General features: G+C 69.7%; 54 protein-coding genes and 3 tRNA genes (2 of these 57 running past the window's edge). 26 read left to right on the top strand and 31 right to left on the bottom strand.

Annotated features, from left to right (window positions below; genetic code table 11):
* Together SM116_RS00290 and SM116_RS00295 are read right to left on the bottom strand one after the other, a co-directional pair.
* Window positions 1-1060, bottom strand: the 5' portion of a protein-coding gene (locus SM116_RS00290; protein WP_320942476.1) for a glycosyltransferase WbsX family protein. Its footprint begins 14 nt before the window's first position; only the first 1060 of its 1074 coding nucleotides appear in the window; it begins with the start codon at window positions 1058-1060; the stop codon falls past the left edge of the window.
* A gap of 1 nt (window position 1061) precedes the next feature.
* Complete coding sequence (locus SM116_RS00295) at window positions 1062-2813, bottom strand: tyrosine-protein kinase domain-containing protein (RefSeq protein WP_320942477.1); 1752 nt, start codon at window positions 2811-2813, stop codon at window positions 1062-1064.
* Between the two features lie 45 nt (window positions 2814-2858).
* Between SM116_RS00295 and SM116_RS00300 the strand changes: the two genes are divergently transcribed.
* A complete protein-coding gene (locus SM116_RS00300) occupies window positions 2859-4001 on the top strand; it encodes a hypothetical protein (RefSeq protein ID WP_320942478.1) in 1143 nt (380 codons plus the stop codon).
* On the opposite strand, the gene SM116_RS00305 is transcribed toward SM116_RS00300, so the two are convergent.
* The 5 genes from SM116_RS00305 to SM116_RS00325 form a co-directional block, all read right to left on the bottom strand.
* A complete protein-coding gene (locus SM116_RS00305; RefSeq protein ID WP_320942479.1) occupies window positions 3991-5331 on the bottom strand; it encodes an O-antigen ligase family protein in 1341 nt (446 codons plus the stop codon). The genes SM116_RS00300 and SM116_RS00305 overlap by 11 nt on opposite strands.
* Window positions 5332-5363: 32 nt before the next feature.
* On the bottom strand, window positions 5364-5639 hold the full coding sequence (locus tag SM116_RS00310) for a PqqD family protein (RefSeq protein WP_320942480.1): 276 nt from the start codon (window positions 5637-5639) through the stop codon (window positions 5364-5366).
* Window positions 5636-6505, bottom strand: a complete 870-nt coding sequence (locus SM116_RS00315) for a nucleotidyltransferase family protein (protein ID WP_320942481.1) — start codon at window positions 6503-6505, stop codon at window positions 5636-5638. Before SM116_RS00315 ends, SM116_RS00310 begins: the two co-directional genes overlap by 4 nt.
* A 22-nt stretch (window positions 6506-6527) precedes the next feature.
* A complete protein-coding gene (gene cls / locus SM116_RS00320; protein WP_425563237.1) occupies window positions 6528-7985 on the bottom strand; it encodes a cardiolipin synthase in 1458 nt (485 codons plus the stop codon).
* 88 nt (window positions 7986-8073) lie between these two features.
* Window positions 8074-8250 carry a hypothetical protein gene (locus SM116_RS00325; protein WP_320942483.1) on the bottom strand — a complete coding sequence of 59 codons (177 nt, stop codon included), beginning with the start codon at window positions 8248-8250 and terminating at the stop codon, window positions 8074-8076.
* A 121-nt stretch (window positions 8251-8371) separates the two neighbouring features.
* Between SM116_RS00325 and SM116_RS00330 the strand changes: the two genes are divergently transcribed.
* On the top strand, window positions 8372-9535 hold the full coding sequence (locus SM116_RS00330; protein ID WP_320942484.1) for a DUF4192 family protein: 1164 nt from the start codon (window positions 8372-8374) through the stop codon (window positions 9533-9535).
* A 19-nt stretch (window positions 9536-9554) separates the two neighbouring features.
* Here SM116_RS00330 and SM116_RS00335 read toward each other — a convergent pair whose 3' ends face one another.
* The 16 genes from SM116_RS00335 to SM116_RS00410 form a co-directional block, all read right to left on the bottom strand.
* Window positions 9555-10667, bottom strand: coding sequence for an acyltransferase family protein (locus tag SM116_RS00335; protein WP_320942485.1), 1113 nt, complete (start codon window positions 10665-10667; stop codon window positions 9555-9557).
* 77 nt (window positions 10668-10744) lie between these two features.
* Entirely contained in the window at window positions 10745-12274 is a 1530-nt protein-coding gene (gene lysS / locus SM116_RS00340; RefSeq protein ID WP_320942486.1) for a lysine--tRNA ligase, read from the bottom strand.
* 91 nt (window positions 12275-12365) lie between these two features.
* Window positions 12366-13211, bottom strand: coding sequence for a 4-phosphopantoate--beta-alanine ligase (locus SM116_RS00345; protein WP_320942487.1), 846 nt, complete (start codon window positions 13209-13211; stop codon window positions 12366-12368).
* A gap of 27 nt (window positions 13212-13238) precedes the next feature.
* Window positions 13239-13958 (bottom strand): DUF2520 domain-containing protein, encoded by a 720-nt coding sequence (locus SM116_RS00350; RefSeq protein ID WP_320942488.1) that lies wholly within the window; start codon window positions 13956-13958, stop codon window positions 13239-13241.
* The gene (locus SM116_RS00355; protein ID WP_320942489.1) at window positions 13955-15544 is read right to left on the bottom strand and encodes a PH domain-containing protein; all 1590 of its coding nucleotides are present in this window, start codon (window positions 15542-15544) and stop codon (window positions 13955-13957) included. Before SM116_RS00355 ends, SM116_RS00350 begins: the two co-directional genes overlap by 4 nt.
* Entirely contained in the window at window positions 15544-16182 is a 639-nt protein-coding gene (locus SM116_RS00360; RefSeq protein WP_320942490.1) for a PH domain-containing protein, read from the bottom strand. The genes SM116_RS00355 and SM116_RS00360 overlap by 1 nt, the downstream gene beginning before the upstream one ends.
* Entirely contained in the window at window positions 16133-16627 is a 495-nt protein-coding gene (locus tag SM116_RS00365; protein ID WP_320942491.1) for a DUF3180 domain-containing protein, read from the bottom strand. The genes SM116_RS00360 and SM116_RS00365 overlap by 50 nt, the downstream gene beginning before the upstream one ends.
* Window positions 16624-17235: a 2-amino-4-hydroxy-6-hydroxymethyldihydropteridine diphosphokinase gene (gene folK, locus SM116_RS00370; protein ID WP_425563217.1), complete on the bottom strand. Its 612-nt coding sequence runs from the start codon at window positions 17233-17235 to the stop codon at window positions 16624-16626. Before folK ends, SM116_RS00365 begins: the two co-directional genes overlap by 4 nt.
* Complete coding sequence (folB, locus tag SM116_RS00375) at window positions 17232-17660, bottom strand: dihydroneopterin aldolase (protein WP_320942492.1); 429 nt, start codon at window positions 17658-17660, stop codon at window positions 17232-17234. The genes folK and folB overlap by 4 nt, the downstream gene beginning before the upstream one ends.
* On the bottom strand, window positions 17657-18457 hold the full coding sequence (folP, locus tag SM116_RS00380) for a dihydropteroate synthase (RefSeq protein WP_320944212.1): 801 nt from the start codon (window positions 18455-18457) through the stop codon (window positions 17657-17659). Before folP ends, folB begins: the two co-directional genes overlap by 4 nt.
* A gap of 50 nt (window positions 18458-18507) precedes the next feature.
* Window positions 18508-19101, bottom strand: a complete 594-nt coding sequence (gene folE, locus SM116_RS00385) for a GTP cyclohydrolase I (RefSeq protein WP_320942493.1) — start codon at window positions 19099-19101, stop codon at window positions 18508-18510.
* A 5-nt stretch (window positions 19102-19106) separates the two neighbouring features.
* On the bottom strand, window positions 19107-21110 hold the full coding sequence (gene ftsH, locus SM116_RS00390; RefSeq protein WP_320942494.1) for an ATP-dependent zinc metalloprotease FtsH: 2004 nt from the start codon (window positions 21108-21110) through the stop codon (window positions 19107-19109).
* Window positions 21111-21247: 137 nt separating this feature from the next.
* Entirely contained in the window at window positions 21248-21799 is a 552-nt protein-coding gene (hpt, locus tag SM116_RS00395; RefSeq protein ID WP_320942495.1) for a hypoxanthine phosphoribosyltransferase, read from the bottom strand.
* Between the two features lie 25 nt (window positions 21800-21824).
* Complete coding sequence (locus SM116_RS00400) at window positions 21825-22727, bottom strand: VOC family protein (RefSeq protein WP_320942496.1); 903 nt, start codon at window positions 22725-22727, stop codon at window positions 21825-21827.
* 74 nt (window positions 22728-22801) lie between these two features.
* Window positions 22802-23785: a tRNA lysidine(34) synthetase TilS gene (gene tilS / locus SM116_RS00405; protein ID WP_320942497.1), complete on the bottom strand. Its 984-nt coding sequence runs from the start codon at window positions 23783-23785 to the stop codon at window positions 22802-22804.
* Between the two features lie 32 nt (window positions 23786-23817).
* A complete protein-coding gene (locus tag SM116_RS00410) occupies window positions 23818-24567 on the bottom strand; it encodes a class I SAM-dependent methyltransferase (RefSeq protein ID WP_425563239.1) in 750 nt (249 codons plus the stop codon).
* A gap of 101 nt (window positions 24568-24668) precedes the next feature.
* Between SM116_RS00410 and SM116_RS00415 the strand changes: the two genes are divergently transcribed.
* Window positions 24669-25157 carry an inorganic diphosphatase gene (locus SM116_RS00415; protein WP_320942499.1) on the top strand — a complete coding sequence of 163 codons (489 nt, stop codon included), beginning with the start codon at window positions 24669-24671 and terminating at the stop codon, window positions 25155-25157.
* Window positions 25158-25218: 61 nt separating this feature from the next.
* Here the strand turns inward: SM116_RS00415 and SM116_RS00420 are convergent, their stop codons facing one another.
* Window positions 25219-26577: a M23 family metallopeptidase gene (locus SM116_RS00420; protein WP_320942500.1), complete on the bottom strand. Its 1359-nt coding sequence runs from the start codon at window positions 26575-26577 to the stop codon at window positions 25219-25221.
* 228 nt (window positions 26578-26805) lie between these two features.
* Here SM116_RS00420 and SM116_RS00425 point away from each other — a divergent pair.
* The 3 genes from SM116_RS00425 (at window position 26806) to SM116_RS00435 (ending at window position 27121) form a co-directional block, all read left to right on the top strand.
* Window positions 26806-26878 (top strand) — tRNA-Glu (locus SM116_RS00425).
* Between the two features lie 27 nt (window positions 26879-26905).
* Window positions 26906-26979: transfer RNA gene (locus SM116_RS00430), tRNA-Asp, on the top strand.
* A 69-nt stretch (window positions 26980-27048) separates the two neighbouring features.
* Window positions 27049-27121: transfer RNA gene (locus SM116_RS00435), tRNA-Phe, on the top strand.
* Window positions 27122-27278: 157 nt separating this feature from the next.
* On the opposite strand, the gene SM116_RS00440 is transcribed toward SM116_RS00435, so the two are convergent.
* Window positions 27279-28289, bottom strand: coding sequence for a LacI family DNA-binding transcriptional regulator (locus SM116_RS00440; RefSeq protein ID WP_320942501.1), 1011 nt, complete (start codon window positions 28287-28289; stop codon window positions 27279-27281).
* A gap of 187 nt (window positions 28290-28476) precedes the next feature.
* Here SM116_RS00440 and SM116_RS00445 point away from each other — a divergent pair, with 187 nt between their 5' ends.
* The 5 genes from SM116_RS00445 to arfA all read left to right on the top strand — a co-directional run bounded on the left by SM116_RS00445 (window position 28477) and on the right by arfA (window position 34493).
* Window positions 28477-29742, top strand: a complete 1266-nt coding sequence (locus tag SM116_RS00445) for an ABC transporter substrate-binding protein (protein ID WP_320942502.1) — start codon at window positions 28477-28479, stop codon at window positions 29740-29742.
* Window positions 29743-29792: 50 nt separating this feature from the next.
* Entirely contained in the window at window positions 29793-30743 is a 951-nt protein-coding gene (locus tag SM116_RS00450) for a carbohydrate ABC transporter permease (RefSeq protein ID WP_320942503.1), read from the top strand.
* Window positions 30740-31588: a carbohydrate ABC transporter permease gene (locus SM116_RS00455; RefSeq protein WP_320942504.1), complete on the top strand. Its 849-nt coding sequence runs from the start codon at window positions 30740-30742 to the stop codon at window positions 31586-31588. The genes SM116_RS00450 and SM116_RS00455 overlap by 4 nt, the downstream gene beginning before the upstream one ends.
* Window positions 31585-32880 carry a family 1 glycosylhydrolase gene (locus tag SM116_RS00460; protein ID WP_320942505.1) on the top strand — a complete coding sequence of 432 codons (1296 nt, stop codon included), beginning with the start codon at window positions 31585-31587 and terminating at the stop codon, window positions 32878-32880. Before SM116_RS00455 ends, SM116_RS00460 begins: the two co-directional genes overlap by 4 nt.
* Window positions 32881-32975: 95 nt before the next feature.
* Entirely contained in the window at window positions 32976-34493 is a 1518-nt protein-coding gene (arfA, locus tag SM116_RS00465; protein WP_320942506.1) for an arabinosylfuranosidase ArfA, read from the top strand.
* 180 nt (window positions 34494-34673) lie between these two features.
* On the opposite strand, the gene SM116_RS00470 is transcribed toward arfA, so the two are convergent.
* A complete protein-coding gene (locus SM116_RS00470) occupies window positions 34674-36233 on the bottom strand; it encodes a molybdopterin-dependent oxidoreductase (RefSeq protein WP_320942507.1) in 1560 nt (519 codons plus the stop codon).
* A gap of 124 nt (window positions 36234-36357) precedes the next feature.
* Between SM116_RS00470 and SM116_RS00475 the strand changes: the two genes are divergently transcribed.
* The 10 genes from SM116_RS00475 (at window position 36358) to SM116_RS00520 (ending at window position 47025) form a co-directional block, all read left to right on the top strand.
* Entirely contained in the window at window positions 36358-37017 is a 660-nt protein-coding gene (locus SM116_RS00475) for a fasciclin domain-containing protein (protein ID WP_320942508.1), read from the top strand.
* Window positions 37018-37202: 185 nt separating this feature from the next.
* On the top strand, window positions 37203-38378 hold the full coding sequence (locus SM116_RS00480) for a mandelate racemase/muconate lactonizing enzyme family protein (protein ID WP_320942509.1): 1176 nt from the start codon (window positions 37203-37205) through the stop codon (window positions 38376-38378).
* Between the two features lies 1 nt (window position 38379).
* A complete protein-coding gene (locus SM116_RS00485) occupies window positions 38380-39339 on the top strand; it encodes an MBL fold metallo-hydrolase (protein ID WP_320942510.1) in 960 nt (319 codons plus the stop codon).
* Window positions 39336-40388 (top strand): Gfo/Idh/MocA family protein, encoded by a 1053-nt coding sequence (locus SM116_RS00490; protein WP_320942511.1) that lies wholly within the window; start codon window positions 39336-39338, stop codon window positions 40386-40388. Before SM116_RS00485 ends, SM116_RS00490 begins: the two co-directional genes overlap by 4 nt.
* On the top strand, window positions 40381-41622 hold the full coding sequence (locus SM116_RS00495; protein WP_320942512.1) for a CaiB/BaiF CoA transferase family protein: 1242 nt from the start codon (window positions 40381-40383) through the stop codon (window positions 41620-41622). The genes SM116_RS00490 and SM116_RS00495 overlap by 8 nt, the downstream gene beginning before the upstream one ends.
* Window positions 41619-42752 (top strand): extracellular solute-binding protein, encoded by a 1134-nt coding sequence (locus tag SM116_RS00500; RefSeq protein WP_320942513.1) that lies wholly within the window; start codon window positions 41619-41621, stop codon window positions 42750-42752. The genes SM116_RS00495 and SM116_RS00500 overlap by 4 nt, the downstream gene beginning before the upstream one ends.
* On the top strand, window positions 42749-43549 hold the full coding sequence (locus tag SM116_RS00505) for an enoyl-CoA hydratase/isomerase family protein (RefSeq protein ID WP_320942514.1): 801 nt from the start codon (window positions 42749-42751) through the stop codon (window positions 43547-43549). Before SM116_RS00500 ends, SM116_RS00505 begins: the two co-directional genes overlap by 4 nt.
* 4 nt (window positions 43550-43553) lie before the next feature.
* Window positions 43554-44753, top strand: coding sequence for a fumarylacetoacetate hydrolase family protein (locus SM116_RS00510; RefSeq protein WP_320942515.1), 1200 nt, complete (start codon window positions 43554-43556; stop codon window positions 44751-44753).
* Complete coding sequence (locus tag SM116_RS00515; RefSeq protein ID WP_320944213.1) at window positions 44753-46261, top strand: aldehyde dehydrogenase (NADP(+)); 1509 nt, start codon at window positions 44753-44755, stop codon at window positions 46259-46261. Before SM116_RS00510 ends, SM116_RS00515 begins: the two co-directional genes overlap by 1 nt.
* Window positions 46258-47025: a FadR/GntR family transcriptional regulator gene (locus tag SM116_RS00520; protein ID WP_320942516.1), complete on the top strand. Its 768-nt coding sequence runs from the start codon at window positions 46258-46260 to the stop codon at window positions 47023-47025. The genes SM116_RS00515 and SM116_RS00520 overlap by 4 nt, the downstream gene beginning before the upstream one ends.
* Window positions 47026-47079: 54 nt before the next feature.
* Here the strand turns inward: SM116_RS00520 and SM116_RS00525 are convergent, their stop codons facing one another.
* The 3 genes from SM116_RS00525 to SM116_RS00535 are packed head-to-tail and all read right to left on the bottom strand — an operon-like array spanning window position 47080 to window position 50345.
* Window positions 47080-48003 carry a carbohydrate ABC transporter permease gene (locus SM116_RS00525; RefSeq protein ID WP_320942517.1) on the bottom strand — a complete coding sequence of 308 codons (924 nt, stop codon included), beginning with the start codon at window positions 48001-48003 and terminating at the stop codon, window positions 47080-47082.
* 4 nt (window positions 48004-48007) lie between these two features.
* Window positions 48008-48934 carry a carbohydrate ABC transporter permease gene (locus SM116_RS00530; RefSeq protein WP_320942518.1) on the bottom strand — a complete coding sequence of 309 codons (927 nt, stop codon included), beginning with the start codon at window positions 48932-48934 and terminating at the stop codon, window positions 48008-48010.
* 43 nt (window positions 48935-48977) lie between these two features.
* Window positions 48978-50345, bottom strand: a complete 1368-nt coding sequence (locus tag SM116_RS00535) for an ABC transporter substrate-binding protein (protein WP_320942519.1) — start codon at window positions 50343-50345, stop codon at window positions 48978-48980.
* 151 nt (window positions 50346-50496) lie between these two features.
* Between SM116_RS00535 and SM116_RS00540 the strand changes: the two genes are divergently transcribed.
* Window positions 50497-51729, top strand: a complete 1233-nt coding sequence (locus SM116_RS00540; protein WP_320942520.1) for an FAD-dependent oxidoreductase — start codon at window positions 50497-50499, stop codon at window positions 51727-51729.
* Window positions 51730-51907: 178 nt separating this feature from the next.
* Here the strand turns inward: SM116_RS00540 and SM116_RS00545 are convergent, their stop codons facing one another.
* Window positions 51908-53173, bottom strand: coding sequence for a threonine/serine exporter family protein (locus SM116_RS00545; protein WP_320942521.1), 1266 nt, complete (start codon window positions 53171-53173; stop codon window positions 51908-51910).
* Between the two features lie 38 nt (window positions 53174-53211).
* The gene (locus SM116_RS00550; protein WP_320942522.1) at window positions 53212-54354 is read right to left on the bottom strand and encodes a glycosyltransferase family 2 protein; all 1143 of its coding nucleotides are present in this window, start codon (window positions 54352-54354) and stop codon (window positions 53212-53214) included.
* Window positions 54355-54554: 200 nt separating this feature from the next.
* On the opposite strand from SM116_RS00550, the gene SM116_RS00555 reads away from it, so the two are divergent.
* The 4 genes in view from SM116_RS00555 to SM116_RS00570 are tightly spaced (at most 51 nt apart) and all read left to right on the top strand, a layout consistent with a single transcriptional unit that may run on beyond the window.
* Complete coding sequence (locus tag SM116_RS00555) at window positions 54555-54812, top strand: glutaredoxin family protein (RefSeq protein WP_320942523.1); 258 nt, start codon at window positions 54555-54557, stop codon at window positions 54810-54812.
* A 51-nt stretch (window positions 54813-54863) separates the two neighbouring features.
* Window positions 54864-55724 (top strand): tryptophan 2,3-dioxygenase, encoded by an 861-nt coding sequence (gene kynA / locus SM116_RS00560; protein ID WP_320942524.1) that lies wholly within the window; start codon window positions 54864-54866, stop codon window positions 55722-55724.
* Window positions 55721-56689 (top strand): hypothetical protein, encoded by a 969-nt coding sequence (locus tag SM116_RS00565; RefSeq protein WP_320942525.1) that lies wholly within the window; start codon window positions 55721-55723, stop codon window positions 56687-56689. Before kynA ends, SM116_RS00565 begins: the two co-directional genes overlap by 4 nt.
* A gap of 25 nt (window positions 56690-56714) precedes the next feature.
* Window positions 56715-57258: the 5' end (the start) of a kynureninase gene (locus SM116_RS00570; RefSeq protein ID WP_320942526.1), read on the top strand. 713 nt of this gene lie beyond the right edge of the window; only the first 544 of its 1257 coding nucleotides appear in the window; it begins with the start codon at window positions 56715-56717; its stop codon lies beyond the right edge, outside the window.

The following is a 57258-nucleotide window of genomic DNA, read 5'->3' on the forward strand; positions in this document are numbered from 1 at the left end:
CCGCTCTCAGGGCGCTCAACCAGCCGTGTCCGTGCCGGAGGTCGGGCTCCAGATGATTGCCCTCGGCCCACTCGTTCCACGACTTCACCCAGAGCAGACGCTCCTGCGCCGGACGGTCGGCGAGCAGTGCGACGGCAGCCTCGACGTTCCGCTGGAAGAGCGCGGGTGTGGCGCCGGTCACGGCGAGACCGCGCTTTCCCGAACGCGGTGTGTTGTCCCAGTTCGGATACACGCACGGCTGCACCCGGGCATCGCGCGGGAACGTGTCGACGATCGAGTCCGAGTACGGCCACACCTCGGGTCCGCCGCGCAGCTTGCGGCGAAGACGCATCCGCAAAGTCGTCGACGGATTCACATCGACGGGAAGCCGCATGTAGACGGATGCGTCGAACCCGTCGGCCGCCGCGGTGCTGTAGCGCGAGCCTCGGCCGAGCAGGTCGCTCGCCTCGGCGACCAGGTACAGGCCCTCCAGGCCGGCCGCACGGGCCATCGCCTGCCACCGGTCGACGAAGGCTGCGGGATCCGGAAGCTCCTCCGGCCGGAAGACGTAGAACACGGGCCTTCCGTCGACGCGCAGGTACCGCGCATCCCGGAATGCGGCCAGGATCGCGTCGAAATGCCGCTGGTCGTCCTCGGGACCCGGATAGCGCTGGTGTTTGAGCACCTTGTCGCCTGCGGCGTGCCAGACGCCCGTCCACGACTGGTTCGCCCAGGCGAGGCAGAACGACACCTCCGGCGAGCCGCTCTCGAGCACCTCGCGGAAAGGACGATCCAGGATGCGGTCGCCTTCGCCGAACCAGTAGTGCCAGTACGCGAAGGCCTCGATGCCATATTCTCTGGCCAGGTCGCTCTGCGCCTGACGCGTCTCCGGCACCCGCAGGTCGTAGAAGCCGAGGTCCGCGGGGAGCGTCGGCTGGACATGCCCGCGGAACAGCGGCCGCGCCTTGGCGGCATTGGTCCATTCGGTGAACCCGGGCCCCCACCACGCGTCGTTCTCCGGAATCGGGAAGAACTGCGGCAGGTAGAACGAGACGGCGCGGGCCTTCAGCTCGCCGGTCACCTCAGCCTCGTCGGGCCCGATGACGGCGGGGCGTAGGGTCGCCAGATGTCGGCGCAGCCGCTGAGGCGTCAGGGTTCAGCAGTGCGTCGAACGCGCGCAGGGAGTCGTCGAACGCGCTCATGGCCTCATCGTCGTAGTCGGATGCGTCTTCCGCATCATCCGCAGCGTCACCGCTCCCGGTCGCCGGCACCGTGACCGGAGCGTCGGCGTCGACAGGTGGTCCATCGACGGGAGGCTGCGCTTCTTCTTCCGCTTCCGCGGCGGGGACCGGAGTCTTCTGCGCAGGCTGCGTGGGAGCGATGCGTTGCCCGAGCCTGATGAGAGGTTCCGCTGCGTCGGCCGAGGGCGACTCGGGCGCCGGGGTCGGGGGCGTCGACGATCCGTACTGACGGCGGTACTCGTACGAGTACGGGGAGGCATCCACACCCTTCAACGGCACCTTGTTGAGGACGATGCCCAGGGCGCGCCCGCGTGCCTTCCGAAGCGTGTCGAGCGCCTTCTCGACGAGATCGTAGGTCGTCTTGCCGACACTGACGACGAGCAGCGCGCCATCGGCCTGGTGCGTCAGCACTGCGCCATCCGTGACCGGGATCAGAGGCGGCGCGTCGATGATCACCGTCGAGTGCTGTGCGAGGTCGCGCAGCAGTGCCTTCATCCGTGCCGAACCGAGCACCTCGCTCGGATTCGGCGGCGCGCCGCCCGCGGCGAGCACGTGGAGGTTCGGCGATTGAGGCGAGCGCTGCATGACGTCCGCAACCTCCGCGCGGCCGGCGAGTACGTCGCTGAGCCCTGCGCTGGCGACGACGCCCATGGTCTGCGCGACCTTGGAGCGACGCAGATCCCCATCCACGAGGGTCACCTGCGCCCCGTTCGCGGCGAGCGTCAGCGCGAGATTGCAGGCGATCGTCGATTTGCCGTCGCCGGGGAGCGGGCTCGTCACGACGATCGTGCGTGGAGGGTTGTCGACATCCATGAACTGCAGGTTCGTGCGAAGAGTCCGAACGGCTTCCGCGACGGCGAATCCGGGGCCGTCCCGGCTCGCCTCTGGATCGAAGAGGCGCATTTCGCTGTCCACCTGCCTGAGCAGCGGAATCGTCCCGACGACGGCGACGTCCGTCTTCTTCTCGACTTCGTCCGCCGCGCGCACGCGTCGATCCGACGCCGTCCGCATCAGCGCGAACGCGACGCCGAAGCCCAGTCCGATCACTCCACCCACCAGCAGGGCGGTGCGCACGTCCGGGAACAGAGGGGTGGTGGGCAGCGAGGCGGAGTCGCCGGGCTGGATGTTGACCGGCGCGGATCCTGCCGTGCCATTGCCGTAGAACTTGTCGATCGTGGCCGCCATCCCGCGGATCCATGATTCCGCGAGTGCACGCGCACCCGTCGGACTGGAGCCCTGAGCGACGATCTTCAGGATGGCGGTGCCCTGCGGATTGGACACCGCGACGCGGTTGACGAGCTGGTCGGGAGTCGTGTCGAGCTTCAGATCCCGGATGACGTACTGTGCGACGTCGCGCCAGGTGGCCATGTCGAGATACGACGCGACCTTCGACTGGGCCAGAGTGTCGCCGGCGCCGGTGAGCGTCTGCTGGTCTGCGGTCAGGTTGGCCTTGATGAGTCCGTTGGCGTCCGCCTCGTAGACGGGAGTCTGCAGCTTCGCCCAGCCGAATGCGACACCGACGCCGACCAGCACCATCATCAGGATCGCCAACCAATGGCGACGCAGGCCGCGCGCGTAGTCACGCAGCTCCATCCAAACCCCCCAGCCCCTGGCATCGTACCCGTTAGGCTTCCCGGTATGCCTGCCGCGCTCACGATACGTGTGCTCGACTCGATCATACGCATCGAATTCGAAGAGACGCTGAGCATCGAGGACATCGCCTATCTGACCGATCCGTGGGCATCTCTTCGCGTGGATGCGACGCACTGCGCGGACGCGACGGTGCTGGTCGCTCTCGGCGCACCGCCGTCTGCGCGTGCCGGGGGCGCGACGAAGGTCGTCGCGGGTCGCACCGTCGAGGAGGTGGCCGAATCCCTCTCTGCGGCGGTCACGCTCCTGGGAATCGCCCATCTGCATGGTCGCGCCATCCTCCTCCATGCCGCCGCGATCGCTCTTCCGGATGGACGCGTGATCGGGTTCATCGGCCCGAGCGGCCGCGGCAAGACGACGGCGTCGCGAGCGCTGGCCCAGACGTTCGGATACATCACCGACGAAACGCTGGCGATCCTCCCCGACCTCTCCGTCATCCCGTACCCGAAGCCCCTCTCGATCCTGACGGGCCAGCCGCCCAAGCAGTCGATCGGCCCGGAGCGCCTCGGCATGCTCCCGGTTCCCTCCGTTCCGCTGAGGTTGGCGGCGCTCGCGCTCCTCGACCGCCGCCCGCATGCGAACGCGAGCGTGGAGACCGTGGAACTCGCGGAGGCGATCCTGCGGATCGCACCCGAGTCGAGCTCGCTCGTCTCGCTGCCCCACCCGCTCGGCGATCTCGTCGACCTGATCCAGGCGACCGGCGGGGTGCGGCGCGTCCACTACAGTGATGCGTCCTCCCTGTCCGAGCTCGTGCCTCAGATCCTCGCTACGCAGCAACCTCCCGTCGACGGCGTCGAGACCGTCGCGCCGGATGACCTCGACCTCGCTCCCTACGCGGCGGCGGACGCATCCGGCAATCCCGACCGCGAAGGCCCGAGCCTCTACCGACGCGGCTCCTGGTCTGAGGCGCTCTGGATCGAGGATCGTGTGGCGGTGCACCGGGGGGTGCACGTGTATCTGCTCGACGGGCTCGGGCCTGCGCTGTGGCGGGCTGCGGATGGCCGAACACTCGCCTCCTTGAGCGCCGCCGTTCGGCGGGAGGTTCCGCCTCCACCCGATGTGGACGTCGATGCCGCGATCGCGAGTCAGGTGGCCGCGATGCTGGATGCAGGGATCCTCATCAAGGAGTGACGGCGCGAGCCGCGGCGTGTCGCCGTTCCAGTGGCCCTCGAGCAGCGGCATGCGCCTGCATGCCGAGGCAGATGCCGGCGATCACGACCGGGATCGACACCTGGCCCGCGACCCAGAACAGGTCGAACTGGGCCTGGACGAGTCGGCTCAGCACCACGGCGAACGCGAGCGTTCCGTAGAGCGGGTCGACCTTCCACAGCACCACCATCATGCCCACGCACATCACGAGGAACGCGACGAGGCCGAGGATGCCCGTCGACACCAGGACCTCGATCTCGCCTTGCGGTGGCTGGTAATCGGCCCACCCGCCCTGGTACCAGAATCGCAGCCCGTGCCCGAAGATCGGCGCCAGCTTCCAGTACGCATACATCGCGCGCATCCACTCGAGACGCTGGTGGGCCGAGTTGAAGACGTTGTCGGAGCTGATCTGGTCGAGGACCATCAGCAGGATGAGCCAGGCGCCCGGAATGAGCAGCAGGAGCACGAACCGCGAGTGCTTGACACCCCCCGACCCCTTGCGCAGGGCGACGACGAGGATCGCGACGATCAGACCGACGAGCGCTTGTCGTGATTGGGTGAGAACGATTCCGACGCACAGCAACCAGAAGCTCGCCCGAGCCCAGGTGATCGACCACGACATCCACCCCGGGTTGGCGTAGGCGATCACGGCGGCGAACGCCATCACGGTTCCGGCGAAGTTCTTCTGCATGCCGAACGGCCACAGGGGATAGACAGGGCCGAAATCGCCGTGGGCGTATTGGACGACGCCGGTGACGATCGTGCCCAGGGAGATCACGGATGCAGCCCCGACCATGAGCAGCAGCGCGAGTCTGGCGTAGCCGGCGCGACCCAGCGACCATCCGACGATCAGCGCTCCGGAGATCAGCAGCCATGCATGGAACCACTCGACGGTGTTCGCGAGATACGGGTTGACGATGACCGTGAGCAGAGTCGCGAACTGATACACGAGGTTGAGCCAGAGAATCTGGCGAACCGGGCGGCTGAAGGGTCGTTGCCCGAGCAGGATGGCGGTGCCGAAGGCCGCGGCGAGCGCGACATCCGACACCGACAGGTCGGTCCCGCCCATGCCGGCGCGCGACGAGACGAACAGAGCGGGCATTGCCATCAGGGCGATCGCGAGCGGGATGCGGGGAGTCAGAGCGGCTGCGATGACCAGGCCGGCGAGAGCGGCAGCCGTCACGAGGCCCTGCTGGCTGTGCTGCCCGAGCAGGACGTAGACGGCGATCGCCGCGCCGGCCGCCATGAGCACCCAGCGCCAGGCGCCGGCCCACCAGGCGAGAAGGCGCTCGCGCAGGACGCTCATCTGCATCGTCGCGCTCCCCTCAGCCGATGCGTGACTCTCTAGTATCGCTCCTGGGCCTGGGATGTCAGGAGGCCCTGATCGATCAGAGATGCGAGGAATCGGTCGACGTCCTCCGCGATCTGCGCGGTGGGCACGCCGACTGCGGCGGCGACACGATCCGCAGGCGGCCCCTCTGCCCCGTCGACCGACGTCGTCCAGATGATGGCGGCCGTCCCGCTGAGGCGGAGGATCGGGCCGTCCGGCAGCCGCGCCAGGTAGATGTCATCACCTGCTCGCACGACGCCGACGCGATCAGGAACGCGATAGCTGATCACGACCGGCTCGTCGACCTGGATGCCAGTTCCCGCAGCGCGCGCGCCGGTCGCGCGAAGAAGGCACGCATGATCTCGCGCCGCGTCGGACGTCGTCCCAGCTCATGCTGCAGGCGTTCGACGTTGACGAGCGGCGCGCGTGCGGCGATCATCACCGCCGACGACACACTGTCCGCCGCACGGATGCGCCCCCACCACTCCGCGCCTCGGGATCCGCCACGGGTGATGGCGCGCCACAACGCGTAGTCCGGGGCGCCGCGGTAGGAGTCCAGGTCTCCCGTCGCCGCCGCGAAAGCGACTCGTGCGCGCAGCAGGTCGATGCGCGCTTCGACCGCCGAACGGTCGAGGCCCGGCGCATCGACCCATGTTCGCAGCGGGTCGGCGGCAGGCGCAGCGCTGCGCGCCGAGTTCAGCACGAGCAGCGCGGCCTGGTCCTCGATCGACGGCGCGCTGCCGACGCCGGCGGCGAGACGTATCGGATGCCGGTCGGCCCACATCAGATCGAAGGCCGCGGAAGGCTCCAGCCGTATGCCGGGAAACAGGCGGTGCAGATCGAAGTATCCCCAGATCTCGTGGAGGTACGTCTGGGCGTGCCCGAACGGGGACCCGAAGGCGAAGCTGCTGTACACCGTCCACCCGTGCGCGCGAAGAGCCGCATCGAGACGCGAGACGTGCGAGGGTCGTACGATCGCATCGACGTCTGTGCCCGGCGCCGTGACGGGGCGTAGGCGCGGATCGACGGCGTCTCCCTTGATGTGGAGGATGTCTGCACGCGCCTCCTCTGCGATCAGCTGGATCGCCGGACGTGCGAGCGTGACCCGGACGCCGAGCGGCACCGTGACCACCGCCCCGTCTGTCGGATCGCTCACCGGGCAAGCCTAACGTCGGGCCTCACTGCAGCGCCGACGTCAGGCGGGCGAGGTTGTCGAGCACGGTCGATCGCAGGGGCTGCTGCGTCCATTCGTCCAGCGTCAGTTCGCGGCTGACGCGCCGGTACTTGTCCTCGACGCCGCGCAGCTCCTCGACGAACTCGGTGCCGCGCACGAGCATCGAGATCTCCATGTTCAGACCGAACGAGCGCATGTCCATGTTGCTGGAGCCGAAGATCGCGATCTCGTCGTCGATCGACATGGACTTCGAGTGCAGGATGTACGGCTTCTTGTACATCCAGATCTTCACGCCCGCGCGCAGCAGGACCTCGTAGTAGGAGCGCTGCGCGTGGTAGACGATCGCCTGGTCGCCCTCCTCCGACACGAAGAGCTCGACCTGCAGGCCGCGGTGGCATGCCGTCGTGATCGCGAGCAGCAGTGCCTCGTCCGGGACGAAGTACGGGCTGACGACGATGACCTTGCGCTGCGCGGAGTGCATGAGGCCGAGGAACAGTCGGAGGTTGTTCTCGAAATCGAACCCCGGGCCGGACGGCACGATCTGGCAGTCGAGGTCGCCGGGTCCCGTCGAGACCGAGAACAGGTCGCGCTCGGTCTCGATGACCTCGTCGGTCTCGCTGTACCAGTCACTCAGGAAGACCGCATCGATGGATGCCACGACCGGGCCCTCCATGCGCGCCATGAGGTCGACCCAGTGCAGGCCGCGCTTGATGTTCTTCCGCAGGTTGTACGTGGAGTCGGTCACGTTCTGCGAGCCCATGAAGGCGACGAGTCCGTCGACGACCAGCAGCTTGCGGTGGTTGCGCAGGTCGGGCCGCTGATAACGGCCCTTGAAGGGCTGCACGGGCAGCATCAGATGCCACTCGGCGCCCATCGCCGTCAACCGCTTGAGTGTGCGCTTGTAGTACGGCTTGCCGCGGTTCGCCCAGTGGTCGAGCAGCACCCGCACCCGCACGCCGCGTGCCGCCGCGCGCTCGAGGGCGCTGAAGAACCCTTCGGTCGATTCATCGGCCTGCAGGATGTAGAACTCGCAGTGCACGAAGGACTGCGCCCGATCGATCTCCGCGGCCATCGCATCGAGGCTCTCCTGGTACTCGGAGATGAGGTGCGCGGAGTTGTCGCCCGTGATCGGCATGGCGCCGAGGTTGCGGTTCAGCGTCACGAGCGAGGTGAACCACTCCGGCGCGTTCGGGCGCAGCGTGCCGAAGGCGAGCTGCTCGCTCGTCTCGCGGATGTAGTCGTTGATCGCGCGCTGCTTGCGGCGGCGCTTGCGGGGCAGGCGCGGATTGCCGATCAGCAGGAACAACAGGACGCCGATCAGCGGGATGAAGTAGATCGCCAGCAGCCACGCGGTGGCCGATCCGGGGCGACGATTGCGCGGGACGACGATGATCGCCGCGATGCGGACCACCATGTCGAAGATGAAGACGAGCACGAGCCACCACGTCGCCGAGAACGTGATCGTCAGCACCCGCGCCTCCCCTGGACAGTTCCTCCAGCGTAGTGGGGGCGCCCCGCGCGGGCGTGGTCAGGGAGTCTGCATCCGCAGATCAGCGCTCGGATGCCGCGGGCATGCCCCGCTTGGCGCGCTCCTCGGCCTCGATCTTGGCGTAGACCTTGCGCTCGGTGCGGTCTGCGCGGACGGCCGAGCGGATCACGAAGAAGAACAGGGCGCTCACGATGAGGGTCGGCGCGATCGACCACACGATGGCTTCCCAGTAGTTCATGCGATCCATGGTACGCCCGGCTCATCCGGCGTTTCCTCCACGTCGGGCCTTCACACGATCGACACCCACGGCAGGTCGCACCGCTCGTTCCGGCGCATCCATCGCCGTCAGGCTCGAGCCCATGACCACGATCGTCCGCGCACACAGCCCCGCGCACTTCCTCACCCTCGTCCCCGACATGCTCGGCTTCACTCCGCGCGAGAGCCTCGTGCTCGTCCCCTTCGAACGGGGACGCAGCCTCGGCGCGATGCGGTTCGACCTGCCGCACGGCGCGCATGCCGGCGACGCCGGGCGCAGCGAGGTGGACCGCATCGCCGCCACGTGCATCGGCATGGTGTGCAAGGTGTCGCGGGCGGACGCCTTCACGATCGTCGTCTGCACCGACGAGAGCTACGCCGCCGGCGCACCGCAGGCCGCGCTCGCCGCCGCCCTGCTGTCGCGGGCCGATGCGTGCGGGCTCCGGGTCGTCGACGCGCTGTGCGTCGCGTCCGATGCCTGGGGGTCGTACCTCGACGCCGATTGCCCGGAGCGCGGGCGGCCGCTCTCGGACCTGGGCAGGGACCCGGACGCCGCGCCGAATCCCGATCAATCCGCCGGCGCGCAGCTGCCGGCATCCGACCTCGCCGAACGCGAACGCGTCGCGCGGGCCCTGAAGAGCCTCGCCCAGGCCGTCCGCCTGGTCACCGACCGGCCCGACGACGCCGACGGGCGCATCGATCCCGCCGCTCTCACCGCCGTCTGCGCGCTCAACGACATCCCGCTGCTGTTCGAGACGGCTCTGGACTGGGATGCGGCATCCCTCGACGCGTTCGATGCGGCGACCATGATCTACTGCCTCTCGCGGCCGACGCTCCGGGACGTCGCCCTCATCCAGTGGTGCGACGACCTCGCGGCGGGCGACCGGGCTCTCGACGCCCAGCTCGAGTGGGAGGACGGCGAGGACTACCCGACCGACCTCGCGTGCCGCATGTGGGGCGAGGGGCGACGACCGTCGGGCGAGCGCCTGCGGGCGGCGCTGGATCTCGTGCGCCGGCTCGCCGCCGTCGCTCCGCGACACGACCGACCGGGAGCGCTCGCCGTCTGCGCCTGGCTGTCGTGGGCGCTGGGCAGCTCCACGCACGCAGAGGTGTACAGCCGTCAGGCGCTCGAGATCGAGCAGGAGCACGGACTCGCGGAGATCGTGCTCACCTTCGTGATGAACACGCACCTGCCGGAATGGGCCTTCGATCCGGACGCATCCCGTCGCCCGGCGGCGAGAGACCGTCCGGCGCACCTCGATCTCTGACGCGAGGTGCAGCCTTCTCTCACGACTCGACGGCTTCGGTCGGGCTGACCCGCGGAGTGACATTCGGGAAGCGCCGCCGCCCGGCCCGGTGACTGGGGAGTTCGACATACCTGAACAGCACCATCGCCGCGAGCGTGGTGACTGCGAAGCAGACGAGCCCGCCCAGGATGAGCGGTGCGATCCATCGCCCGGGGATCAGTGCCACGATCGGAGCGAACAAGAGCAGCGCGGGCTGATGGAGGAGATAGAAGCTGTAGGAACGCGCTCCGAAGGCCTCGAGCTGCGTCACCACGTGTCCACTCTGGCCCCGAACACTGATCAACATCACGAGAGATGCTCCGCACGCGCCCCAGAGGACGAGCTGCACGGCGCCGAAGGCATGGAACGTGAGAGCGGCCGCCGCAAGCGCACCGAACAAGGCGGCGGCCAAGGCGCTCGTACGAGCGCGCGGAGGACGCCCGCGCGTCACCCAGACCGCGCATCCCATTCCCATCGTGAATTGGATCAGGCGCGCCGGGAGAGCGTGCGGGTCGCCGACGTAGGCGCTGAGCGCATCCACTCCTCCGAGCAGACCCCAAACCACCGCGAGAGCGAGTGCAATCACCAGCAGCCACCAGATGCCGAGGCGCCGCCAGAGGAGGATGAGCAGCGGAAAGACGATGTAGAGCTGGATCTCGAGCGAGACGCTCCACAGCGAGCCGTTGATGGTGCCCAGCGTGCTGGGTACCCATGTCTGCATGCCGACGACGTGAATCAAGACGTCTGCGAACGTTGCGGGCGCGGCGACGACCAGCGCCCACGTTGCCGGGAGGACTGCGAGCACGCTCGCGATGGCGAGGGCGACCCAGTACGCCGGAAGGATGCGCCACGCCCGGCGTCCGTAGAACTGGCCGGTGTTCAGGCGCCCGTGCGAGAACACGACGGGCATCATCAGACAGAAGCCCGAGATCACGATGAAGACATCGACGCCTTGAGCTCCCCAGGACATGACGCGCGACAGCACGTGCGGGATCGCCAGAAAGGACCAGTACTGCGCGCTGTGGCAGACGAAGACGGCCGCTGCGGCAAGTCCTCGTAACGTGTCGATTCCGGCCAGTCGTGAAACCCTGGTGGCACCGCGATTACCACCCACGTGGTCCCCCGTCATCTCAGCGACACCCGACCCGGCTCGCCCTGATGCCCGGTCGGTTGAAGGCCACCGTATCGCTGCTACTTGACGAGCGGGAAGAGGATCGTCTCGCGGATCCCGAGCCCCGTGATGGCCATCATGAGCCGGTCGATGCCCATGCCCATACCGCCCGAGGGCGGCATGCCGTGCTCGAGGGCGCGCAGGAAGTCCTGGTCGATTCGCATCGCCTCGTCGTCGCCGCGCGCGGCGAGCTTGGCCTGCTCTTCGAAGCGCTCGCGCTGGATGACGGGATCCACGAGCTCCGAGTACCCGGTCGCGAGCTCGAAGCCGCGGACGTACAGGTCCCACTTCTCGACGACGCCGGCGATGGATCGGTGGTCGCGCACGAGCGGGCTCGTGTCGACGGGGAAGTCCATGACGAACGTCGGACGCGTGAGACCGCCCTTGACGAAGTGCTCCCACAGCTCCTCGACCCACTTGCCGTGGGTGGCGTGGGGCGGCGCGTCGACGCCGTTGGCGGCGCCGAGCGCCGCGAGCTCCTCGACCGAGGTCTGGGGCGTGACCTCACGGCCCGCCGCCGCGGACAGCGAGCCGTACATCGAGATGCGGTCCCAATCGCCGCCGAGGTCGTACATCGTGCCGTCGGCCCACGTGACGGTGGTCGAGCCGGTGACGGCGATCGCGGCGTTCTGGATGAGCTCCTGCGTGAGGTCGGCGATCCCGTTGTAGTCGCTGTACGCCTGGTAGGCCTCAAGCATCGCGAACTCGGGGCTGTGGGTCGAGTCGGCCCCCTCGTTGCGGAAGTTCCGGTTGATCTCGAACACGCGGTCGATGCCGCCGACGACGGCGCGCTTGAGGAAGAGTTCCGGAGCGATGCGCATGTACAGCTCGGTGTCGAACGCGTTCGACTGCGTGACGAACGGGCGAGCGGATGCGCCGCCCGGCTGCGTCTGCAGCATCGGCGTCTCCACCTCGACGAAGTCGTGCGCCTCGAACGTGCGGCGCAGGCTCGCGTTGACCTTCGCGCGGGCGCGCACCGTCTGGCGGGCCTGGTCGCGCACGATGAGGTCGAGGAAGCGGCTGCGGACCCGGCTCTCCTCGTTGAGCTCGGTGTACATGTTCGGCAGGGGGAGCAGCGCCTTGGCGGCGATCGCCCAGTCGGACACCATGATCGACAGCTCGCCGCGGCGGCTGGAGATCACCTCGCCGCGCACGAACACGTGGTCGCCGAGGTCGACGAGCTCCTTCCAGGCCTGCAGCGACTCCTCGCCGACGGCGGCGAGCGAGACCATCGCCTGGATGCGCTGGCCATCGCCGGACTGGAGGGAGGCGAAGCACAGCTTGCCGGTGTTCCGGCTGAACACGATGCGGCCGGCGACGGCCGCCGTGACGCCGGTCTGCGCCCCGGCCTCGAGGTCGGCGAACCGCTCGCGCAGCGCGGGGATCGTGTCGGTCACGCCCACGCTGACGGGGTACGCGCCGCCCGCGGCATCCGTCCGCTCGGCGATCAGTCGCTCGCGCTTGGCGAGGCGCACGGCCTTCTGCTCGAAGACATCCTCTTCCGTCGGCTCGGCGGGCACGGCGTCGGCGGACGCTGTCGTATCGGTCATGTCAGCAGGCTCCTCGGGAAAGTCGTCGCCCAGTTTATCGGCGCGCTCCTCCGCAGTTGCTGGGCCTCAGCGCCGCGCGAGCGTCGACGGCTCACCCGAGCAGGACGGGCGTGTTGTCGACGAAGCGGTGACCGCCGATCGTGCCCGCGATCAGCGCGAGCGCCGGGCCCGTGCGGTTCTCGTCGGCGGGAAGGAACGTGTCGGGGTCGACGATGCTGAGGTACTCCAGGCGCACCCGCGGCTCGCCCATGAGCGTCGACTGTGCGGCGGCGATGCAGGCGTCGACGCCACGATCGGCGTTCGCGGCCGCGGCGTCGAGCGCCTCCGTCAGCTTGCGTGCGGCCGCGCGGTCCGCCTCGTCGAGGAGGGCGAGACGCGTCGAGATCGGCACGCCGTCGTCTTCACGCACGGTCGGGATGGCCTCGATCTCGACGTCGAGGAAGAGGTCCCGCACCATCCGGCGCACCAGGAAGACACGCTGGCGGTCGCGCTCCCCGTACACCGCCACGTCCGGCTTGACGATGTTCAGCAGCATCGCCTCGATCGTGAGAAGAGCATCGAAGTAGGTCGCCCGGGCACTCCCCTCGTACCGCAGGCCCAGATCTCCCGCCGAGACCTTTGTCGTATCGGCTCCGCGCGGCAGGAGCTCGGCCGCATCCGGACCGAACACGACATCGACACCGAGCGACTCGAGCAGGCGCTCGTCGTCGTCCGGAGTGCGCGGATAAGCCTCGAGCTCAGCAGCGTTGCGGAACCGGAGCGGGTTCGCGAAGACCGTCACCGCGACGACGTCCGCCAGCTCCTTCGCGCGGTGCACCAGGTCGATGTGCCCGTCGTGCAGCGATCCCAGCGTCGTGATGTGCGCGACGCGCACACCGGGAGCCGCCGAACGGATGGTGTCCAGCCGGGCGCGCAGCGCATCGACGGTCGTGATCATCTTTGGAGCGTAGCGGCCCCGCGGACCTCAGCCGTCCAGCTCGTCGGGCTCGATCCGGTCGACCTCGGAGAGCGGATCCGCGTCGCGGAGGGCGAGATCGACCGTGGCGTGCACGAGGGTCGACAGGTAGGAGCCCGGCTGTGCGACCCCGGCCTGCCGCAGGAGGCCTGCGGCCTGGCGCACGATCGAGCGCGAGAAGGTGGTCGCCGTCGCAATGGCCTCCGCGTACGCGGGCCGGTCGGCATCCGCCACCACGATGGGCTCGCACCCCATCTCCACCGCGAGCGCCTGCGCGATCGGCAGGACCGGACCGGGCGCGGTGACGGCGGCGTAGGCGTCGCGGAGCATCCGCAGATCCATCGAGGTGCCCGTGAACGCGATCGCCGGATGCACCGCCAGCGGGATCGCCCCCCGCCGGGCGGCGGGCCCGAGCACGTCCAAGCCGTGGGCCGGGTCGGTGTGCATCACGAGCTGCCCGAGCTGCCACGCCTCGAGCTCCGCGAGTCCCGACACGAGTCCCGGCAGCTCGTCGTGCGGCACGGCGATGACGACGAGCTCGCTGCGCCGTACGATCTCCAGCGCATCGAGCACAGCCGCACCCGGGAGCACGGCGCCGGCCCGCTCGTCGTGCGAGCCGGTCGTGATACCGGTGATCGCGTGACCCGCGCCGGCGAGGGCGGCCCCGATCACGGGACCCACGCGGCCGGCGCCGATGATGCCGACACCGAGGCGTCCGTCGCGCTTCATACCGCGGCTCCGGCGACATCACCGGTCGTGCCTGCCCAGCGGTGGCTGCGATCGGTGGATGCGGCTGCCACCGCGGCGGCCTCGACATCCGCGAACGCTGCCAGCGCCGCATCCCGGTCGATCCCGGTGAGATGCCCGGAGACCCGGCCGGCCACCGTGTGCACGTGCAGGGATGCGACCCGGAACGCGCGGGCGATCGGCCCCTGCGCGACGCCGATGCTCTGGGTGCGGGCGAGCGGGAAGATCGCGAGCCGGCGGTGGAGCAGCCCGCGGCGCAGGAACAGCGCATCCGGCGTCAAGAGGAACCCGTTGCGACGCCACGACAGGAGGTGCAGCAGCCGCGCGCGGCGCGGCGTCGTCGTGTACGCGTCGTCGTCCGCGCCGAGGATTCCGTGGGCGAAGACCAGCGGCCACTCGTCCTCGGGGAGGCCGGGCAGCAGCAGGCGCAGCACGCGCTCGACATCGGCACGGGTGCCGACGGGCAGGACGCGGGTGGCCTCCTCCTCGGCGCGGCTGTCACTGCCCGCGCGGTGACCCGACAGGCGGTTGATCGTGATGCGCCACCAGCCCGCCGGGCGCCACAGCAGCGGCTGGGTGATCTGCACGGCGTGCACCCGTCCCGGCGGCAGGATCTCGGTGATCGTCGTGAAGAGGCCGAACGTGATGCGCACGCCGTCCGGCGTCGGCGCGATCGAGTAGCGCAGCGCGCGCGTGATGCGGCGCACCCAGTAGGTCCCGAAGCCGATCAGCGCCGGGATGAAGCTGACGAGCAGCCACGGCGTGCCCACGCTCGCGCCCCACACGATGAAGCCGAGCAGGACGAGGAGGATGAGCGTCGAGCGGCTCAGCAGATGGGATGCCACGAGCCGCCCCACCGGGATCGACACGACGGATGCGGGCTCCGCCACCGCGGCCTCCGGGCCCCACACCAGGCCGTCCAGCGCCGCGGAGACCGTCGCCGCCGCGGTGGAGGCGAGCGTGTGCGCCGGCTCACCGGCGGCCGCGGCCTTCGCCTCGGACTTCGCGAGCCGCAGCCCCGAGGCGAGGCGCAGGATGTCGGCGCGCACGGCCTCGGCGTTCGCCGTGGAGAGGTACTCGAGCTTGACGTTGGCGTCGGATCCCGCCCCGACCACCTCCAGCTTCGCCATGCCGCACAGGCGCGCGAACATCGGCCGGGTGAGGTTCACACCCTGTACGCGGTCCAGCGGTGCCCGGCGGTGACTGCGGAAGAGCACGCCGTGGCGCTCCTCGACGTGGTCGCCCGTGATGCGGAACGTGTGGAACCGCCACGACACGTAGAACAGTCCGATGAGCACCATCACGACGACGAGCACCGCGGTCAGGGCGAGGAGCACGAGATTGTGGCGCAGCACGAAGTCCACGGGATCGCCGGGCGCCTCCTCGGTGGGCACGTCGGGCGCCACCACGGGAAGGAAGAGCGCGATGAGTCGATCGCGCAGGTTCGAGATGACCAGACCGGCGACCACGACGAGCACCAGTCCCCCGCGGAAGAGCGGCGTGAGCGGGTGCATGCGGTGCCACTCGCCGTCGCTCAGCGGAGTGTGGGGAACCGGCTGGCGGGTCATCACAGACCGGTCCGGCGGGACTCCGCCACGCGGATGAGCGTGTCGCGCAGCTCCTCCGCCGCCTCCTGCGTCAGGCCGGGAAGCTCCACGCCGGTGGATGCTGCCGCGGTCACGAGCTTGAGCCGGGCGATGCCGAAGCCGCGGTCGAGCGGACCGTGCTCGATATCGACGAGCTGCATCCGTCCGTACGGCACGGCGACCGAGCGCTGCCACAGGATGCCGCGGCGGAAGACCAGGTCATCCTGACGCAGCTGATAGCCGAACGCGCGCACCTGCCGCGGCGCGACCGCGATCATGATCGCGACGACGAGAAGGGCGATGCCGGCGGGGATCCACACCCACGTCCAGCCCGCCAGGGCACCGAGGAGGATCGCGGCGACCGCGATGACGGCGAACAACCCGCCGAGCGTGATGAGCCGCACCCACATGTAGGAACGCGCGAGCTGGTGCCACACGCCGTCGCCGAGCGGGAGACGGGACGCCGAGCGCGGCTCGAGCACGCGGCGGAACGTGTCACGATCGAGCACGGACGCGGCGGCATCCGGACCGGTGTGGACGACCGGCGACGCCGCACCCGGGACCGCCGGCTCAGTGCCAGTGGGCGGGAGGCTCGGTGTCGTGGGCTCCGGGGTGCTCATCGTCGTCGCCGTCCTTCCGGATAGTGCAGAGGTGCTCCGCCACCAGGCCGGCAACGAGCAGGATGCCGCCGCACGCAGCCGTCGCGATGATGACGCCCCACGAGCCTACCGACGGCGTCACCGGACGGCTCGACAGGAAGAGCAGGAGCCCCACCGCGAATCCGCCGACAGCCGCGCCGACGATGCTCGAGGCCTTGGCGAGCATCGCGATCCGCAGTGCGCGGAACGGATTGACCCGGGCCTTCGACAGGCCGCGCGTGGCGCGCCGGATGGGGACCGCGAGCACGATGTCGACCGCTCCGAGCAGGATCAGCAGGATCGGCAGCGTGATCGTCGGCGTGAAGGTCGCCCGGCCGGCGGAGCTCAGGATCTGGTCGGTCAGGAACCCGGCGCCGATCCCGACGACGACGGCGATGATGAGCGGAGCGGCTCCCGTCCGCCTCATGCTCCGGCTCCCCTCGGCTGCTCGCCCGCCGCCGGTTCGCCCGGCGCCGGGGGCTCCGCGGCGCGGCGGGCGAGCAGAGCGTCGACGCGGCCGGATCCGGGGAGCACCGCATCCGGATCCACCGCCACCCACGGCTCGAGCACGAAGTCCCGCTCGGCGGCTCGCGGGTGCGGCAGTGTCAGGTCGGGGTCGTCACTGATGACGTCGCCGTACGCGATGAGGTCGAGGTCGAGTGTGCGCGAGCCCCAGCGGCCCTCCCTGGCGCGGTCGCGCCCGTGTCGCGCCTCGATCGTCTGCAGGTAGGACAGCAGCACCGTGGGCGCGAGGCGCGTCGCGACCAGAGCGACCGCATTGAGGTAGGGCGGGGCCGACTCGTCCGCACCGGTCGGTGTGATGGCGACCGACTCGATCGGGGTGGATGCCACGACCTCGTCGGTGAGCGGCATGCGGCGCAGCTCCTGCACCGCCGCGGCGAGCGTGGCCTCGCGGTCGCCCAGGTTCGCGCCGAGCGCCACGACTGCGGTCACCGGCTCCCGGTTCGACGGCGGAACGTCGCCGTCGAAGCCGTCGGCCAGCCGGCGATCCGGCCAGCGGAAGCCACCACTCACGCGGCGCTCCGTTCGATCGTGACCGAGACGTCGGAGAACGGGACCGTGATGGGCGCCTGCGGCTTGTGCACGGTCACCCGCACACGGTGGACGAGCGGCTCCGACAGCAGCGCGTCGGCGAGCAGCTGCGCGAGCCTCTCGAGGAGGTTGACGGGTTCGCCCTCGACGATCGCCACGATCCGCTCCGCGACCTCGCCGTAGTGCACGGTGTCGGTGACCTGATCGGTCTCGCCGGCGCGGCCGGTGTCGAGGAAGAGCGTCGCATCCACGACGAACTCCTGGCCCTCCCGGCGCTCGTGCTCGTATACGCCGTGGTGTCCGGTCGCCCGCACCCCGGTCAGGGTGATCTCGTCGTCCCCACGCCCACTCCACGTATCGCTGGCGCGATCCGCGGAGCCTCCGGGCGCGTGTGCCCCCGAGCTCATCGTCCCTCCCCCGCCCACAGCTGAGCGATGCGCAGGGCGTCGCGGGTCGCGGCGACATCGTGCACACGGACGGCCCAGGCGCCGGACTGAGCTGCGAGGACGCTCGTGACAGCGGTCGCGAGGTCGCGACGCTCGGTGGTCGGATCGGTTTCGGACACCTCGGCCAGGGCGTCGGTGAGGAATCGCTTGCGGCTCGTGCCCACGAGCAGGCGCGGGCCGAGCCGGGACAGGTCGGGAAGGCGTCGGAGCACGTCCCAATTCTGCCCGCCCCGCTTGCCGAATCCGATGCCGGGATCCACGATCATCCGCTCCTCCGGGATGCCGGCCGCGGCGGCATCCGTCATGCGGCGAGTGAGCTCCGCGACGACCTCGGCGATGATGTCCGCGTACTGCGCGTGCGCGTACATGTCGACCGACGGCCCGCGCCAGTGGCCGAGCGCGATCTCGGCGTCCGTACCGGCGACCGCGGGCAGCATCTCGGGGTCGGCGAGGCCGCCGGAGACATCGTTGACGATGCGGGCGCCGGCGGTGATCGCCGCGAGCGCCGTGGAGGCGTTCATCGTGTCGATGCTCACGACCGCGCCCCACTGTGCGAGGGCTTCGATCACGGGGATGACGCGCTCGCGCTCGACCTCCGGCGAGACGCGCTGCGCGCCGGGGCGCGTCGACTCTCCGCCGACGTCGAGGATGTCCGCGCCGTCGGCCAGGAGCTTGCGGCCGTGGCCGATGGCCGATTCATGATCGAGGTAGCGTCCGCCGTCGCTGAACGAGTCAGGGGTCACGTTGAGGATCCCCATCACCTGGACACCGGGCCGTATGGACCGGACGGCGTGCGGAGCGTGCTCGCTCAACGGCCGGGTCCCGCTCCGATGAGGGCGATGAGCTCGGCGCGGGCCGCGGGCTCCGCCAGGTCCCCGCGCGCGGCGATCGTCACGGTGGATGCATCGGCCTGCTGCTCGCCGCGGGTGGTGACGCATTGGTGCGTGGCGTCGAGCACGACGAGCACGCCCCGGCAGTCGAGCGACCCCATGATCGTGTCCGCGATCTGCTCGCCCAGGCGCTCCTGCACCTGCGGACGGGAGGCCAGGATGCCGACGACCTTCGGCAGTGCGCCGAGCCCGACCACCTGCTCCCCGGGCAGGTATGCGATGTGCGCGTGCCCCGTGAACGGCAGGAGGTGGTGCTCGCACATGCTGCGGAAGCGGATGTCGCGCAGCATCACGGCGCCGGAGGGCACCGTGTCGGGCGCAGGCCCGGACGACACCGAGATGGTGTGCGCGAGCGGGGCTGCGGCATCCTCTCCCACGCCCGCGAAGAACTCGGCGTAGGCGTCGGCGACGCGCTGGGGCGTCTGACGCAGGCCGGGGCGATCGGGGTCCTCCCCGATCGCCCCCAGCAGCTCGTGCACGAGCGCGCGCACGCGCTCACGATCGACGGTCACGCCGGCTACGCCGTCGCGGGGCGCGCCTGTCCGGTCGGGCGGCGGCGCGGCGCCTTCTCGTGCGAGCCGTCCGCCTCGGTCGAAGCCGCCACGCCCGCAGGGAGGGCGCGGCGCGGGATCTCGACGGGGGGCAGTGCCGAGGTCGGGCGCTCGCTGCTCGACAGCCATTGCGGGCGCGGCGGGAGCTTCTTGACGTCCTTGAAGATCTCTGCGATCTCGTTGTGGTCCAGGGTCTCCTTCTCGAGGAGCGCCAGCGCGAGCTTGTCGAGCACGTCGCGGTTGTCGTTCAGAACCTGGTACGCCTCGTTGTGCGCCTGCTCGATGAGGTCGCGCACCTGCGTGTCCACGCGCTCGGCGACCGTCTCGGAGTACTCCCGGCCGTGGCCCATGTCGCGGCCCATGAAGACCTCGCCGGAGGCCGCGCCGAGCTTGACGGGGCCGACATCCGTCGTCATCCCGTACTCGGTGACCATCTTGCGCGCGATGCTCGTCGCCTTCTCGATGTCGTTCGAGGCGCCGGTCGTCGGGTCGTGGAACACGATCTCCTCGGCGACGCGGCCGCCCATCGCCCAGGCGAGCTGGTCCTGCAGCTCGTTGCGGGTGATGGAGTACTTGTCATCCAGCGGCATCACCATGGTGTAGCCGAGCGCCTTGCCGCGCGGCAGGATCGTGATCTTCGTCACCGGGTCGGAGTAATTCATCGCCGCCGCCGTGAGGGCGTGGCCGCCCTCGTGGTAGGCCGTGATGAGCTTCTCCTTGTCCCTCATGACGCGCGTGCGGCGCTGCGGGCCGGCGATGACGCGGTCGATCGCCTCGTCGAGCGCGCGGTTGTCGATGAGCTGGGCGTTGGAGCGGGCCGTGAGCAGCGCGGCCTCGTTGAGCACGTTCGCGAGGTCGGCGCCGGTGAAGCCCGGCGTCTTGCGCGCGACGACCTCGAGGTCGACCGAGTCGGCGAGCGGCTTGCCGCGGCCGTGCACCTCGAGGATGGTCTGACGGCCGCGGAGGTCGGGAGCGTCGACGCCGATCTGGCGGTCGAAGCGGCCCGGGCGCAGCAGGGCGGGGTCGAGGATGTCGGGGCGGTTCGTCGCGGCGATGACGATGACGTTCGCCTTGGGGTCGAAGCCGTCCATCTCGACGAGCATCTGGTTCAGCGTCTGCTCGCGCTCGTCGTGACCGCCGCCGAGGCCGGCACCGCGATGGCGGCCGACCGCATCGATCTCGTCGATGAAGATGATGGCCGGAGCGTTCTCCTTGGCCTGGTTGAAGAGGTCGCGCACACGGCTCGCGCCGACGCCGACGAACATCTCCACGAAGTCCGAGCCCGAGATCGAGTAGAACGGCACGCCGGCCTCACCCGCGACAGCGCGCGCGAGCAGCGTCTTGCCGGTGCCGGGAGGGCCGTACAGCAGCACGCCCTTCGGGATGCGGGCGCCGACGGCCTGGAAACGAGCAGGGTCCTTCAGGAAGTCCTTGATCTCCTGCATCTCCTCGATCGCCTCGTCGGCGCCGGCGACATCGTTGAACGTGACCTGCGGCATCTCCTTCGTCACGAGCTTGGCGCGCGACTTGCCGAACTGCATCACCTTGTTGCCGCCGCCCTGGGCGCTCGAGAGCAGGAACCAGAACAGCAGGCCGAGGAGCACCATCGGCAGTGCCAGCGAGAGGAAGCCGTCGAACCAGGACGCCTTCGGCACCTCGTCGTTGAAGCCGCCCTTCGGGTCGGCGGCGTTGATCGCGTTGACGACCTCGCTCGCCCGCGCGGTGACGTAGTAGAACTGCACGTCCTCGGCGCCCTTGTACGGCTCGGAGAGCTTCATGTCGACCCTCTGGTCGCCGTCCGTGTTCGTGACCGACGTCACGGTGGTGCCCTTGAGCAGCTGGAGACCCTCCTGGGTCGAGATCTGCTTCGCCCCACCCAGGCTGGTGATGAGCGAGAAGCCCACGAACAGCAGGAACCCGATCAGGATCACGTAGATGATCGGGTTACGGGTGATCTTCTTGAAGTCCATGCTGAGGGGGGAACCCCGGTCCCTTCGTCACGACCCGTCGCTGATGACGGTCCTCTCAGGCTAGCGCGGCGGAATGGACGAGGCCTGTGGATTCGCCCACGGCTGAACGGGTGACCGCGGGCGTCCGAGGCGACGCGTCAGGCGTAGACGTGCGGCGCGAGCACCGCGACATCGCGGAGGTTGCGGTAGCGCTCCGCGTAGTCCAGCCCGTAGCCGACGACGAACTCGTTCGGGATGTCGAAGCCGACATACTTGCACTCGACGTGGACCTTCGCCGCATCCGGTTTGCGCAGCAGGGCGAACACCTCGACGGATGCCGCCCCCCGGGACTCGAAGTTCTCCAGCAGCCAGCTCAGGGTGAGCCCGGAGTCGATGATGTCCTCGACGATGAGCACGTCGCGATCGGTCAGGTCCTCATCGAGGTCCTTGCGGATCTGGACGACGCCGCTCGACTTGGTGCCGGCGCCGTACGACGACACCGCCATCCAGTCCATCGGCGCGACCGTCGGCAGCGCCCGCGAGAAGTCGGCCATCACCATGACGGCGCCCTTGAGCACGCCGACGAGCAGCAGGTTCTTGTCCGCGTAGTCGACCGCGACCTGCGCCGCGATGTCGCGCAGCCGCGCCTGGATCTGCTCCTCGGTGACGAGGACGTCGGTCAGCTGGTCGGAGATGTCGGCCGCGCGCATGCCTGAAGCCTAGTGTCCGCCCGATTCAGCCGTGGAGGTCGGCGATCACGATCTTCTTCATCTGCAGCATCGCCGGGAAGGCCCCCGGTGCCTTCAGCAGCTCGCCGATGTTCTTCGGGACGACCTGCCAGCTCACGCCGAACGCGTCGCGACACCATCCGCACTGCTCGGCCGCCGGGTCCTGGGACAGCACGTTCCAGAAGCGGTCGATCTCGTCCTGGCTGTCGCACTGCACGATGAGCGAGATGCCCTCACTGAACGTGAAGTCCTGGTCGGTCCCGGAGTCCATCGCCGCGAACCACTGCCCGGCCAGCTCCACGTCGCCGAACATCACGGCACCGGCGCCGGCGGGCCCGGTGGGCTCGGCGTACGCCGCCGTCGTCCCGCGCGTGCCGCCGAACACCTCGGCGTAGGTCGTGAGGGCATCGTCCGCCCGGTTCTGGTTCGGCCCGCAGAACATGAGGCTCGGCACGACCGGCGGCCGTGGCGCACCCCCCGGATTCGCGAGCATGAGCTGCCATGAGACGCCGAAGCTGTCCTGCACCCACCCGTACCACGGGCTGTAGGGGTACTCGCCGAGGGGGATCATGACCTGGCCGTCGTCGGCCAGCATCGCCCAGGTGCGGTCGAGCTCTGCTCGGGCGTCGTCGCGCTCGTCGCCTCGGGTGCCGTCGAAGTCCAGCATGAACGAGATCGAGGGATTCGGTGCGAACTCGTCCCCGCCGTTGAGCAGGTTCAGGCGGTACCCGCCGACCTCGAGGTCGATCGTGATGGTCTTGCCCGCCATGCTCCGCTGGAACTCGGGCAGCCCCTCGCTCGGATACTTCTCGGCCTGCGCGATCCGCGCAGCGGGGAGCGCGGCCCGGTAGAACTCGGCCATCTCGTCCGCGTTCCCACTGCACCAGATACTCGGGATGATCTTCTGCATGACATCGGTCCTCTCGGATCGTCCTCGTCCCAGCGTCGCCCACGGGGTCGAGGCGATCAAGGGGCCCCGCGGTCTCAGCCCGCGGCGAAGACGATCCGGCCGCCCTCGCGGCGGGCCCGGCATCCGGGCAGATCCACAGGCCCCTGTCCCGCCCACTCGGTGGCCAGCCGCGCCACCTCGAGGGTCTGCACGCGGGTGAGGCTCGTGCCGAACTCGGCTGCGACGACGTGCCGGATGATGCGGTTCCGCAGTGCTGCCGGATTCGCCGCGAGCGCGGCGGCCGAGACGGAGATGCCGGCCTCGGCATGCTCGACGATGTCCTCGATCGTCTCGTCGATCATCTCCGCGAAAGCGTCGGCATCCTCCCGCAGCTGCTCCGCGGTGCGCGCGAGCGCCTCCGCGACGCCCGGGCCGAGCTCGGCCTCGAAGGTGGGCAGGACCGTGCGGCGCACCCGGACCCGGGCGAAAGCCGGATCCTCGTTGTGCGGGTCCTCCCACGGCTGCAGACCCTCGGCCGCGCAGGCGGCGCGAGTCGTCGCGCGGCGCACGCCGAGCAGCGGACGCAGCACCTGGATGCCGTCCCGCTCGGATGTCGGGGCCATTCCCTGCAGGCTCGCCGCCCCGGAACCCCGTGCAAGACCGAGCAGCACCGTCTCGGCCTGGTCGTCGAGCGTGTGCCCGGTGAGGATCGCCGTGGCGCCCGACTCGCGTGTGGACGCGAGGAGCGCTGCATAGCGCGCCGTGCGCGCGGCCGCCTCGACACCTCCCCCGCCCTCCACCTCGACACGGACGACGGATGCCGCGGCCCCCAGACCGCGCGCGGCGGCGGCCGCCGCATCCGCGATCTGCGCCGATGCGTCCTGGAGGCCGTGGTCCACGACGACCGCGCGCACGGCGAGACCGTGCTTCGGCGCCTCGAAGGCGGTAGCGGCCGTCAGCGCCAGGCTGTCGGCACCGCCCGAGAGCGCCACCACGACCTCCCCCGTGCGGCCGCGCAGTGCCCGCCGCACGGCGACACGCACCTCGGCGACGGCAGGATCGAGCCCCGGGCGATGCATGACTCCACGGTAGGGCGCGTGGAGCCGCCCCACTACCGCGGTGCGGGACCGACGAGCCGATAGACCGAGACGTGACTGCGCGAGTCGGCGGTGAACTCGCTGCGATCCCAGTCGGCCCAGCGGCTCTCCAGCTCGAAGCCCGCCAGTCGCGCCATGAGGTCGAGCTCGCTCGGCCAGATGTAGCGGTGCGGCGAGCGGCCGATCCGTGCCTCGTGGCCGTCCTCGAGGTCGGCGCCGAAGCGGACGTGATGCGAGACCACGTGCTGGCGCAGCGTGTCGTAGGTGTCGACCAGCAGATACCCCGGCTCGCTCACCTCCACCGTGGCGTCGTGGCCGGGCGGCAGGGAGCGCAGCTGCGGCACCCACAGCTCGATGACGAAGCGGCCGCCGGGAGCGAGGTGCCGGGCGGCGTTGCGGAAGCACTCGACCTGCTCGTCCTGCGTCAGGAGGTTCGAGATCGTGTTGAAGACGAGGAAGGCGAGCGAGAAGCCGGTGCCCGCGGATGCGGTGGTCATGTCGCCCTGGACGACCGGGATACGGTCCTCGCCGACCTTCTCGCGCAGCCGTGCGAGCATCGCGTGGGACAGCTCGATGCCGGCGACCTCGACGCCGGCATCGGCCAGCGGGATGGCGACCCGACCGGTGCCGATCGCGAACTCGACCGCACGCCCGCCCGCGGCGAGCTCGGCCAGCGTCGCGACGGTGGGCCCGAGCACGGCGGGGTCGAACATCCCCTCCCCGGGGCTGTCGTAGCTGCGCGCGGCGTCCTCGTCCCAGATCATCTGCTGATCGACCACATCCCCATGCTGTCACTGCGTGCGCCCCGACTGGGCGCCCTGACTAGGCTTGACCCGCATCCCCTTGATCTTCCGAAGGAGCACACATGGGCGCGTACGACGCCGTCATCGAGATCCCGCGCGGCAGCCGCGTCAAGTACGAGGTCGACCACGAGACCGGACACGTCCACCTCGACCGCATCCTCTACACGGTCTTCGGCTACCCCGCGGACTACGGCTTCTTCGACAAGACCCTCGGCGAGGACGGCGACCCGCTCGACGTCCTGGTGCTGCTCGACCAGACGCTCTTCCCGGGCGTCCACGCGACGGTCCGCCCGGTGGGCGTGCTCAAGATGAGCGACGAGGCCGGCGGCGACGACAAGGTCGTGGCGGTGCTCGCGAAGGACCCGCGCTGGAACCACATCCAGGACGTCGACGACATCCCGGAGTACACGAAGAAGGAGATCACGCACTTCTTCGAGCACTACAAGGACCTCGAGCCCGGCAAGTGGGTCAAGGTCGACGACTGGGCCGATGCGGCCGAGGCCGAGCGCCTCGTCGGCGAGGCGATCGCGCGCTACAGCCACGGTCACTGACAGGCGCTGAAGCGAAGGGATGCCGCCGGCCTCGGCCGACGGCATCCCTTCGTCGTTCTCGTCAGACCGAGATGCCGCGGGCCGCCATGAACGGGACGGGGTTGACCGGCGTGCCGTTCACGTGGATCTCGTAGTGCAGGTGGCAGCCGAAGGAGTTGCCCGTGTTGCCGACGTAGGCGATCAGCTGGCCGGCGCCGACGCTCTGCCCGGGACGCACCCGGATGCCGCCGTCCACGATGTGCCCGTAGCCGGTCTCGACGCCGCCCCCGTGGTCGATCTGGATGTAGTTGCCGTAGCCGCCGTTGTAACCGGCGTAGACCACGGTCCCCGCGTGCGCGGCGACGATCGGATAGCCGCAGCCCGGCGCGAGGTCGACCCCGTAGTGGTAACTGGTCGCGCAGTAGCTCGGTGAGCATTGGACGGAGCGAGGGCCGAAGCCCGAGGTCTGTGCGCCTCCCGTCGGCCGGCACCACCCGGAGGCCACGACGTTGCCGTAGCCTCCGCCGCCACCACCGCCTCCGCCCGTCGCGGCTGCAGCGGCGGCGGCCGCCGCCTCGCGCTCGCGCTGCAGCTCGGCCTGCCGACGGGCCTCGACCCCGGCCTGGTAGCCGGCGACGGTGGCGGCCGTCGCATCCTTCAGGGCCGCGAGCTGCGCGTTCAGGTCGTCGAGGTGCTGGTTCTGGGCATCGAGCGCGGCCTGCGCCGCATCCGAGGCAGCCTGCGCGGCGACCATCTTCTGCTGGGCGACCTGCTGCAGACGGTCGCGCTCGTCGCGCGCCCGCTTCGCCTGATCACTGAGGCTCTTCGCCGAGTTGCGGGCGGCGACCGCCTCGTCATACACGTTCTGGTTGCGCTCGAGCAGCTTGTCCATCGTGCCGAGCTTGGCGAGGATGTCGTCGGCGGTCGTCGCCGAGCCGGACATGAACAGCTGCATGGCGGTGTCGTCGCCGCCATTGCGGTACAGCTGGGATGCGACGCGCCCGGCGTGCTGCGCCGCGGTCTTGGCCTTGGCCTCCTGCGCGTCGGCCTGGTCCTGGAGCTGCTGCGCACGCTGCGCGGCATCGAAGTACGCCTGCTGCGCGGCGTAGAAGTCTGCGCCCGCCTGGACGGCTGCGGCCTGCTTGTTGGCGGCGTCCGCCTGCAGGGCGTTGATGAGGTTCTGGATGTTGGTGATCTCGGCGGCCTTGGCGGCCTCGCTCGCCTTGGCGCGCTGCACGTCGTCCCAGGAGGGGTACGAGTCGGCCCATGCGCGCGGAAGCGAGCCTGCGGCCGTCGCGGCGAGGGTCGCGAGACCCAGCACGCCCACGCCGATCGCGGCCCGACGGGTCAGGTCGGGCCACAGCACGCGGCGCTCGCGCGCCGTGGGCGCGCAATCGCAGTCTTCCGCTCGGAATCCGTCTCCGAGGTCGTCGGTCGGCATCTCCTGCCTCCTCCCGCCTTCGGGCACAACATCAGTCACATTAGCAACAACTGTCACAGGTTTGTGAGATACGGGTACATCCATGATGCGCCTCCTGCCCTCAGGAGGACACCCCCACACGCGGGGAGGTCGGCAGCGGCCGTTCTCGTACACGTGGCCCGATTCGCGTTCTCGTAGATGTTCCCTTATGCTTGATCTCCGGTAAGCGTGAGCCTCCGAGGTTCACCCGGCCCCATCGTTTAGCGGCCTAGGACGCCGCCCTTTCACGGCGGTAGCACGGGTTCGAATCCCGTTGGGGTCACTCTCACCACCACAATTTCACAAGCATGGCCCTGTAGCGCAGTTGGTTAGCGTGCCGCCCTGTCACGGCGGAGGTCGCGGGTTCAAGTCCCGTCAGGGTCGCTCCGAGCGACGGGCCCTTTCATTGCGGAGGGCCTTTCGTTTAGGACACGACATCCACGGATGCCGTGCGGCTCTGTAGCTCAGTTGGTAGAGCGTTCGACTGAAAATCGAAAGGTCACCGGATCGATGCCGGTCGGAGCCACAAGGGCGATCGTTACAATCGTCCCAGAGACCCTCGCGTAGCTTCTACATCGCGGGGGTTTCGCTTTTCCCCGGAATCACTCTGATCACGAGGCACGGCTGACTCGGATGTCCCCTGCTCGGTGTCCCGAGTCGACCAGGTGCCGACCCGGCAGTCGTCAGTGCGCCGTCGATTCTCGTTCGACGAGCGCGAAGTCGATCAGGACGCGGTGCTCAGGGGCCGATTCGGGGTTGGACAGCTGCTCAGCGAGCAACCGCACGGCGGTCTCGGCGATCTTCGAGCCGCCCAGATCGACGGTCGTGAGACTCGGGACGGAGTAGCGCGCCTCGGTGACGTTGTCGATGCCGATCACGGAGACGTCCCCAGGCACCCGCAGGCCGTTGTCCTCGAGGGTGCGCATCGCCCCGAGTGCGAGGCTGTCGTTGAACGCGAAGACGGAGTCGAACGCTGCGCCCCGTTCGATCAGCTGGTGCATCGCCGATGCACCGTCGGCACGGTCCCACACGTCCGCCTCGACGACGAGCCCGGCGTCGTACGGGATGCCGGCAGTGTGGAGCGCATCGCGATACCCCTGGAGGCGTAGTGCTCCTGCGCCGCCGGGAACGCTGCTGCGCGCGCCCAGCGCGGCGATGCGGCGGCACCCGATCCGGATGAGGTGCGACGTTGCGAGCTGCGCCGCTCCGCGCTGGTCAGAGCTGACGTACACGGCGGCACCGCCCACCGGGTGGTCGCCGAGGACGACGGTGGGCACAGAAAGGTCGACCGCCTCGAGCTCTTCGGAACGGTGGTCCATGGGGCTGAGGATCAGGCCATCCACATGCTGCAATCGCGCGCTCGCGAGAAATTCGCGCTCGCGCGCGGCATCACCGGTGCGGGCGATCTGCACCGCGAGCTGATGCTGCTCGGCCGCGTCGATCACCGCTTCGGCCAGCTCGGCGAAGTAGGCGACCGTGAGCGTCGGCACCGCGAGGCCGATGACACCGCTGCGCCCGGACCGCAGATTTCGCGCCGCGAGGTTCAGCTTGTAGTCGAGCTGAGCGATCGCCGCGTGGACGCGGTCGCGCGTCTCAGCGCTGACGTAGGGACGATCGTTGATCACATTCGAGACCGTCTTGGTGGATACGCCTGCCAGACGTGCGACGTCTTGCATCGTCGGGATCGGGTTCACAGCGGGGTCCTCATCGCGCCATCGTACATCGATGTAAGAAGACGGCCCGGAACTGTTGACGGATCGGTGAGCCCTCGCTTACTGTGTCTTACATCGATTACTTTCATCGATTACCGAAGGGCGACGACCCGAACCGACCGCCCGGGCCCCGCATCGCGGTTGAGCCCGTCACAAAGGAGTGCACCCCATGAAACGAATTCACGCCGCCGGCGCTGTGGCGACCGCTCTGGCCATCGCAGGTCTCTCGCTCACTGGCTGCTCCGGAGCCAGTCCGGCTCAGGGCGGCCCCGTCACGCTCACCTTCTGGCACGGCTACACGGAGGCAGACGGCAAGGTCCTGGACAAGATCGTCGCGGACTTCAACGCCCACCAGAAGAAGGTGAGGATCAAGACGGTCACCAAGACGTGGGCGGTCATCGGAGACACGCTGCTCACCGCTCTGTCCGCCAAGCAGGGGCCGGATCTGGTGGCGCTTCCCGCCGAGAACCTGCCCATCTATGCGGGCAAGCACGCGTTCCAGAAGCTCGACGACCTCTACGCGACGAGCGCGGTCAGTGGCGCTTCGCTCAACCCGAACGCGGTCGACATGGTGAAGGTCGACGGCGCGGCCTACGGCGCTCCGCTCGGGTTCGTCCCGCTCTCGGTGATCTACAACAAGACCCTGTTCCAGAAGGCGGGCATCACGTCGTTCCCGACAACATGGGACGAGTGGGTCGCGGATGCGGAGAAGCTCACGGTCGACACGAACGGCGATGGCACCCCCGAGCAGTACGGGCTCGCCCTCCCCGACCACGCAACCGTCGGAAACGGCGTGTGGCCGAGCTTGTTCTACGCCGGCGGCGGCGACCTGGTCAAGGGGTCGAAGTCGGTCATCGACTCGGCCTCGAACATCGACACTCTGACGTTCTGGGCGAAGGCCGTGCAGGAACGGAAGATCTCGCCCACGGGTCTCGACGGCATCGCATCGGACAAGCTCTTCTCCTCAGGCAAGGCCGCGATGGAGGTCGGCGGTCCGTGGATGGCGTCGGTGGCGACCGAGAACAAGATCGACTACGGCATCGCGGGCATCCCGGAAGGCCCCAAGGGACAGGCGGCGTCAGCGATCGGAATCTCCGCGGCGGTGACGTCGCAGGCGTCCGCTGCGCAGAAGGCCGGCGCGGAGGAGTTCCTGGCCTACCTGTACAGCAAGCCGGTTGCCACGGCGTGGTCGCTCGGCTCCGGCTGGCCGCCGCTGCGCACGGACATCCCGGCATCCGACGTGTCCTCGAACCCTGTCGTTGCCGCGCTGACTCCGCTCACTCCTGCGGCGCGACCATTGCTGCCGGGTGTCGCCAGCAGCAGCGATGTTCTCGCGGCCCTCGACGAGGCGACCCAGAAGGCGCTGGCCGGGGGCGACCCCGCAGCCGTCCTGAAGGCAGCCTCGACCACCGCGCAGACCGCGCTCGACAAGTGACCCATGGTGCCCGGGGAGCCACCCCCGGGCACCATCCTCCAGGAGAGTTCATGTCCGTCATCACACGCCCGCCACGGCGACGTGCCGTCTACCGGCCGCCGGCGCCGCTCGGCGGGCGGCCAGGCACCAGACGTGGGCAGGCGCGCATCGCACTGGCCTTCCTGCTCCCCGCGCTCGTCATCCTGCTCCTCTTCGTCGGCTGGCCCATGGTGTCGGCGCTGCGTCTGTCGTTCACCGACGCGAGCGGTCTCGGCGGCGAGAACTGGGTAGGCCTCGCGAACTACGTCCGCATCTTCACCGACCCGAGGATCCTCGGGACACTCGTGACGACCGCTTACTACACGGTGCTCTTCGCGCCGCTGGCGATCGCTGCGGCGCTCCTGCTCGCGATGCTGCTCAACAATCGGCGCCTGTTCGCGCGCGGCTTCTTCCGCACGGCGCTGTTCCTGCCGTTCGTCGTCTCACTCGCGGTCGCGGCGTTCGCGTGGACCTATCTGATCGACCCTCAGGTGGGTCTTGTCAGCTATTGGCTGCAGGGCCTCGGGATCCACCTCGGCAATGCTCTGCAGGATCCTGCGCTCGCGATGCCGACCGTGGTGCTCGTCGCGGTCTGGAAGAGCTTCGGCTTCTACATGGTGATCTTCATCGCGGGCCTGCAGGAGATCCCCGCCTCGCTGTATGAGGCCGCGACGATCGACGGTGCCGGCCCGTGGCGCCGTTTCACCAACGTCACTCTCCCCCAGTTGAACAACACGCTCGCGTTCGTCGTCGTCTTCGCGATGATCGCGGCGCTGCAGGCGTTCGACCAGATCTACGTGATGACCGGCGGCGGCCCGTACCGCACCACACAGACCGTGGTGATGGAGATCTACGACAAGGGGTTCAAGCAGCTCGATCTCGGGCTCGCCACAGCGCTGTCGTATGTGCTGCTGGCCGCCACGCTGATCCTGAGCCTCATCCAGTTCCGATTCTTCGGGCGTCGAGAGGGCGACATCGCATGAGCGTCACGATCGGTATCCGGCGGTCCCGGCGAGCGGCCGATCGCTGGCTTCTCACGGTCGCAGCACTCGTCGTCACTGCGCTCGTTCTGCTGCCCATCGTGATCATCGCGGCCACCGCCTTCAAGCCCGCGGCCGAGATCAACGCGTATCCGCCCACCCTGCTGGCGGCCGAGTGGACACTCGACAATTTCGCGCGCATCTTCCGTGATCTGCCCTTCGGGCGGCTCTTCGTGAACAGCTTCGTCTTCGCGGGCGGTGTCACGCTGTGCGCGCTCTTGTTCGACTCGCTCGCGGCCTACGCCCTCGCGCGCATCGATTTCGCGGGGAGCCGCCTGCTGCTCATCGTGATCGTGGCGAGTCTCATGATCCCGTTCCAGGCGACGCTCATCCCCGTGTACCAGCTCGTCGCGCAGTTCGGATGGGTGAACACCTTCGCGGGGATGATCATCCCGCGCGCCGCAGACGCCTTCGGCATCTTCTTCCTGCGCCAGTTCTTCGTGTCCCTCCCGCGCGATCTGGACAACGCTGCGCGCATCGATGGTGCGGGCGAGTTCCGCATCTTCCGCAGCATCGTGCTGCCGAACGCCGTGCCCGCACTCCTCACCCTCGGCATCTTCACGTTCGTCAACAACTGGAACGACCTGCTGTGGCCGCTCGTGATGACGACCGCGCCCGAGATGGGCACGATCACGTCCGGGCTGACGCTGCTCACCGGCCCGAGCGGCATCATCCCCTACGGCACGATGATGGCCGGCTCGCTGATCGCGGTGCTGCCGCTGGCCGTCATCTTCCTCATCATGCAGAGGCGCTTCATCGAGAGCGTCGCGACGACAGGACTGAAGTGACAGCGACGGACGACACTGGCACAGCGAACAGATGGTTCGCGGATGGCGCCCTGCACCTCGGCCTCGGCATCGAGGACACCTTCGTGCCGCAGGGTGGTCCGGGAGCGAGGCCCATCGACGAGTACGAGCTCACCGAGCACTACGTGCGGTGGCGCGAGGACATCGACCTCGCTGCGGACGTCGGGGCCGAATTCCTGCGCTGGGGGATCCCCTGGCATCGCGTGAATCCTGCGCCCGGCGAGTGGGACTGGGACTGGACCGATCGTGTGCTCGGCCGGATGAGCGAGCACGGCATCCGGCCGGTGGTCGATCTGCTCCACTACGGCACGCCGCTGTGGCTGGAGCGCCAGTTCGCGCACCCCGACTACTCGCGGCGGGTCGCCGAATACGCGGTCGCCGTGGCGGAGCGCTACGGCGACGCCGTCACCGACTACACGCCGGTGAATGAGCCGATGATCCACGTGCTGTTCTGCGGCGAGTACGGCTACTGGCCGCCCTATCTCACGGGCCAGGAAGGCGCGACCCGACTCGCGATGGCGATCGCGGACGGCTTCGCGCGCACCCAGCACGGCATCCGGGATGTGCTCGGCGAGCGCGCCGTGTTCGTGCACGTGGATGCGTCGATGCGATATGTGGGCGACGTCGAAGCTGCCGAGCACCGCGAGACGGCCGCCCGCCTGCGCCATCAGGCGTTCCTCGTCGAGGACCTCGTGACAGGCCGGGTCGACGATCGGCACCCGCTCGCCGCCATGCTGCTGAGCAACGGAGCCGACCCCGCTCTGCTCGGCGAGTTCATCCGGAACCCGGCGCGGCCGGACGTCATGGGAGTCAACTACTACCCTCGGCACTCCACCGAGGTTTTCGAGGCCGGCGTCCACCACGCCGGCGGCTTCGCGGACCCGCGCCCGACCCGCGATGACGGCGTGGCAGGTCTGCGCGAGATGATCGATGAGTACGCGCGACGTTACGGGGCGCCCGTCATGGTGACCGAGACCTGCGTGACAGGATCCGCCGAGGAGCGGATCGGCTGGCTTCGCGAGTCGGTCGATGAGGTGGCGCGGATGCGGCGATCCGGTACCCCCGTCGTCGGATACACCTGGTGGCCGCTGTTCGACATGTACGAGTGGACGTACCGGCATGGGACGGGACCGCGCGCCGAGCACCTGCTCACGATGGGGCTCTTCGATCTCGTGGAGTCGGCGGAAGGACTGCGCCGGGAACGCACGCCGGTGGCGGATGCGTTCCACGCGCTGGCACGGGCGTCGCAACGGGCGGTGGCGACCCCGAGTTGAGCCGGTGGATCGACCCGGATCTTCGGCGCTGCCGGTAGGGCACCCTCTCCCCTGCGCCATCACGCGAACCTCGCCCCCTCTACAGAAAGCACCGCATGCTCACCGCACGACTGACCATCGACCCGCACTTCACCGTCGGAACCGTTCAGCGCCGCCTGTTCGGCGGGTTCGTCGAACATCTCGGCCGCCACGTCTACGACGGCATCTACGAGCCGGGGCACCCGACCGCCGATGCCGACGGCTTCCGGGCGGATGTCATCGAGCTCGTGCGCGAGCTCGGGGTGTCGACCATCCGCTACCCCGGGGGCAACTTCGTCTCGGGCTTCCGCTGGGAAGACAGCGTCGGCCCGCGCGCGGAGCGACCGCGCCGCCTCGACCTGGCATGGCACTCGACCGAGACCAATGAGGTCGGCCTGCACGAGTTCGACGCCTGGCTCCAGAAGGTCGGCAGCGATCTGATGCTCGCAGTCAACCTCGGGACGCGGGGCACCTCCGAGGCGCTCGACCTGCTCGAGTACGCGAACATCCCTGCCGGCACGGCCCGAGCCGAGGAACGCAAGCGCAACGGACGCACCGAGCCGTTCGCGGTCGAGATGTGGTGCCTGGGCAATGAGATGGACGGACCCTGGCAGCTCGGCCACCGGTCAGCGGACGATTACGGCAAGCTCGCCGCGCGCACCGCGAGGGCGATGCGGATGCTCGATCCCCGCGTCAAGCTCGTGGTTTGCGGGTCGTCGAGCGCGCACATGCCGACGTTCGGCGAGTGGGAGCGCACGGTGCTCACGCACACCTACGACGACGTCGACTTCATCTCGTGCCACGCCTACTACGAGGAGCACGACGGCGACCTCGCATCCTTCCTCGCGTCGGCCGTCGACATGGACCGCTTCATCGAGACCGTCGTCGCGACGGCCGATCACGTGGGAGCCGTGCGCGGGTCGTCGAAGAAGATCGACATCTCGTTCGACGAATGGAACGTCTGGTACAGCTCACGCTTCGAGAACGTGGACAAGATCGAGGGCATCGATGAGTGGCCGGTGGCGCCTCGCCTGCTCGAGGACGTCTATTCGGTGGCGGATGCGGTGGTCTTCGGCAACCTCATGATCTCTCTGCTGAAGCACGCGGATCGGGTCACCTCGGCGAGCCTCGCCCAGCTCGTGAACGTGATCGCGCCGATCATGACCGAGCCGAGCGGGCCGGCCTGGCGTCAGACGACGTTCTTCCCGTTCGCCCTCACGTCGCGCCTCGCGCAGGGCTCGGCGCTGGAGCTCAAGCTCGACGCACCCGAGTACGACAGCGCCCGGTACGGGAGCGTGCCGCTCGTCGACGCCGTCGCGACGCACGACGCCTCGACGGGCACCGGCGCGGTGTTCCTCGTGAACCGCTCGACCGAGGAGCCCGTCACCGTTGCCGTCGACATCGCCTCCCTCGGCGCCGTCACGCTGCGGGAGTCGCACACCCTCGCAGACACGGACGTGTACGCGAAGAACACCCTGAGCGCCCCGGAGCGCGTCGCGCCGCGATCCAACGACAGCGTCCGCATCATCGAGGGCGAACTCACCGTGACCCTGCCCCCCGTCTCGTGGACGGCGCTCGGCCTCGACCTCGTGTGAGCTCCCGGCCGCCGGTTGCGGCCCTGGCCGCTGACGCCCTCCGAATCCGACCATTCGCCATACATCCGCACGCAGAGATTTTCCGGCGTCGATCGAACGGAGTGCGGCGACGCCATCGGGAGGGACGTTGGTCCCGCGACGCTGCATCGCGGCGGCTACTCCCGCCGGCGAGGCATCCCCTCAGCCGACGCGCACGAACGTCTGCTGCCAGCCCGTCGACCCATCGGGGGCGATGGGGGTCCGCCTCTGCTCCTGCAGGCGCCCGTCCCGGTCGGTGGCGCGCACCGACAGGGTGTGGCCGCCGGCCGTCGCGTCCCAGGGCAGCGACCACTGCACCCACGTGTCCGCGCTCACCGGGGTCGAGAGCTTCGCATCCTGCCAGGCGCCTCCGTCGATCTGGACCTCGACGCGATGGATGCCGACTCCCTGCGCCCACGCGACGCCGGCGATGACGGTCGGGCCGGGCGCGAGCGAGCGGTCGACCCGCGGCGTGTCGATGCGGCTGGACAGCTTGATGGGCGCCTTCGCGCTGTAGCCGCGCGGCGTCCAGTATCCCTGGTCGCCGGCGAACGTCGTCACCTTCAGCCGCGTCAGCCACTTCGTGGCGGATACGTAGCCGTACAGCCCGGGCACGACCATGCGGACCGGGAAGCCGTGCTCGAGCGGGAGGGGCTCTCCGTTCATGCCGACCGCCAGGATCGCGGCCCGGCGGGCATCGGTCAGCGCCGACAGCGGCGTGCCGGCGCTGAAGCCGTCGATGCTGCGCGAGAGCACCATGTCGGCACCCCGTCGCGGGCGCGCGAGCGCGAGCACGTCGCGCACCGGGACGCCGAGCCAGCGCGCCGTGCCGACGAGGTCGCCGCCGACCTCGTTCGACACGCACGTGAGCGTGATGGCGTACTCGTCGAGGCCCATCCCGAGGAGCTCGTCGAAGGTGAGCTCCACCCGCTTCTCGACCAGGCCGTCGACGACGAGCCGCCAGGATGCCGGGTCGACGGCGGGCACACTGAGGGCCGTGTCGACGCGGTAGAAGTCGGCGTTCGGCGTGAACAGCGGCGAGATGCCCCGCACGGGCAGCTCGGCGCCGGCGGGCACCGCGACCCGCGACCCGGGGGAAGGCAGTCGCAGGCGCGCCCGGATCGCGGCGATGGATGACGGGCCCGCCGACGCGATCCGGGCTCCCGCGAGCGCCGCGACCGCGGCGAGCCCCGCGATCGAGGTGAGCACGAGGAAACGCCTGCGGTCGACCGCGGCCGCGGGCGCGGCATCCACGGTCCCCCGCCAACGCCGCAGCAGGCCCACGAGGATCCCGAGGACGACCGAGCCGACGACGAAGCCGGCGAGCGGAGGCAGGAAGGCGAGGCCTCCGGCGGCGGCGCGCGTGGTCGCCGCAGCCACCGCGGCCGCGCCGGCGACCGCGAACAGGGCGACGCCCGTCCACCGCCGCCAGAGCTCCAGGACGCCCGCGGCGGCTGCCGCCACCAGCGCCCCGGCCGCGAGAGTCGAGAGCAGGAACAGCTTGTCGTTCGAGCCGAAGAGGGCGATGGCGAACTCCTTGGCCCAGCGCGGCACGGTGTCGACGACGACGGAGCCCACGGCCAGTAGCGGACTCGCGCCCGGAGCCGCGACGAGGGCGACGAGCTCCGAGGCGGCGAGGAAGACCGCTCCGCTGACGGCGCCCGCCAGGGCGGCCCAGGCGATGGCGGCCCAGCGGGCACGATTGGTTCGTTTCGATGGCACGACGAGTGTTCGTCGCGGACCCCCGCCGCGGATTGGTCCAATCCGATCGGCGGGCGGCGCCGAAACCCTCTATGACCGCCTGGATCGGGGCGGCCCGAAGGACTCACGCTCCAAGGAGAAGAAAATGCGCACCACCAAGATGTCCCTCGCCGCTGCCGGCGTCCTCGCCGCGGCCGTGCTCGCGCTCACGGCGTGCACGTCGAGCTCCGGCTCGTCCACGAGCGACTCGAACACGCCGATGGCGGAATCGACGCCGTCGGCGACGGCGACGATGGATCCCGCCGCGGACCTCGTCGGGCCCGGCTGCGCCGCATACGCCCAGCAGGTGCCCTCGGGTGCAGGCTCCGTCGCGGGCATGGCTCAGGACCCGGTCGCCACGGCGGCCGGCAACAACCCGCTGCTGACGACGCTGGTGGCGGCCGTCTCCGGCAAGCTCAACGCGAAGGTCAACCTCGTCGACACGCTGAACGGCGGGCAGTTCACCGTCTTCGCGCCCGTCGACGACGCCTTCAAGAAGATCGACCCGGCCACCATCGACAGCCTGAAGACGGATGCGGGAGCAGCGACGCTGACCTCGATCCTCACGTACCACGTCGTGCCGGGCGAGATCTCTCCGCAGGACATCGTCGGCACGCACAAGACGGTCGAAGGCAGCGATGTCACGGTCACGGGATCGGGCGACTCGCTCAAGGTGAACGACGCCAATGTGATCTGCGGCGGCGTGCACACGGCGAACGCCACCGTCTACCTCATCGACGGCGTGCTGATGCCGCCGACCAAGTAGGCCACCGCCACCCTGCCAGGAGCAGCCGGATCGACCGGGGGGATCGATCCGGCTGCTTCGTCGTGTGCGGGACGTCGCCGTCCCGCGAGTGCAGCCGACTCCTCGACCGCAGGACATCGCTGAAGTTGTAACATGTGATGTATGCTCTTTGCACGACGTAGTGCAGAGTCTCGATCAAGGACGATATGAAGATCACTGGATACCGGGTGCTCCGCACCCACCGCGACTGGGGTCGTCCCATCGGGGACGTCAACGGTCACATCGCCTCGGGCATCACCGAGGTGCCCGTCGTGATCCTCGAGACGGATGACGGCCTCACGGGCATCGGCACGGGCTCGGACCATGACCTCGATCGACTCTTCCCCGCGCTCGAGGGCGAGGACCCGCGCGGCGTGAGCGCCCTCTACGACCGCATGCTCGCCCGTGTCTTCAAGGACGGCCACGGCGGCGCGACGTTCGGCGGGATCGCGACCCTGGACATGGCGCTGTGGGACTTGAAGGCCAAGGCCGCCGGCGAACCCCTCTGGCGGCTCCTCGGGGGGCGCGACCGCTTCGTGTCCGGGTACGCGTCGGGGCTCGACATCGCACTCGACGACGAGGCTCTCGCCGAGTTCTATGCGACCATGGCCGACCGCGGCTTCACCGGCGGCAAGCTGAAGGGCGGGCGCGACAGCGCCGCCGACATCCGACGTCTCGGGATCGTCGCCGACGCGCTGCGCGTCAACTCGCCGCACCCGGCGCTGATGCTCGACGCCAACGAGTCGTGGAACCTGAAGCAGGCCGTCCGCTACGTCACCGCCGTCGAAGAGCACCACGATCTCACCTGGGTCGAGGAGCCGCTGCGCCGCTGGGACGCCGTGGGTCACGCGCGCCTGAGCGCGTCGATCAAGGCGGCCGTGGCCACCGGTGAGAACCTCACGGGGCTCGAGCAGTACCGCACGCTGCTCGACCAGGGCGCCGTCGACATCGTGCAGAGCGGCTGCATCTGGGGCATCACCCATTTCCTGCGCGTCGCGTACGCCGCGCACGCGCGCGACCTGCCCGTGAGCCCGGTCGGACTCACGGCCAACGAGGCGGTCGCGCACGCCGCCGCCGCCGTACCCAACCACCTCGCCTCCGAGGTGCAGGATCTCGGAGCTCCGCTCGGCATCACCATCGATCGCGAGATCAGCGACGGCGGCATCGTGCTCGGAGACTCACCCGGTCACGGCCTCACCGTCGACGAGGACGCGATCGCCCGCGGCAGGCGCGGAGGCAGCTGGCTGGTGCCGGAGGGCCCGCACGTGAGGTCCCGCCGCACGGGCCTGCGCCTGGCCGACCCGCACAGCGCGTCGGCGGACGGTTCACGCGGAGAGATGTGACATGCAGCTGCGTCCCGGGCTCCACCGCATCCCCGCGCCCCTCGGCGATCGATTCGTCGCCCTCTATCTCCTGGAGGGCCCCGACGGCATCCTGCTCTGGGACACCGGCATCGCCTCCAGCATCACCGAGACGCTGCTGCCCTACCTGCGGGCGAACGGCATCGACCTGGAGCGGTTGCGATGGGCGATCGACTCGCACTGCGACTTCGACCACACCGGCGGCAATGCCGCGCTGAAGGCCGCCGCTCCGCACGTCGAGCTGTTCGCCGGAGCCGCGGACGTGCCGATGGCGACCGACCTCCAACGGCTCATCGACCAGAGGTACGGTGAGTTCCGCAGCCTCGACGGCTTCGACGATCCGCCCGAGACGACCGCCTACATCCGCCAGGTCGCGCAGCTGGTGGACGCGGTGCGGCCTCTGCAGGGCGGGGAGACCTTCGACCTCGGCGACCGCATCGTCGAGGTGCTGCACACCCCCGGGCACAGCGACGGCCACCTGTCGCTGTGGGATGCGCAGCGGTCGGCGCTGCTGATCGCCGATGCGACGCTCGGAGACACCGTGCCCACGGCCGAGGGCATGCCCGCGTTCCCGCCGACGTACCGCGACACCGACCCGTACCTCGCATCCATCCGCACGTTGCGCCGCCTCGACCCGCACCTGCTCCTCACGGCGCACTACCCCGTGTACGAGGGCGCCGCCGTCGCCGAGTTCCTCGATCTGTCGGAGCGCTATGTGCGCGTTCTCGACGAGGCGCTGGCGAACGCGCTCGGCGACGGCGCGGACCACACCACCCTCGAGCTCATCCACCGCATCGCCCCGGATGTCGGCCCGTGGAGTCCCGCCGCCGCCGAGTACCTGATCTTCCCCGTGTCGGGGAACCTCGAACGGATGCAGCGCGGCGGCCAGGTGACCCTGGGAGACCGCGACGGTCTGCGCACCTGGCGCCGGAGCGACTCATGACGCGTGTGCGCGTGGGCGCCGTGGGCGCCGGATGGTGGGCCACGAGCAACCACTTCCCCGTCTACGCCGCCCGCGACGACGTCGAGCTCGTGGGCGTCTGCGGGCTCGGCGACGACGTCTTCGCGGTGCAGGACCGATTCGGATTCGGATTCGCGACCCACGACGTCGACGAGCTGCTGGCCGCGGATCTCGATGCGGTGGTCATCACGACGCCGCACGACCTCCATTACCCGGCGGCCGTGGCCGCCCTCGATCGCGGCCTGCATGTGCTCTGCGAGAAGCCGATGACGCTGCGCGCCGATCAGGCCTGGGATCTCGTCCGCCGCGCCGATGCGGCCGGCGTCCACCTGCTCGTCCCCTATGGCTGGAACTACAAGCCCTTCACCGTCGCCGCCAAGCGGCTGCTCGACGCCGGCCGTATCGGTCGCATCCAGTACGCGCTCTGCCACATGGCCTCCCCGACGCGCGGGCTGTTCGGCGGCGACCCCGCGCACATGCTCGAGCGCTGGGACTCGGCGACGGCTCCGCAGCCGAGCACGTGGTCGTCCCCGGAGCACGGCGGCGGGTATGCGCACGGGCAGATCACCCACTCGTCGGCGCTGCTGTTCTGGCTCACCGGGATGCGGGCGGCCGCCATCGCCGGTCGCGCCATGAACGCCGGATCGCCCGTCGACCTGTTCGACGCGGCCGTGATCCGCTTCGACGGGGGCGCCCTCGGAACGCTGTCCGGAGCCGCGACCCTCGCCGACGGAGACACGTACCAGGTCGACATCCGCCTGTTCGGCACCGAGGGCGTGCTGATGCTCGACGTCGAGCGCGAGCGGGTCACGCTCAGCCGGTACGACGGCGAGCGCGAGGAGCTCCCGATCGAGCCCGGCGAAGGCGAGTACGAATGCCTCATCCCACCCGCTCGCTTCATCGACCTCATCACCGGCGTCAGCGAGGAGAACAACAGCACCGCGGATGTCGCGGCGCGCTCGGTCGAACTGATCGAAGCGCTGCTGCGCTCATCCGCCGAAGACGGCCGGGAGGTCGACGTCCATGACTGACTCCCCACGAACGGCTGGAGTGCTCGACGGATACCGGGTGATCGACTGCAGCATCGCGATGGCGGGTCCCTTCGCGGCGCAGCGGCTCGGCGACCTCGGCGCGGACGTCATCAAGGTCGAGCCGACGACGGGCGAATGGCAGCGGCATGCCGCGGCCGGCGGGGCCCGGGGCAACCGCATCAACGTGTCGTTCCTGTCGCTCAACCGCAACAAGCGCTCGCTCGCAGTCGACCTCAAGAGCACCGACGGCGCCCACGTCATGCGCGAGCTGCTGGCCACGGCGGACGTCTTCCTGCAGAACTACCGGCCGGGGGTGGCCGGGCGGCTCGGGCTCGACTACGAGTCGGTGCGCGCGCTCAACCCGTCGATCGTCTACGTGTCGATCTCGGGCTACGGCGAGACGGGTCCGTACGCGACACGGCCGGGACAGGACCTCCTCGTGCAGGCGATGTCCGGCGCGATGCTGTCGGCGGGGCGCGCCGGCGGGCCGCCGATGCCGGCGGGGCAGTATCTGGCGGATGCCGTGACGGCCTCCACCGCCTTCGAGGCCGTGCTGGCTGCGCTCCTGCACCGCGAACGCACCGGCGAGGGGCAGCTCGTCACGGTCAACATGCTGGATGCTCTGACGACGCTGCAGATGCAGGAGCTGTCGGTCTTCACCGTCGGCGGTGTTCCCCAGGAGCGCGGCACCGAGCCGAACGCGCACGTCTACATCCGCGCTCCGTACGGCGTGTTCGAGACGTCGGACGGATACCTCGCCCTCGGCTTCGCGGATCTGCAGACGCTCGGACGCCTGATCGGCGAGCCGAGCTTCGCCGGCATGGACCCCGAGATCGAGGGATGGACCCACCGCGACGAGCTCTACGCGCGGACCGCGGCCCGGCTCGGGGAGGACACGACGGCGAACTGGCTCGACTTGCTGCTGCCCGCGGGCATCTGGGCAGGGCCCGTCTACGGCTATGCCGACCTGCTGGACGACCCGCAGATCGCGCACAACGGCACGTTCGTCACCTACGACCACCCGACCGAGGGGCGCATCACGGTGCCCGGCTTCCCGTACCGCTTCTCCGTGACACCCGCCCGCATCGACCGCGGCGCACCGCTGGTCGGCGAGCACACCCGGGACGTGCTCACAGAGCTCGGCCTCCCCGAGGACCGGGTCGCGCAGCTGCTGGACGCGGGAATCGTGGCGGAGTCCTCCGTCTCCGAGGATGCCGTGGAGCCCGCGTCGTGACCGCATACCGAGGCCTCACGTGGGACCACCCGCGCGGCCGCACCGCGCTGCGGGCCGCAGCCGAGCGGCTGTCGCAGCGCAGCGCCGATCGCCTCAGCTGGGATGCGCATCCCTTGGAGGGTTTCGAGTCCACACCGATCGAGGGCCTGGCCAGGGAGTACGACCTCATCGTGCTCGATCACCCCCACCTCGGAGACGCGCTCGAGCACGACTGCCTGCGCCCGCTGGACGAGCTGTTCCCTGCAGGGGAGCTCGCCGCCTGGGCCGCGGCGACGGTCGGGCCGAGCTTCGCGTCCTACTCGATGGCGGGCCGCACATGGGCCCTTCCCCTGGATGCGGCGACCCAGGTCGCCGCGCGACGCGCGGACCTCCTGCCCGCTGCCCCGACGACGTGGACGGAGGCGCTCGAGCTCGCGCGGGCATCCGGAGCCGTCGCGCCGAGCCTCGCCGGACCGCACGCGTTCCTGACGTGGTGCTCCATCGCCGCCGGACTCGGCACGTTCCCCGCGGGCGACGACCTGTTTCCGCACGATGTCGCCCGTGAGGCGTTCGACATCCTCCGCGAGCTCGCGACCCATGCCCCGCCTGGAACCGCGCAGCTGAACCCCATCGAGCTCCTGGAACGGCTGTCGACCACCGACGACGTGCACTACGTGCCGCTCGTGTACGGCTACGTCACGTATGCCACCGGCGAACGCCCGGTGTCGTTCGGTGCTCCCCCGCACGCCGGCGGTCGGATCGGCTCGACCCTCGGCGGCACGGGCATCGCGATCACCCGCCGCACCGCGCCGAGCGCAGCACTCCTCGACCACCTCCGGTGGCTCATGTCCGCCGAGGCGCAGACCGAGTTCATCCCGCGGCACGAGGGTCAGCCCAGCGCCCGGGCCGCCTGGACCTCGCCCGCCCTCGAGGCTTGGTCCGGCGGCTTCTACCGCGACATACTGACGACGATCGAGGATGCGTGGGTCCGTCCTCGCTTCCCCGGCTTCGTCGCGTTCCAGTCGGCGGCGTCCGCCCTGCTGCGCGACGCTCTCGTCCCGGACACGGATGCCGACCCGGACCGCACTCTGGACCGGCTCGAGCAGACCCTTCGCGCCGCCCGGCGCCGCGCCGAGAGGACCGCCGCATGAACCGCACGAGGACCGTCTTCGACCCGGGCATCGACGAGATCACCGTCGTCCTGGACGATGGGGTCGCCGTCGTCACACTGAATCGCCCCGCGAAGCTCAACGCGGTGACCCCGGAGATGTCCGCGTCCCTCGAGCGGTTCGCGGAGTGGGCGAACGACGATCCCGACGTGCGCGCCATCGTGCTGACGGGGGCCGGCGATCGCGCATTCTGCGCGGGAAGCGACATCCGCACCCTCGACGCCTACCCGACGCCGTGGAGCTTCCGCAATCGCCGCGACTACTGCGACGCGCTGCGCGATGTGCGCAAGCCGATCATCGCGGCCGTGAACGGCTACGCCTTCGGGGGCGGCCTGGAGACGGCCCTGACCTGCGACATCCGGCTGGCCGCGACGACCGCGAGCTTCGCCGCCCCCGAGGTCAAGCTCGGGTGGATCGGCGGCGGCGGCATGTCGGCGCTGCTCGCCGGGAGCATCGGACCGGGCAACGCCTCGGTCATGCTGATGACCGGCGATGCGATCGACGCACAGCGGGCACTCGCGTGGGGCCTCGTCAGCGAGGTGCTCAAACCCGACGCGCTGCGTCCCCGTGCGATGGAACTCGCGCAGACGATCGCCAGGCGGCCGCCGATCGCGGTCGCGACCGCGAAGGCCAACCTGGCCGCTGCGGCCGACATGCCGCGGGCGGCCGCGATGGCGTACGAGCGCGAGATGCAGACGATCTCGTTCGCGACGCGCGACGCGGCAGAGGGCCGTGCCGCGTTCGCGGAGCGGCGAGACGGAATCTTCGAAGGACGGTGAACCGATGATCGACCGGTGGCGTGCCCTTGCGGCGCAGGCTCTCCCCGAGGACGCGGCGAGCGCGACGCTCGTCGGACGGGCGTGGTCGCCCGACGCCGGCGGCCCCTGCGTGGTCGTCGTGCGCGGGTCGGCCGTGCACGACGTGAGCCGTGTCTTCCCGACCATGAGCGATCTGACCGAGAGCGACGACCCGGTCGCCGCGCTGCGTGCGGCCGACGGCCCGGCTCTGGGCGATGTCCGTGATCTGCTGGAGAACAGCATCCCCGACACGCGCGATCCCGGAACACCCTGGCTGCTCTCGCCGATCGACCTGCACGTCGTGAAGGCGGCGGGCGTGACGTTCCCGGTATCCATGCTCGAGCGCATCATCGAGGAGCGTGCGCACGGCGACCTCGATCTCGCCGCCGGCATCCGCACGGAGGTGCTGACCGCGCTCGGCGACGAGCTCCAGTCCCTCGTGCCCGGATCGGCCGAGGCCGCGAGGCTGAAGGAGCTGCTGGTGGAGCGCGGCCTGTGGAGCCAGTACCTCGAGGTCGGCATCGGTCCCGACGCCGAGGTCTTCACGAAGGCCCCGGTGCTGTCCACCGTGGGAACCGCGGTGGATGTCGGCATCCGCTCGGATTCGGCGTGGAACAACCCGGAGCCCGAGGTCGTCCTCGTCGTCTCGTCCCGCGGGACGATCGTGGGAGCCGCCCTGGGCAACGACGTCAACCTGCGTGACATCGAGGGCCGCAGCGCCCTCCTGCTCGGGCAGGCGAAGGACAACAATGCGTCCGCCGCGGTCGGCCCGTTCGTGCGGCTCCTCGACGACGCCTTCACCCTCGACCGCCTGCGCGAGGAGACCGTCACGCTGCGGGTGGAGGGAACGGACGGATTCCGGATGGATGCCGCCTCCCCCCTCGCGCTCATCAGCCGCGACCCCGCCGACCTCGTGGCCCAGACCGTCGGTGCCCGGCATCGCTACCCGGACGGGTTCGCCCTCTTCCTCGGCACGATGTTCGCCCCGGTGCAGGATCGCGACGCCGAGGGGCTCGGCTTCACGCATCACCCCGACGACCTCGTGCAGATCGCCTCCGCGGGTCTCGGAACCCTGGTGAACCGGGTCCGGCCGGCCGAGGAGATCGAGCCGTGGACCCTCGGCATCCGCGCCCTGTTCCGCAACCTGGCCGTGCGCGGTCTGCTGGAAGGAGCGAGCCGCCCGTGATGATCCAGACGGTGGACCCGCGCACCGCAGTCGCGAGCGAGACGACCCTCGTCGCGACCGACGACGCCGAGGTGGCGCGCATCGCCGCAGCGGCGGCATCCGCATTCGCCGACATCCGTCGCCGGCCGCGACCCTGGCGCGCCGAGATGCTCCGGTCGATCGCCGACGAGCTGGAGTCCGAGCGCGACGCGCTCGTGCAGACGGCGGTGAGCGAGACCGGGCTGTCCGAGACGCGCCTGGACGGAGAGCTGACGCGCACGGTGTTCCAGTTCCGCCTGTTCGCCGACGCCGTCGACGAGGGCGGCTTCCTCGAGGCGACGGTCGATCACGCCGCACCGACGCCGATGGGTCCGGGTCCCGACATCCGGCGGATGCTCATCCCGATCGGCCCGGTCGCCGTCTTCGGCTCCAGCAACTTCCCGTTCGCCTTCTCCGTCCCGGGCGGTGACACGGCATCGGCCCTCGCAGCCGGCAACCCGGTCGTGCTGAAGGCGCACTCATCCCATCCGCTGACATCCCACCTGGCCTTCACGTGCCTGCGGCGCGGCCTCGAACTCGCCGGCGCGCCCGCCGACACCGTCGGCATCGTCTTCGGGCAGGCCGGGGGCGCCACCCTCGTGACCGATCCGCACATCCGCGCGGTGGGATTCACCGGATCACTGGCGACCGGGCGGATCCTCATGGAGCTCATCGCGGAACGGCCGACTCCGATCCCGTTCTACGGGGAGCTGAGCAGCCTCAACCCGCTCGTCGTCTCGCCGGGCGCCATCGCCGCACGCGGAGACGAGATCGCGGCCGGGCTGTTCGCCTCGGTCACGGGATCGGCGGGTCAGCTGTGCACGAAGCCGGGCATCGCCTTCGTCCCGCGCGAGGCCGACGACTTCGTCGACGACCTGGTGGGGCGCGCGCGGCTCGCCGCACCGCAGACCCTCCTGAACCGGGGCATCCACGCGTCCTTCGGACGCCTCGAAGATGCCCTGGTCCGCGAGGGCGGCGCCCTCGGACGCGTGCGCACCCGCCGGGGCGAGACCGGGTTCACAGCGACCCCGGCCGTTCTCGAGATCGATGCCGCGGCCCTCACCGCCTCCGCGACCGAAGAGGCCTTCGGGCCGCTCATCCTCGTCGTCCGGTATCGGACGACCGACGAGATCATCGCGGCCCTCGATGTCATCCCGGACTCGCTGACCGCCACCCTCCACGCCGAGGACGTCGAGCTTCCCGCGCTCGACGGGCTCATCGCCTCCCTCGGGGCGCGCGTCGGTCGCCTCGTCTTCAACGGCTACCCCACCGGCGTCCGGGTGTCGTGGGGTCAGCATCACGGCGGGCCGTGGCCCGCGACGAACACCCTGCACACCTCGGTCGGCGTGACCGCGATGCGCCGGTTCTTGCGGCCGTTCGCCTGGCAGGATGCGCCCGAGGCGGTGCTCCCGGACGAGCTCCGGGACGACTTCCGCTCCATACCCCGACGCGTGGACGGCATCCTGTCCGTCGCTACACTTGGGCCATGACGCTCGATCGCCCGGACTCGGATGCGGCGTCGAGGGTCTTCGGATCGGCGCCGGCCCGGCCCGCTGCCCGTCTCGGGGTCGCGGTCGTGCACGACATCGTCTCGGTCATCGTCAACGGCGACATCGCCCCCGGCGAGACCCTGCCACCCGAGGAGCGTCTCGCTCAGCAGCTGGGCGTGAGCCGCACCGTGCTGCGCGAATCCGTCAAGCGCGTCGAAGAGAAGGGGCTCGTCGACGTCTCGCCCGGACGCGGCACGACGGTGCTCCCCGCATCCTCGTGGAATGTGCTCGACCCGGTCGTGCTGTCGGTGATGGTCGAGAACGACGACTCGCTCGGCGTGCTGGACGAGCTCGCCGTCGTGCGAGCCTCGCTGGAAGCGGCGATGTCCGCAGAGACCGCGGGCCGGCACACCGACGACGAGCTGGCTCGCGTGGCGGCCGCCCTCCGCCACATGGAGGAGTCGATCGACGATGTGGATGCGTACGCCCAGGCCGATGTCGACTTCCACTTCCTCCTGATGGAGCTCTCCGGCAACCAGCTCGCCCGGAACATCACGCAGATCCTCTTCCAGCGGGCCCGCTCCAGCGAGCGCTTCGTGCAGAACCAGACCGAAGAGGCCTTCCGGCTCACGCTCGATGAGCATCGCAAGGTGTATCAGGCGATCGCCGATCGAGACGCCGACGCGGCCGCGGCGGCGATGCGGACCCACATCATCGATGCATGGCAGCGTCGCAGGCTGCCGACGCGGCGCCACCCGGAGTGACCTGCGGCGTCGCCGATCAGACCCGGCGCGCCCCCGTGCGGATCATCCGCGGGCTCATTCCTTCGTGCCGCCCGCGGTCATCCCGCTCACGAGGAACCGCTGCGAGAACAGGAAGATGATCAGCACCGGCGCCACCGAGACCACGGTGGCCAGCGCGAGCGTCGGCATGTCGATCGTCACGGATCCGGCCGAGGTCGGGTTGAACAGGGGCACGTTGGAGAGCAGCTCCGCGAGCCCGACCTGGATCGGCGCGCGGGGCCCTGGCACCATCACGAACGGCAGGAAGTAGTTGTTCCAGTTGCCGACGATGTTGAAGAAGCCGACCAGGGCGATGACCGGCATGGCCAAGGGCATCGCGACCGACCAGAACACCCGGAACTCTCCCGCGCCGTCGATGCGTGCCGCGTTCAGCAGGTCGTGCGACACGCTGGTGGAGAAGTAGATGTAGGTGAGATAGACCCCGAACGGGAAGAACGAGAACGGCAGGATGACGGCGAGCGGCGTCCCGACGAGGTGGACGGCGCTGAGCTCGAGGAAGATCGGCAGCACCAGCGCGGTGCTCGGGATCAGCATCACGACCAGCGTCACGGCCAGCAGCGTGCGGCGCAGCTTGAAGTCGGTGAGGGCGAGCGCGTACCCGGCCGGGATGCTCACGACCAGGGTGATCACCAGCGCTCCGCCGGTGTAGAGCACCGAATTGCCGATCCACGTCCAGATGATCCCGTCCTGGAAGGTGACGAGGCTCGTCCAGTTCTGCGCCAGAGTGCCGAGGCCGCCGAAGCTGAACGGGTTGTCCACGAGCAGCTGACGGGGGGTCTTCGTGGGCGTCAGCAGGAGCCACACGAGCGGCAGCACGAAGAACGTCACGAAGAAGGCCGCGACCACGACCGCGAGCGCCCTCCCCACCCAGCGGCCGGGCGCGAAGCCTCCACCGCGGACGACGCTGCGCGGCTCGTTGGTCGCGATGTCGCGATCCACCGTGTCAATCACGCTCAAAAAGACCACCCCGGAAGACGAAGAAGGTGGCGAGTCCGAGCGCCACGAGCAGGAGCATGAGCGAGATCGCGGCCGAGCCGTTGAAGTCGTTCTGCTGGAAGGCGTACAGGTAGGCGAGCTGGTTCAGCGAGTAGTCCGGCGGGACGACGCCCTTCGACGCCTGGGACAGCACACGCGGCTCGACGAACAGCTGGGTCCCGGCGGCGAGCGTCATGATCCCCATGTAGGAGATCCACTTCTTCATCAGCGGCAGTTGGATGTGCCACGCCGTCTTGACGGCGCCCGCGCCGTCGATGCGTGCGGCCTCCATCACCTCGACCGGGATGTTGTTGAGCGCACCGAACATGATCACGATCCAGCCGCCGGCACCCGTCCAGAAGGAGATGATCGTGAAGATGACCGGAAGGTTCTGCAGCGAGACGGTCTGGACGAAGGTGTTCAAGCCGAACGCATGCAGAACGCCGGAGACGGGGCTCACCGTCGGGTCGAGCAGGAAGAGCCACAGCATCACGCTGGATGCGCCGGCGAGCGCACCCGGGATGTAGTAGACGAAGCGGACGGATGACGAGAGCCACCGCGTCCCGACCGCGTGCACGATCAGCGCCAGGAGGACGACGAAGACCGTCTGGGCCACGATCCAGATCACGACGTAGGCCGCGACATGCTGCACCGCCGGCCAGAAGCGGTAGTCGCCGAAGACCTTGAGGAAGTTGTCGACGCCGGCGAATCCGCCGTCCTTCGTGAAGGCGAGATAGATCGCGTAGAGCGCGGGCAGCACACCGAACAGGAGCAGCAGGATGCCGTACCCGCTCGAGAACACGGCCCCCAGGGCGGCCTGGGCGCGGGCGGGCTTCTTCCGCGCGGCGGTCTCCCGCCGCCGACTCCGCTGGGAATCGGCGGCGGGAGCCGTCATCGTTTCGACAGTGATGATGCGCACCTTCCGCTGCGGCGAGGGGTCACTTGACCTTGTAGCCCTGCACCTGGGCTTCGTTGTCCATCTCGGTCTTCCACGCGTCGGTCAGATCCGCGACGGTCTTGCCGGCGGCGAGGCCGGGCACGACGACCTTCGCATACGCCGTCTCCGAACTGAAGCTCGGGTATCCCCATCCGCTCCAGGTCTGGCCGGCGGCATCCGTCACGTTCTTCTGGAAGTCGCCGACGAAATAGCCGGCCGCCGCCTGCTTGGCGATCCACTTGGTCGCCGCCGCCGCGTACGCGGGGTATCCGGGAGCCAGGTCGACCTGGTACTCGTCGGCGCTCGTGACGAACTGCAGGAAGGTCTTCACGGCATCCAGGTTCTTCGTGTGACTCGACGCGTACCAGACGCCGCCGCCGACGTTGCCGGTGGCGATCTTGTCGCCCGCCCAGTGCAGCGGGACGCCCGCGCCGAGCTGGCCGGCCGGCACGTTAAGGCTGTCCTTGCTCTGGAACAGGGCACCGGTGTACCAGATGGGACCGGGCATTCCGACGATCTTGTTCTGGTACTTCTTGACGAAGTCGGCGCTGAACACGCTGTCCTGCACGAGGGTGCCGTTCTTCAGCATGTGATCGATCAGATCGGTCATCTTCTTCGACTTCGGGTCGTCGAAGTTGCTCGAGAACGTGGTCTTCGTGGCCTGGAAGATGGGCGCCTGCGCGCCCATGTAGTAGACGTACGTGCCCACGAACGAGTCGCCGACGGAGCCGAGGATGTAACCGGGATGCTCGGCGGCGAGCTTGTCGCTCAGCGACTGGTAGTCCTCCCAGGTCTGCGGGGCGGTGTACCCGAACTGGTCCAGCAGCTTCTGGTCGTACCAGAAGACCACCTGGGCGAGGTCGTTGCGCAGCCCGTACATCGTGCCGTCGATCGTCACCGGGTCCTGAGCCCCCTTGGTGAAGCCGTCGAGGAAGCTCTGGTCGAACCATCCCTTGTTCAGCGGAGCGGCGAACGGCTGCGCGCCGTTGGCGCCCTTGGACGCCCAGGATGCGTCGTTCGTCTGCGTCGACCAGACCACGTCGGGCCAGCCCTGCCCGGACTGGTCGAAGAGGGCGATCTTCGTCTTGAACGAATCGGAACCACCGGCGTTGCCGTCATAGGTCTGCTCGTTGACCTTGATGTCCGGGTACTTCGCCTCGAAAGCCTTCACGGCGGGCTCTCGGGCGGCGTCCACCCACACCGTGATCGCGCTGTTCTTGACCTGCTCGGCGGGGGTGAACCCGAGGCTGCTCGTCGAGGACGAGCCTCCGCCCCCGCTGCACGCGGCCAGCACGAGGGCCGCGGTGGCGGTCACGATGACCGCCGCGGAACGGGAGAGACGGGTGAAGCGACGTTGCTGCGGAGCCATTGCTCGTCCTTTTCTGGTCGACGTCCTTGACGACTCGCGGCCAGGACGGCCGCCGGGATGGTGCCATTAGATCATACATGTGACCTATTAGCAATGACAGCCGACCGGGGAAGCTCGACCCTCCCACATCGGCGGGCGTAACGTCGCATCCATGGATCAGGGACAGGCGGGGACACAGGTGTGCATCGCCGGCGGCGGCCCCGCCGGGATCATGCTCGGGCTCCTCCTCGCGCGCGAGGGGATCGACGTCACGGTGCTCGAGAAGCACGATGACTTCTTCCGCGACTTCCGCGGCGACACCGTGCACCCGTCCACACTGAACCTCATCGACGCCCTCGGGCTCCGCGCCGGGTTCGACGCCATCCCGCACATCCCCCTGCCGAGGCTCGACGCCGTGATCAACGGCATCCGCCTGCACGCGATCGATCTGACCTCCCTCCCGAAGCCGAACAGCTTCCTCACCCTCATGCCGCAGTGGGATCTGCTCGATCTGCTCGCCGAGGCCGGGGCGCAGCATCCTTCGTTCCATCTCCGCATGGGCGTCGAGGCCATCGGCGTCCTCGAGGAGAAGGGCCGCGTCGTCGGCGTCCGCACCGCGGACGGCGAGGACATCCCCGCCGAGCTCACGATCGCGGCGGATGGGCGCGCCTCGACCGTCCGTCGCGCCCTCGGCCTCACCCCGCGAGAGTACGGCGTGCCGATCGACGTGCTGTGGTTCCGCATCCCGCGGCCGTCCGTGCCGCTCCCGGACACCCTCCTGTGGGCGAACGAGGGCGGACTGCTCGTCACGATCCCCCGTCCCGACTACCTGCAATGCGGACTGCTCATCCCGAAGCACGGGTTCGAGGAGGTCAAGGCGGCCGGCGTGGCGGCGTTCCGCTCCCGCGTCGCGGACCTGTCCCCGCGGCTGACCGAGTCGGTGCTGGCCATCGAGAGCATCGACGAGGTCAAGCTGCTCTCGGTGCAGGTCGACCGGCTCGAGCAGTGGTGGCGGCCCGGTGCGCTGTGCATCGGCGATGCCGCGCACGCGATGTCGCCCGTGTTCGGCGTCGGCATCAACTACGCGATCCAGGATGCGGTGGCCGCGGCGCGGCTCGTCATCCCCGCGCTGCGCACCCCGGGCAGCCTCGACCGGGCCGAGGCGATCGACCGCGCGTGCGCGGCGGTCCAGGAGCGGCGCCAGGCACCGACCGCCGCGATGCAGGCGATGCAGCGCCGCGTGCACCAGGCGATCTCGACCCACAGTCTCGCGAAGATCGTCGACAACCCGCCGACCCGCGGCCAGCGGGCCGCGCTGCGGGTGATCCTGCCGATCGTGCGGCGCGTCGCCGCACGGCTGATCGGGTACGGCTTCCGGCCCGAGCGCCTCCGCTCCTCGGCATAGCCTGCCCGGACTCGGCGTCCGGTGCCCTGTCGGCATCCCTCGCCCGGACGGTAATCCGGCGGGAATCGGGGCCCTGCGCACCGAGCGCCCGATTCCCGCCGGATCACCGGATGCGGCAGGACGTTCGCCTCAGCCGGGCGGGGTCCTCGCCGAGCCGAGCCGAGCCGAAGGGCAGGGATCAGACGCGGTGCCGCACGGCCCGGGTCACGTCGACGAGGAGGGCGCCGACCTTCGTGCCGATGCAGAGACTCACGAAGGTCATGGGCGTGGCCGAGAGCGCCTCGGGGTCGAACGACGCCAGCGCGACGAGGCCGACGGTCCCCGGCACGAGCAGGAGGAACGCCGGCTGGAACGACACCGTCGCCGGCACGGCGAGCGTCACCTGCTCGAGCAGACGTGCGGCGACGAACAGGGCCGCTGCGGCGACGCCGGTGGCGACGATGCTGCCGACGAGCGGCGTCGCGAGCGCCAGCACGGCATACGTGCACATCATCACGACGATGTTGACGAGCGTCAGCCGGAACCCGGCGCCGAAGGCCAGCCCGATGCCGATCGCGACGAAGACGACCCCGACCCACGCGAGCCACAGCGGAGGCAGCGCCTCCCACCCGACGCCGGCGGACGTGACCTTTGCGGCCTCGCCGACGAGTGCCGCGGAATCGGGATTCACGCGCAGCCCGGTGAGGGCTGCCCCCGCGATGATCCCGGCGGTCATGAAGCCCAGGATGATGATGCCGTAGACGAGCCGGGCCGACCCGGTGACGATGTCGGCCGCGGTGAGCTCGAGCAGCGCGTTCGTGATGAGCGCGCCGGGCACGATGATCGCGATCGGCGCGCAGACGGCGAAGAGCGGCACGGGGCCGAGGCCCAGCCATCCGGCGCTCAGTCCCACGACGATCGTCGAGACGAAGGTCGCGACGAACGGGATGATCGCCGCCGCCGACGGCACACGGGTCATGAGTCGCGTGATGAGTCCCACGAGCGCACCGACGAGTGTCGCCACCACGATCGCCCACCACGGACAACGGAAGAGCACCGCGAGTCCCGCGGAGATGAGTGCGCTGCCGGCGATCCACTGCAGGGCCGGGTGGTGTCGACGGATACCGCGGATCCGCGTGATGTGCGCGGGCACCTCGTCGAGTGCGAGCGTGCGCTTCTCGAGGCGCTGGGTGAGCAGGCTCGCGTGCGCCGCCTGCCGGAACGACAGCTCCTCGGATCCCGCGTTCGACATCGTCACGGCACCCGGCACGTCGGGCTCGTTCACGATCACGAGCTCGGGCAGCACCGAGAAGGTCGCTCGCGAGCCGGGGGATGCGGCATCCCGCACCTGCTCGAGAGCGGAGCGCACATCGGTGACCGACGTGCCGGCGTCGAGCAGCAGTGCGCCCAGATCGCCGAGCACGTCGTCCGACGCGCGGGCGTCGCTTCTCAGCTCAGAGGGCATGCCCCCATTGTGACGGTGCTACCGCTGCGGATGCGTCTTCAGAGCTCACCGGGCGACATCGCCTGCGAGTCGATCTCGTCCATCAGCTCGCGAGCTGCGCTCCGTGCGCCGACGCGGCGGGGTGCGTACACGACGAGAGAGTGGAAGAGGAAGCGGACGACGAACGCGACGACGAGAGTGATCGCGGTGGCGATGACGGCCGAGATATGCCAGCCGGCGACCATGGCGGCCATGATCGGGATGCGGATCGCGGCCTCGACGTTGTTGAAGCCGAAGGACTTCGCGAACCGTGACCAGACGCCGCTGGCGTCCTCCCGCATGTCCTGGAACACGAAGCGCTCCTGCAGGAGGAAGTTGCCGATGATCGTGACCTCGGCCGCGATGATCGCGGCCCAGACCGAGCCGACGCCCATGTGGATGAGCACCCACAGGATCGCGAGGTTCGCCACGGCGCCCAGGATGCCGATGAACGCGAACAGCGACATCTTGCCGAAGCGCAGCATCGTCAGCTGCATGAGGAAGTGGAGGCCCTGCTGGAAGGAGGCCTTCGACTCCCCCGCATGGCGGTCGGCGAACCGGAAGGGGACCTCGGCGACGCGCAAGGGCTTCCGCGCGAGGATCTCGAGGAGGATCTTGAAGCCGCGCGGCTTCAGCCCGTCGAGGTCGATCGCGGTGCGGTCGACCAGGAAGAACCCGGTCATCGGGTCGGAGACGTCCTTCAGGCGGATGGGGAACATCGCCTTCGTCACCGCGGTGGATGCGCGCGAGACGAGCACCCGACCGCGGTCGGCCAGACCGTCCGCCGTGCCCTCGCCCGCGTATCGGGAGGCGACCACGAGGTCCACATCGCCGCGGCGGAACCGGTGCACGAGCAGCGGGATCTCCTCCGGTGGGTGCTGCAGGTCGCCGTCCATGACGACGCAGACATCCGATGCTGCCGCCCGCAGCCCCTCGACGACCGCTCCGCCGAGTCCGCCCGTCGCGTGCTCGCGATGGATCAGCCGGACCGGGAGGGATGCGGATGCGGCGACCTCCCGAATCGTCTCGGGAGTCGCATCCGTGCTGTCGTCGACGAAGAGGATCTCGGTGTCCGCGGCATCCACCGTCCGAGAGATCCGGCGCACCAGCTCTGCCACGTTCGGCGCCTCGTTGTAGGTCGGCACGATGATGGTGAGGTTCATCGGGGATCTTCCGGATCGGCGGAGCCCGAAGCTGGTGCTGGGGACTAGGACCATGGTTCCATGCCTGCTGCGGCGGAGCGAAGCCCGGGTCAAGACCCACACTGACCCCACAGGCTTTACCGAGGGAGGACTTAAGACCCGTTTCCGGGCCCTGACGGCGCCCAGCGCCCGCCCAGCGGGGCCCCCGTAGGGTGGAAGGCATGACGACCTCCTCCACCATCACCATGTACGGCGCCGACTGGTGCCGCGACTGCATCCGCACGAAGAAGCAGCTCGACGAGCTCGGTGTGGAGTACCGCTACGTGGACCTGGTGGCCGACCCCGCCGCTGCGGATGTCGCCCGCGACATCTCCGGCCGCACGAACATCCCCGTGGTCGTCTACCCGGACTCGACGCACCACGTCGAGCCGTCGAACGCCGACGTGGAGTCGAAGCTGCGCGAACTCGCGCTCCTCTGAGGACCGACACGCCTCTGACGAAGGGCGCGGGGGCCTCACTAGGCTGAGGCCGTGGACGACGGAGTCGAGCGCAACACCAGGACGATCGAGCAGGCGGTCGTCACCGACTTCTCCGACCGGATGAGCTACGGCGGGTATCTCGAGCTGTCGACGCTGCTGTCCGCGCAGCATCCGCTCAGCGATCCCGAGCACCCGGACGAGCTGCTGTTCATCATCCAGCACCAGACCACGGAGCTGTGGCTGAAGCTCGTGCTGCACGAGCTCGAGGCCGCGAGCGCCCACCTGCGCGCCGACGAACTCGCCCCGGCCCTGAAGTGCATCGCGCGGGTCAAGCACATCCAGAAGACGCTGACCGAGCAGTGGTCCGTGCTCGCGACGCTGACCCCGACCGAGTACGCGCAGTTCCGCGGCGTGCTGGGCAACGCGAGCGGATTCCAGTCCGCCCAGTACCGCGCGGTCGAGTTCCGTCTCGGCAACAAGAACGCGGGGATGCTGCGGGTCTTCGCGAACGATCCGGCCAGCCTCGCGATCATCCAGTCCGCGCTCGAGGCTCCGAGCCTCTACGACGAGTTCCTGCGGCTGCTCGCCCGCGCCGGCTACGACGTGCCCGCCGAGGTGCTGGACCGCGACGTCACGCAGGCATGGGTGCTCCAGCCCGCTCTCGTCGACCTCTTCGCCCGGATCTACGCCGATCCGACGGAGAACTGGGCCGCGTACGAGACGTGCGAGGAGCTCGTCGACCTGGAGGACAACTTCCAGCTGTGGCGCTTCCGCCACCTGAAGACCGTCGAGCGGATCATCGGCTTCAAACGGGGCACGGGCGGATCGAGCGGCGTTCCCTTCCTGCAGCGTGCCCTGAGCCTCACCTTCTTCCCGGAGCTGTACGCGGTCCGGACGGAGATCGGAGCATGACCGACCTCGACGCCCTGCAGGAGCTGCTCGGACCCCGCGCGTACCCGGCGCATCTCGCGATCGACGGTACGCACGGAACGGCACTGCCTCCGCTGGCGGACCACCACGTCCACCTGCACTTGATCGATGAGAGCGCGCTGGCCCCGCACGGCATCGCGGCGGTCGTCGACCTCGGCGGCAACCCCGTGGCACTCGCCCACCGCCTGTCGTCCATTCCCCGCGTGGCATACGCCGGCGCGTTCCTCACGGCACCCGGCGGCTATCCGTCCGGGCGGCCCTGGGCGCCCGACGGCATCTGGCGCGACGTGCGTTCCGCCTCGCAGGCCGCCGGCGCCCCCGGCGGCGCGGCCACGCTCGTCGACGAGCAGGCGGAGTTCGGCGCATCCGTCGTCAAGGTGTCGCTCAATGCGGCCGCGGGGCCCGTCCTGGATGCCGAAGTCCTGACGGCGATCATCGCGCGGGCGCACGAGCGGGGCCTGCCGGTCGTCGCCCATGTCGAGGGACAGGGCATGGCGCGGCTCGCGATCGAGCACGGCGTCGATGCGCTCGCGCACGCGCCCTTCTCCGAGCCGGTGGACCACGACCTCATCGTCCGCGCGGTGTCCACGCGTCAGCGCTGGATCTCGACGCTCGACATCCATGAGGGCGACGATCGCGCGCGCGCCGCAGCCAATCTCGCGGCGTTCGCGGATGCCGGCGGCACCGTCCTCTACGGCACCGACCTCGGCAACGGCGACCGGGCGCCCGGAGTGAGCGCCGGCGAGCTTCGCGCCCTCCATGATGCGGGCATCCGCGGTCCCGAGCTCATCGGCACTCTGACCGATCCGTGGCCGGCGCAGGAGCCCCCGCACGGGGTCGCCACGTTCGTCCCCGGTCCGCCGCCGGACAGCGCCGAGGACATCCCGGAGTGGCTCGCGACGGCACGGGTCGTGCCGCGCGAAGAGCTTCCGCCCGACCAGCACTGATCCCACCGACACCCGAGGAGCCGCGATGACGGACCTTGATCCCACGATGGCCCTCGAGGCCAGGGTTCTCGACGACGCAGACCCGCTGCGCGGCCGCCGCGACGCGTTCATCGGCGCAGAGTCCCCCCTCGTCTACTTCGACGGCAACTCGCTCGGCCGGCCGCTGCGGGCGACCGCGGAACGACTCGAGCGCTTCGTCCGCGAGGAGTGGGCCGGGCGGCTCATCCGCGGGTGGGACGAATCGTGGATGCAGCTGCCCTTCGAGATCGGCGACACGGTCGGCCGCGTCGCGATCGGGGCGCGCGCGGGCCAGACGGTCATCGGCGACTCGACGACCGTGCTCCTCTACAAGCTGGTGCGAGCCGCCTTCGACGCCCGGCGCGCGGACGACGCCGCGCGCGTGGAGATCGTCGTCGACCGCGACAACTTCCCGACCGACCGCTACCTCATCGAGGGGATCGCCGCCGAGCGCGGCGGGCGGGTGCGCTGGATCGAGGTCGACCGGGCGTCGGGCGTGACCGAGGACGCGCTGCGCGACGCCGTGGGACCGCAGACGGCGGTGGTCGTCC

It is taken from the genome of Microbacterium rhizosphaerae, assembly GCF_034120055.1.
Taxonomy (GTDB): Bacteria; Actinomycetota; Actinomycetes; order Actinomycetales; family Microbacteriaceae; genus Microbacterium; species Microbacterium rhizosphaerae.

Coding starts and splice junctions, on each gene's coding strand:
- SM116_RS00295 (WP_320942477.1), bottom strand. CDS start 2,813: ATGGAGCTGCGTGACTACGCGCGCGGCCTGCGTCGCCATTGGTTGGCG.
- SM116_RS00300 (WP_320942478.1), top strand. CDS start 2,859: ATGCCTGCCGCGCTCACGATACGTGTGCTCGACTCGATCATACGCATC.
- SM116_RS00305 (WP_320942479.1), bottom strand. CDS start 5,331: ATGCAGATGAGCGTCCTGCGCGAGCGCCTTCTCGCCTGGTGGGCCGGC.
- SM116_RS00325 (WP_320942483.1), bottom strand. CDS start 8,250: ATGAACTACTGGGAAGCCATCGTGTGGTCGATCGCGCCGACCCTCATC.
- SM116_RS00330 (WP_320942484.1), top strand. CDS start 8,372: ATGACCACGATCGTCCGCGCACACAGCCCCGCGCACTTCCTCACCCTC.
- lysS (WP_320942486.1), bottom strand. CDS start 12,274: ATGACCGATACGACAGCGTCCGCCGACGCCGTGCCCGCCGAGCCGACG.
- SM116_RS00345 (WP_320942487.1), bottom strand. CDS start 13,211: ATGATCACGACCGTCGATGCGCTGCGCGCCCGGCTGGACACCATCCGT.
- SM116_RS00350 (WP_320942488.1), bottom strand. CDS start 13,958: ATGAAGCGCGACGGACGCCTCGGTGTCGGCATCATCGGCGCCGGCCGC.
- SM116_RS00355 (WP_320942489.1), bottom strand. CDS start 15,544: ATGACCCGCCAGCCGGTTCCCCACACTCCGCTGAGCGACGGCGAGTGG.
- SM116_RS00360 (WP_320942490.1), bottom strand. CDS start 16,182: ATGAGCACCCCGGAGCCCACGACACCGAGCCTCCCGCCCACTGGCACT.
- SM116_RS00365 (WP_320942491.1), bottom strand. CDS start 16,627: ATGAGGCGGACGGGAGCCGCTCCGCTCATCATCGCCGTCGTCGTCGGG.
- folB (WP_320942492.1), bottom strand. CDS start 17,660: ATGAGCTCGGGGGCACACGCGCCCGGAGGCTCCGCGGATCGCGCCAGC.
- folP (WP_320944212.1), bottom strand. CDS start 18,457: ATGGGGATCCTCAACGTGACCCCTGACTCGTTCAGCGACGGCGGACGC.
- ftsH (WP_320942494.1), bottom strand. CDS start 21,110: ATGGACTTCAAGAAGATCACCCGTAACCCGATCATCTACGTGATCCTG.
- hpt (WP_320942495.1), bottom strand. CDS start 21,799: ATGCGCGCGGCCGACATCTCCGACCAGCTGACCGACGTCCTCGTCACC.
- SM116_RS00400 (WP_320942496.1), bottom strand. CDS start 22,727: ATGCAGAAGATCATCCCGAGTATCTGGTGCAGTGGGAACGCGGACGAG.
- tilS (WP_320942497.1), bottom strand. CDS start 23,785: ATGCATCGCCCGGGGCTCGATCCTGCCGTCGCCGAGGTGCGTGTCGCC.
- SM116_RS00410 (WP_425563239.1), bottom strand. CDS start 24,567: ATGATCTGGGACGAGGACGCCGCGCGCAGCTACGACAGCCCCGGGGAG.
- SM116_RS00415 (WP_320942499.1), top strand. CDS start 24,669: ATGGGCGCGTACGACGCCGTCATCGAGATCCCGCGCGGCAGCCGCGTC.
- SM116_RS00420 (WP_320942500.1), bottom strand. CDS start 26,577: ATGCCGACCGACGACCTCGGAGACGGATTCCGAGCGGAAGACTGCGAT.
- SM116_RS00445 (WP_320942502.1), top strand. CDS start 28,477: ATGAAACGAATTCACGCCGCCGGCGCTGTGGCGACCGCTCTGGCCATC.
- SM116_RS00450 (WP_320942503.1), top strand. CDS start 29,793: ATGTCCGTCATCACACGCCCGCCACGGCGACGTGCCGTCTACCGGCCG.
- SM116_RS00455 (WP_320942504.1), top strand. CDS start 30,740: ATGAGCGTCACGATCGGTATCCGGCGGTCCCGGCGAGCGGCCGATCGC.
- arfA (WP_320942506.1), top strand. CDS start 32,976: ATGCTCACCGCACGACTGACCATCGACCCGCACTTCACCGTCGGAACC.
- SM116_RS00475 (WP_320942508.1), top strand. CDS start 36,358: ATGCGCACCACCAAGATGTCCCTCGCCGCTGCCGGCGTCCTCGCCGCG.
- SM116_RS00480 (WP_320942509.1), top strand. CDS start 37,203: ATGAAGATCACTGGATACCGGGTGCTCCGCACCCACCGCGACTGGGGT.
- SM116_RS00485 (WP_320942510.1), top strand. CDS start 38,380: ATGCAGCTGCGTCCCGGGCTCCACCGCATCCCCGCGCCCCTCGGCGAT.
- SM116_RS00490 (WP_320942511.1), top strand. CDS start 39,336: ATGACGCGTGTGCGCGTGGGCGCCGTGGGCGCCGGATGGTGGGCCACG.
- SM116_RS00495 (WP_320942512.1), top strand. CDS start 40,381: ATGACTGACTCCCCACGAACGGCTGGAGTGCTCGACGGATACCGGGTG.
- SM116_RS00505 (WP_320942514.1), top strand. CDS start 42,749: ATGAACCGCACGAGGACCGTCTTCGACCCGGGCATCGACGAGATCACC.
- SM116_RS00510 (WP_320942515.1), top strand. CDS start 43,554: ATGATCGACCGGTGGCGTGCCCTTGCGGCGCAGGCTCTCCCCGAGGAC.
- SM116_RS00515 (WP_320944213.1), top strand. CDS start 44,753: ATGATCCAGACGGTGGACCCGCGCACCGCAGTCGCGAGCGAGACGACC.
- SM116_RS00520 (WP_320942516.1), top strand. CDS start 46,258: ATGACGCTCGATCGCCCGGACTCGGATGCGGCGTCGAGGGTCTTCGGA.
- SM116_RS00530 (WP_320942518.1), bottom strand. CDS start 48,934: ATGACGGCTCCCGCCGCCGATTCCCAGCGGAGTCGGCGGCGGGAGACC.
- SM116_RS00535 (WP_320942519.1), bottom strand. CDS start 50,345: ATGGCTCCGCAGCAACGTCGCTTCACCCGTCTCTCCCGTTCCGCGGCG.
- SM116_RS00540 (WP_320942520.1), top strand. CDS start 50,497: ATGGATCAGGGACAGGCGGGGACACAGGTGTGCATCGCCGGCGGCGGC.
- SM116_RS00545 (WP_320942521.1), bottom strand. CDS start 53,173: ATGCCCTCTGAGCTGAGAAGCGACGCCCGCGCGTCGGACGACGTGCTC.
- SM116_RS00550 (WP_320942522.1), bottom strand. CDS start 54,354: ATGAACCTCACCATCATCGTGCCGACCTACAACGAGGCGCCGAACGTG.
- SM116_RS00555 (WP_320942523.1), top strand. CDS start 54,555: ATGACGACCTCCTCCACCATCACCATGTACGGCGCCGACTGGTGCCGC.
- SM116_RS00565 (WP_320942525.1), top strand. CDS start 55,721: ATGACCGACCTCGACGCCCTGCAGGAGCTGCTCGGACCCCGCGCGTAC.